The sequence below is a fragment of the Azospirillum sp. INR13 genome, assembly GCF_015390205.1.
Classification (GTDB): domain Bacteria; phylum Pseudomonadota; class Alphaproteobacteria; order Azospirillales; family Azospirillaceae; genus Azospirillum.
In genome coordinates, this window is record NZ_VUOI01000004.1 from 170,307 (window position 1) to 224,284 (window position 53,978).

A 53,978-nucleotide genomic window follows, 5' to 3' on the forward strand; every position below is an offset into this window, starting at 1 on the left:
ACCGTGGTAAGGGCGCGGGTGACGGCGGGGGTGATGATGGTCAGCATCGGGCGTCCCTCGATCAGGCCGGCGGGTTGGCGGTGGGCATGCTGTGGGGGTGCCCCAGCACGGCAACAGCGCCGATGTCCGCGGCGGCGGCGTTGCCGGCCGGGGTGACGGTCAGGCGGACATACCGCTTGAACCCGGCATAGCCCACCTTGCGCGTCTTGCCGTCATCGGCCGCGGTGAAGCCGGCCAGGGCCTCGGTGCCGAGAAGCTGGGTATCGGGCACCGCGGCGGCGTCGGACAGGTTGGCGGCGTCGCCGTCCTCCACCAGCACGGCGAAGGTCGCGTCGGCATCGGCCAGGGTGCCGGCCATGATGACGAAGGTCAGCGAGGCAAAGCCCAGCGTGTCGATGACGGAACCCACCAGCGGCGTGTTGTCGGCGACGCGGGTGCAGGGGATCGCCGGGAGCGGGTGGACGTGGTTGAACAGGTCGCGCATCGGTCGGGCCTCCTTACGAGTTCGCGGCGATCTTGAGCTTGCGGATCGCCTCCGCCTTGCCCACGCCGCCGGCAACGCGGCGCCGGCCGTGGAACCGGGTCATGCCCTTGGTGGCGAGGGTGAACGGGTCGCGCAGGATGGACAGGGGGATCCTGTCGAAGATGCGGTATCCGGCCTTGAAATCGCCGAAGGCGACGGGGAAGGCGCCGGCCGTGACGGCGGGCATGTCGGGCGCCTCCACCACTGGCCGCCCCAGGATCGTGGGCGGGGTGTCCGCCTTCAGCCCGTCCGACCACAGGTAGTTGCCCTGTCCGTCCTTCAGCTTCCGGACAGCCGCCGTGGTCGCGCTGTTCATCATCCAGACGGCGCCGGCCCGGTAGGGGGTGGGCAGGGCATAGAACAGGTCGATCAGCCCGTCGGCGGTGATCTGGGAAGCGTGGCCGCCATTGGTGAAGCCCACCCCGGTATCGTTCATGAAGCCCACCGGCTTCTTGACGCCGTTGCCCGCCACGAATGCGGCGCCTTCCTTCGCGCCGAACTCTTCGCCGAACTCGAAGGCGAGAAGCGCGCCGATGTCGAAGGCGGAGTCCTCCAACAGGCTGTTGGGCACGTCGACATAGGCGGTCAGCTCGGCCGCCGTGTATTCGGCCGCGCCGAAGGAAACGCTGGTCTCCTGCCGGTCCTCCGTGTCACCGGTCCAAGTGGCCGTCATGCCGCCCGTGCGGCGCGGCATGACGGCAGTGCCGGCACCCATCACCCCGACGTTGGCGACGGCACGCACCGGGGAGAACAGCACGACATTCCGCTGAAGCTCCGGGATGAACTCCGCGGGCGCCAGAACACCACCCTTGGTGTCGTCCGACGTTGCCAGAGACCGCACCTCGTCCGCAGTCAGGCCCTCCCGGCCGTTGCGGATGAAGGACAGGAAGGCGCGGGTTTCGGGCGCCGGCCCCTGCTGCTGACGCTGTTCCTGCTGCGAACCGGGACGGCGAAGCACGCGCTCCACCGCTTCCAGGCGCGTGCGCATCTCCGTCACGCTGGCCTCGGTGCCGTCGAGGCGCTGGGTCGCGGCGCCGGTGAACTCGTCCAGGGCGGCGCGGATGTCCGCGGGGTTGTCCTGTTGCTGCTGTTCTTCGCGAGTTTCCCAGGTGCGGGGCAGGGAGTGGAAACCGTCAAGCATGCTGTCCTCCGATGATGGCCGCAGCGCGGCGGATGTGGTTGACCAACTCGGCTGTGCCGGCGGTCGCGGAACGAACGTCCGTCACCCGCGCGCCCGGATTGGACGGCCGGCGGACGGGGGAAATCTCGATCAGGTCGGCTTGGCGGATGGCGACGGTCCCATCCGCAAGTGTGTCGGTCAGCCGGCGGCGGAACCCGACCGACAGCCCGCCCAACTCCCCCGCCTTCATCATCGCGTGAGCCTTGCGCCCGCTCGGGCCGGTCAGGTCCAGCCGGCCCCGGACGAACAGCCCGGACGGCGCCTCGCGGATCTCCAGCCACGCGCCGATGACGACGGAAGGGGAATGCTGCAACAGCATCATGGGCATGGTGCCGGCGGCCCGGTGCTCGGTCAGGGACGCGGCGAAGGCGCCCGGCATGAACACGGTGTTGTAGCTGTCCACCGTGCCATAGACGTTCGCGGCGCCGGTGAAGGTGCCGGCGTCTTCCGCCGCGAACCGGATCTCGATGTCATGGTGCAGGATCGTCATTGGGCGTTCCCCTTGCTGGCATCGGTCGCGGTCGGGGCGGGGGCGCTTCCTTCGGTCGGGGCGGGGGCGGTGTTGACCGGGCGCATGAAGGTTTCCCCGCCCTGGTAGCTGGGCAGGTTCTCTTTCGACCGCGCCTCGTTGGGGTTCAGCACGCCGCTGTTGATCGCCTTGCTGTACGCCTCGAACCGGGCGGCGATGTCAGCGCGGGCAAGATCGTCAATCAGGAACTCGAAGTAGTGGGTTTCCCGCTCCGCTTCGGTCAGCAGCGACAGGGCCAGGGCGTCGCACCAACTGCGCAGGATCGGCAGCAGACAGAACGTTAAGAACTGCTGCCCCATCGCTTCGGCGTTGCTGTGGGTCGCGCGCTCCAGCTCGTTCAGCATGTGGAGCGGGATGCGCCAGAAGCGGCTGATTTCCCCGATCTGGTGGCGCCGCATCTCCAGAGTCTGCGCGTCGGCGCTGGTGAGCTGCAGCGGCTCGAAGGTCATGCCTTCTTCCAGGATCATCGTCCGGCCGGTATTGGCGTTGCCGGTGTACCAGTTGGAGAAACCGGCCTTCAGCCGCCCAAGGACGGTATCGCTCAAGCTCTTGGGGTGCTTCAGGACCCCCGACGGCTTGGCACCCCGACCGAACAGGCCAGCGCAGTGGGTTTCCAGCGTCAGGGCAAGACCAATGGCCTCCCGCGCCAGATGGACCGGTGACTCGCCCTTGTAGACCGACAGCCCGACGCCGCGGACGTGGAAGATGTCGGCGCGGCCATAGTCGCGGGTTTGCCCGTCCTCCATCGCCACGGTGTAGATCGGTTCCAGGGTCAGCGGGTTCTGCTTCACTCCGACCTTGCGGCTATCGAGTTGGATCAGCTCCACCGGCCGCCCGGCCGCGTCCCGGTTGACGAAGGCATAGCCGTTGCCGGCGGCGGCAAGGTGGGTGGCGACGATCAGCCGGAACTCCCCGGCGGGCGTCCAAGGGTTGGCGGCCTTCGACACCAGCGCGTGGGCGGGGTGGTCGCTGGCGCGCTCCCTGCCATCGGTGCCGGTCTTGCGGTAGAGGTGGACCGGGAGCTGCGCCAGCGTCTCGGCGATGATCTTGATGCAGGCCAGCGCCGCAGAGCATTTCATCGCGGACTCAAGTCCGACATTCACCCCCGCGACGGTCGGGCCAGCGCCTCCCAGCACTTCCGCAACATAGGGGTTGTCGAGCGAGAAGGCTTCGCCGCGCGTCTCCGGTGCCGGGCCGGTATTCGCCGGGGCTTGGTCGGGGTTGCCGAAGATGGCGGTAATCAGCTTGCGCACGTTTCGCCCATTCGATTGGGGTAGGTTCTTCCCCAAGCTGAACGGCGGTTACTGAAATCAAAAGGGGGTATTCAATTTCAGTAAAGCGCGTCCCTGTCCGTCGTGTTCAGGATTTCGAAAATGCGGCGCCGGCTGGTGGGGAACCGGAGATCCGTCTTCAGGATTTCCCACAACAGGGCGGCGGTGGGATCGGCCGGCGGGGTGTCCTGGTCCCGGTGCTGGTGCCACGCCGCAGCGACGTAGCGCTGGTGAACCATCAGGATCCGTTCGGCGGCATCCCAGGCGGACAGCTCGGGCCAGCGCTCGCGCCACAGCCGAAGGATCAGGGCGTCCCGGTGCTGGCGCCGCTCCACCCGCCACCAGGGCGGTTCACCGGGGGAGCGGTCCAGGCGAAGCGCCCGCTCCATGCCCTGTTCCGGATCGGACAGGTAGGCTCCCAAGCGAGCGGACAGCCACGCCCGATCATCGGGGGTGTCCTTGCCGGCGGCAACGCGGCGGATGCGGTCAACGGCTTCCACGGTGGACCTATCGGGGCTGAGTGCCGGGCATGCGCTTGATGCGCTGGTCAGGATCGGGAAGGCCGATGGAGGCGCACAATTCCCGCACGCGCGCCTTTTCCGCTTCGGTCGCCGGGGGCACAGCGTCGTCTTGCCGCTGGCGGGCCAGCATGGCGCGGGCGCCGCTGTTGCCCTTGGCGATCACGTCCAGCCTGCTCCACTGCTCCCGTAGAACCGACCGCTCAGCATCCAGCGCCATGTCCAACTCGGGCCAATCCGGCCACCACAACGGCCGGTCTGGCGCCTTGGCCTTGAGGCGCTTCAAGACACGATCCAGCGCATACGGGTCGCAGATGATCGCCGCAGGGTACTCGGCCCGCAGGATGCCGGAAACGGCAGCCATTTGCTTCGTTTCCAACTGACGATCCTGTGCCCCGTCCTTCTTCACACCGGCGCAGCCAGCCCCCAAATGAGCGACGAACGATACGATTTCTTCTTGCGTTGCTGGCCGGGATCGCGCCTTCAGCGCCCCCAGCGCGTGCACGGCGTCCCGCTTCATCGCGTCTGTGATGACGGCCGGCGGCTTCCATGGAAGCGGGCGGTTCTCGGTGCCATGATCGGTGAAAACGACAGTCTCAGGTGTCTCCAATGCAGCCCGCAAGGTCGCGTTCAAGAACTCGCTGGAACATGCTTGCTGGGGCTTTCGTCCGTACGGATTGAACTCCACGACGTTGGTCATTCGGCTTCCCTTCAGGCATCGGGCGGTTACGGGTGGCGATGGCGTCGGCAATGGGCTTGTCGAAGAAAGCCAGCGTGGCCGGTGGGGCCTGGGATCGTTCGGCCATCCCCTGGCAGATGGCGGTGAACACCCCCTCGCACAGCTCGATGTCAGCGCCGTCTGCAAGCCAACGCTGGGCAAACACGGGGTCTTTGGTGTGCGGATGGGGGCGGCGGTGTTCTTCGCCGTAAGCCGCGGCTCGGGCGGCGTCGAAGGCACGGACAATTGCCTTCTCGGCGGACGTTGCTCCGACAACCCGGTTCGGTTTGGGCTGGGGGACTGGATCGGGATCGAAAGGCGGATCGGATGCCCGCTCGCGCCCATCAACACAACCCTTAACTTCTTTCCCTTGATTCCCTTCTTTATTCTTGGTCCTGAAGCGGTCCTCTTGCGGTCCTGAACTGGTCCCGTTTGTGGTCCAAGAGCGGTCCTCTTGCGGTCCTGCATCGCCATCAACACCCTGATATTCCTTGTAATTCAGGATGCGGACAATGGTCCCGGCGTTCTGCGGGCAGCGGTCCCGAAAAAGGGCGATGATACCGTCGTCAAGCATGCGTTGGATCAGGTTCCGCATGGTGTTGCGATGCAAGCCGAACTCCTCGGCCAAGCTGCGCTCAGCGATCAGCAATTCCCCGATCTCCAGGCGCACAGGCCCGTACTTCGTGGAGATGCGACCTTCCCGCCATTGGGCAGCGGCCAGCATCCACGAGAAGACGGCGGCTTCCTGCTTGCTGCGGAAAACCGGGTTGTCCCACAGCCGCCGATACTGCCGCGTGTAACCACCTTCGGGGTTCATGCCGTGCCGTCTCGATTTCATGTTGATGCATCCGCCACAAATGGCGGATGGTGCGACTGGCGATCAGGAAGACTGGTGGGCGTCTTCGCTGGTGGAGCGCATCGGCTGCCCCAGCCTCCCCAGAACCCAGGCGTCCAGCGCGTTCCGCTGGTAGAAGACGGCCCGGCCAAACTTCACGAACTCGGGGCCGCCACCGACAACGCGCAGCTTCTCCAGCGTCTTGGCGGCGGTGTTCACGCCGTGGACGGCGAAGATGTATTCCGACGCCTCGGGCGTCTTGAGGCGGGTCTTCCGCCGGAGCGCATCGCGCAGGTTGGCGAGGGGATCGGGGGCGGCCGGGGCGGCAAAAGGCAAGCCTCGGGCGTTTGCGGCCGGAGGGTATCCGGCCGCCCGTTCAGGGTGGTCATGTAAAGTGGTCTCCTAGTTGGGAGTGTTCTCTAGTCGGTGGGTTCCGACGGCTCATCAGCCACTAAGGCCGCACCATCGAAATCCAGACCATTCGGCCAAGCTCTCATAATCAGTCGCCGAACCATTCGGTCGATTTGGAGAATTGAGAAAGAGTCTGGCAGATCCGAAGGATCGAAGACGTTGCCTTCTCCTTCGTCCAGGATCGCTTCTGACAGGCTCCAGTTCTCTCCTATCCTTGCATAGATCAATACCTTGCTTGGGACGTGCTCTAAGTTCCCTATGGCGCCGGACAGTTTTCAGGCACTCTCCAGTGAAGAGGCGCTTTGCCCGCGGTACGATCTCATCAAGGGTGTCTGAGATAACGTTTGCGGGAAGTCCAGAGCGCGCACCGGCGTGCATTGCAGCGATTGCAACCAATCCGCTGAAATCGTACAGCCGCTTGCCGGATTTACCGGGGGCGTCGTTCATAGGCTGAACGTAGCCCCGGTTGACCCAGTTCTGTACATCCGACGGCTTTGCACCAGTCAGGGCAACTACCTCGGCCTGTGTCCAGTTTGCACGCATCCCAATATCACTCGATGTTGGCTGGTGCACTATCGGCTGATATTGGTGTTCGGTCAAGCGTTGAGAAAGCAGGTGGTGAAATTTGCAGAAGGCATGACTGGAACCTCTAAACGTTGTTATCCCTCAACGTCGTTAGGGGGTAACGACGTTGAGGGGGTGTTGTCCGGCACACGCGCCAGCGCGAAGGGTGTCCAGAGTGCGGATACCCATCCCCTCAGGATCGTGGGGCAGTTCCTCCATGAAGCCGTCCCAGGAACTCCGCCACCTGACGGACGGACTCGATGAAGCTGGGGCCGTCTCCGCCTTCAAAGCCCACGGGACCGGCTACGACACGCATCTTCACAATGGCGTCTGCCAGCGTCGACGGGGCGGTTTCATGGATCGCCTGTGCGATGTCGGCGATTTCCTCGGTGAAGGCGTCCGACTCCTTCACAGTGAGATAGTCGGTCGACGCCGTCAGGCCGGCGTTGATGCGTTCCTCTGCCTGAATGAAGGTCAGCCCCAGCGCGGGAATGACGGTCGACGGTGTCAGCGCCAGGGAGGCCGGCGTGTCGGTCGCGATGTTCAGCCGGCGGCGGACTTCGGCTTCAGCGGCGGTCTTGGCGGCCTCGAAGCTGTCCGCCGGTCCGCCGGCAACCCCGGTCATGAACTGCGGACCGGTGTGCAGCTCCCACGCGATGATGCGGGGATGTGGCCCGGCCGGCGGGATGTCGAAGGCGATCAGCTCGAAGGCGTCGACGATGGCGCGCTGGGCACTGGTGGCGCTCCACATCTCCGACAGCTTGCGCCAGACGATGGGCGAGGCGGGGGTGTTCGCGCCGGCTGGCGCGTTGCTGGGGATCGACATGGGGAATGCTCCGACGGGTTTTTGCCACGGTGGCAACAGTGGGGATCTGCAGCGACCGTTGGAGGGGTGGATTTTAACGAGCGGTGGACTGCCGACGATCAGGCAGAAGGGGTGGAAGAGTGGTCCGGCCGTTTGGTCGACTGTTCCCGGCCGCGCCGGGCGATGCGCTCCGCAGGGCTGTCGATGGCCTGGATCAGGCGCCAGAGCATGCCGGCGTGGGGATCGTTGGCGACGATGTCGCGGAAGTCCCTGTCCGGATCGTCGCCGAACACGAGCGTGCTCCAAGCGCAATCCGCGTCGATGTACTTGGTCAGCGCATAGCGGAGCTGGATCGCGGTCCCGTCCAGAGTCTTCGGGCTGAACGCCTCAATGCGCTCGCCGATGGCGTCCACCATCTCGCAGTACCGGCCGGACTCGCCATCGGGCGCGCACTGGTAGGCCGTGGCGGCGGCCTGGAAGGCATCCCAGGCGAACAGCAGCTCGATGTCAGGATGCGCGCCCGGCCGGACACCGCGCTTCGGCATGCCGTTCACACAGCCTGGAATGACACGGATGCCAGCGCCGTTGGTAGTCAGGTCGGAAGGCGTGTCGGTCAGCATCCGGCGGGCCTTCGACTCGGCGGCGGCCTTGCCGTCGTCGGTGCTGTCCAGCACTCCCTCCCCCAGGCGCTTGCCGTCCTTCGTGACGGTCCACAACACGATGCGGGGCCAGCCGCTACGGGATTGGGAGTCGTGAACCTCCAGGGCGTAGGGTCCGAGCTGTGCAGAGGAGATGGTCACGGACCCTTCGCCGGGGCTGGGAAGCTGGCGGGTGGCCCAGGCGATGGGCGTAGCTTGGGCGTTCGCGCCCTTGGGCGCGTTGGTGCCGGTCGTCATAGTAGGAGGCTCCTATCGGCAGCAGTGCGCTGCGGTGGCGCACTGGCGGGTGGATCAGGCGGCTACGGCGGTGGGGGAGGCGTCGGACAGATGGTCCATCTCTCCCCGGTCTTCTTCGGGTTCAAGGTCCGGGTCGCCGTCGCGGGCGTCCAGCTCGGCAAGCAGGGCGTCTATGGCGGCTTCGATCATGGGGCGGGGCCAGCGCGCCAGCAGGGCCGGCGGCGGGCAAAGCTTGGCGTGGCGAGAAATGCTCGCATGAGGTGCCTACCTGTTGTCTGAATGCTCAAAGCCGTCTACACTGATAACAAGTTAGGGATAGACGTTATCCCTGTCAACAAGGTTGTTAGCAATGATAACGCCCGCTCAGTGCCGGATGGCGCGTGCTGCCCTTCAGATCGGCGTTCGTGATCTAGCGGAGTCTTCCGGTGTGTCCGCCATGACAATCACCCGGTTTGAGACTGGCAAAACCAAAGGCTATGCCGAGACGTTGGAAAAGCTCCAGCGCGCACTAGAAGCGGCCGGCGTCGAGTTCATCCCAGAGAACGGGGGCGGGGCCGGGGTACGGTTAAGAAAGGAAGTATTGTGATTTCTAGACTCTGGAGAAGCCCTTTCTCTGTTCTTCCTAATTGGCGATGCCCAAGATGTGAAAGGGGGCATTTTCAGTTAGATGGAGAAGTTAAAGCCAGATACCCTCTTGGTTGGGAGGAGCATATTAGTATACACGAAGTTTCGGGATATTTTAGCGCTTCGATGATTTGCTCATACAAGTCGTGTGGACAGGATTTGTTGGTGCATGGTGAGTTCGATATGGATTTTGATGGTACTGTAAATGACTATGGGGATTACGAATTGGTTGAGATGCTTTATCCAAAATCTATAATTCCCGCAATACCAATTATTGATCTTCCAAACGAAATTCCAGTGAAAACTAAAAGGCAGTTTGAGCGCAGTTTTTCTTTATTCTGGATGGATCGGGCGGCGTGTGCATCAGTTTTAAGAACCGCTATAGAAAGCATAGCTGATGATTTGAGGATACCAAGGGAGTGGTCGAGAGGTCATTGGATGACTTTGTCGCATCGGATAGGAATTTTAAATCAAACTCACCCACCACTCGCCGATGCATTTCATGTAATTAAGGATTTAGGCAATCAAGGCGCCCACACAGACGAAGTAGATACAGAAAGATTGCTTAAAGCTTTTGAGTTAATGGAGATTGACTTGGATGAGATATACAGCAGCAAGAAAGCGGCACGAACTAGGTTAATTGAAGAACTAAGAAAAAAGTAATCGAAAAGTGCTGTTGGAGTGTTGATCCTGACCCTTACCATTGTGGAGGGTCAGGCGCCGAGAATGCTGATGTCAGTATTACCGACACCAGCTTGGAGATGATGGGACCCCTCCCACCGTGGGGAGGGTCATCAACGGTGGGGAGCAGCCAGCGCCCTGGTAGCATCCATATGGCGGATGCTATCCGTCAGCGTGAAGGGCCTAAACTCAGCTTAGCCCCTTTCAGCCCGCCACAGCCCACCGGCGCAGCGCCAATCAGGCCTTCCCCTTCTTCCTCGTAGCGATCGACACCACCTCGGCCCTGTTCGTCTCCCCCTCGGCCGCCGCGGCGCCGGCCTTCAGCGCGCCCATGATGCGCCCTTCGATCTTGTCGGACAGTTCGCGGATCGGATCGGCGTCCCGGTTCACATAGCGGCCGGTCATCGCCAGCGTCTTGTGCCCCAGCTTGTCGCGCACCAGGAAGGCGTTCGCGCCGGCTTGGCCGGCATAGGTCCCAACGGTGTGCCGAAGATCGTGCAGGCGCACGTCGTCCAGACCGGCTTTGCTGCGCACCACCTCCCAACCGTGGGAAATGGTGGTGTTCGGCAGAGGGTTGCGGGGGGATCGCGGCGCCGGCAACACCCACTCCGACTCGCGTGGCAGCTCGGACAGGAAGGCTTGCGCCAGCGCACCTATCGGATGGACACGCCCGCCAGCCTTGGCGTCGCGGATGAGGATCGCGCCGTCGACCACATCGACCCAGCGCAGCGCCAGCACCTCCCCGACGCGGCAGCCGGTCAGCAGCAACAGGCGAATGGCGGACAGGATGGTTTCATGCACCTCCATCGTCTCGCCAAGCTCGGCCAGCGCCTTGCCCAGACGCTCCACCTCGGGAACCGACAGGAACCGCTCCCGCTTGTTCTCCCGGTAGCGCTCGATCTTCTTGCAGGGGTTGGTCCCGTCCGGCCGGAGTCCCCACACCTCGGCCAAGCTGAACATCTTCGACAGGACGGCCAGCGTCTGGTTCGCCTGTCGGGGCGTGTCCCGCATGTCGTGGTGCAGCTTGGCGATGTCGGCGCGTGTCACCTTGTCGACCTGCAGCTTGCCCAGCGGCGGCTTGATTTCCTTCTCCACCAGCCGGCGGAACCCGGTCGCGGTGCTGGGCTTGTTCTTCACGTCGACGTGCTGTGTCAGATAGTCGTCCGCCAGATCGGCGACGGTGGCGCCACGCTTGGTCCGGGCCTTCTTCTCGGCCGCCGGATCAGTCCCCCTTTTTACCGATGCCAACAGCTTCTCTGCTTCGGTGCGGGCTTTGTCGGGCGTCCAGGGGGATCCGTGCCGACCGATGGTCACCTTCTGCTTCGGCGTGTCCCGGCCGCCCATGCGGTAGACCACCAGATAGGTCTTAGCGCCGGACGGCGTCACCTTCAGCACGAAGCCCTTCAGCGTCGTGTCGAAGATTATCAGGTCCTTGTCCCCGGCCTGGACTTGGTTCACCAGCGTTTTCGTGATCTTGGCTTCCATCCCCATCCCCCAGGACCCACATCCCAGGACCCACCCAGGACCCACGGTGTCGGAAAACCGATCATATGCCGGGAGGGGGTGGAGAAGAAGGGTAGGCTGTAAGCTGTTGGAATCACGTGGACATGAGGAATGGGGAAAATTCCGGAAGATTGGCGAAAGGTGCGGGGAGACAGACTTAAAATCCCTCACCCTTAGGTATGCGGGTTCGAGTCCCGCCGCCCGCACCAACTTCATTCCAGTAACGTCTTTACAGTCCGGCCTTCGTCCCTACCGACACTCACCGTTCCACGGAACCGCCGGCATTGACCCAGGCGGCAAAGCCGCCGCGCAGGCGGTTGATGGTGCCGGTGTGGCCGGCGGCCACCATGCGCTCGGCGGCGGGGCCGCAGCGCATGCCGCCCTGGCAATGGAAAACCAGATGCTTGGCCGGGTCGGTCGGTACCCGCGACGGGTCGAAAGAGGACAGCGGGTTCAGGATGGCGCCGGGAATATGGCCGGCGGCATGTTCATGGGCTTCGCGGACATCGACGATCACCGCTTGGCCGTTGGCCTGCCACTCGATGGCGGTCGCCGGGTCGATCTGGCGGATGGGACCGGCGCCGCTCCGGTCGGCCGATGGGGCGGCGGGGATCAGGCGGCGGAACAGCGTGCACAGGGACATGGTCGGTTTGCCTTGAGTAGGGGGGCGGGCCGGGCGGACGCCGGGAAAACCCTTGACCATAAAATTAGTAATTTCTAATTTAATGTCAATGAGTGCGTCCATCCTGATCCCGGGGCTGCGGCCCGCCGCCAAGCTGATGAAGGCGCTGTCCAACGAGGCGCGCCTGTTGATCCTGTGCGAACTGGGGCAGGGGGAGCGCAGCGTCGGCCAACTGGGCGAGATCGTCGGGCTCAGCCAGTCGGCCCTGTCGCAGCATCTGGCGCGCTTGCGCGCCGATGGGCTGGTCCGCACGCGGCGACGGTCGCAGACGATCTTCTACTCGATCGCCAGCCGGGAAGTGACGGCTGTCATAGAGGTGCTGGCCGACTTGTTCTGCAACCCGACAGATTCATCCGGCGAGCGTGCGCCGTCCTGCGGTGCCGCAGTGGGCGGTGCCGTGGCCGATGCCGTGACCGATTCGGTGTCGGATGAGGGGACGGCGGACTGCCGTTCGGGACCGGAAGGCCGGTCGGAATAAGGTGGTGCGGGCGGTCGGACTCGAACCGACACTCCTTGCGGAACCGGATTTTGAGTCCGGCGCGTCTACCAATTTCACCACGCCCGCAGCGACGCCTCTTCTAACGCAACAGTCCGGAAACGGAAAGTGCAAAAGAACGGTGTTTCGTCGCCAAGCTGATTCCCCCGCCGGCCGGCTTCGGGGACGTTGCCATGCCCGTGCTTATTCCCCGGCGGCGGTGCCGTCCCTGCCATGCCGTCGCAGGGGCGGTGCGCGCGTCGCGGACGGCTGGTCGAACGGTCGCGCACGCGCTACCTTGTCGGCCATGACGACCGAGCCCCTCATGTCCCGCATCTTCGACGATCCCCGCATTGCCGCGCTGCTGCTGGCGTTGGCCAGCGCCGGCGTGCTGCTGTCGGCCCTGTTCTTCCAGTTCGTGCTGGATTACCAACCCTGCGTCCTCTGCATCATGCAGCGCTGGCCCTATGTGGCGGTGATGGTGTTCGGGCTGGTGACCTGGCTGTTCCGCCGCTGGAAGGGGTTGGGCGACGCGCTGCTGGTGGCGAGCGGATTTGCCCTGCTGGCCGGCGCCGGCATCGCCGCCTATCATGTCGGGGTGGAGCAGCATTGGTGGGCCGGCACCTCGTCCTGCGGCGGCTCGGCTCCGGCGAATTCGCTGGAGGCGCTGCGGGCGCAGGTGATGGCGGCACCGGTCACCCGCTGTGACGAAGTGGCCTGGTCGCTGTTCGGCATTTCCATGGCGGGCTACAACGTGGCGATCTCTCTGGCGCTGGCGGCCTACGCCTTCGTCGCGGCGCGCGCCGCCTACATCCGCACCCCGGTGTCGAGGACTGCACTGTGAGCGAAACGACTTCTCCGACCGCCATCCCCCGCCATGGCGCGCTGCCCGGCGATCTGCCGCGGCGCGAGCGGCTGGCCCGCATCGTCCGCGTCGACCACGCCGGCGAGTATGGCGCCAAGCGCATCTATGAGGGCCAGATCGCCGTCATCGGCAAGGGCCGGCACGGCAAGACCCTGCGCCACATGGCGGAGCAGGAGTTGGTCCATCTGCAGTATTTCGAAAAGCAGCTGAACCGGCGCCGCGTGCGGCCGACCCTGTTGCAGCCGCTGTGGCATGTCACCGGCTTCCTGCTGGGCGCCGGCACCGCGATCCTCGGCGAACGCGCGGCGATGGCCTGCACCGTCGCCGTCGAAGAGGTGATCGAGGAGCATTACGAAGCGCAGTTGAAGCACCTCGGCCCGGACGAGCAGGAGCTTGCCGACAGCATCCGCAAGTTCCAGGCGGAGGAGGTCGAGCACCGCGACATCGGCATCGTCAACGAGGCGGAGCGCGCGGCCGGCTATCCGGTGCTGACTGCGGCGATCAAGGCCGGAACGCGTGCGGTGATCTGGGTGGCCGAGCGGGTCTGAGGTCAGGGCAATCGCAAATCAGAACGATGCTTCCTTGAAAGGACTTTCGTCATCCCCGCGAAGGCGGGGATCCAGAGTTCGCAGGGCGAATCTGGTGGAAAAGCCTGGATCCCCGCCTTCGCGGGGATGACGTGTTTCTTTGGAAAGAGCACGAGCTTCATATGCGATAGCCCTGTCCCAGTGGGGGAGGGCTTAAGGGGGCCGGTCGCCCCCCTTTCCCCCGTAAAGGACCTTACGCCCCTTCCGCCACCACGCGCCGGTAGGCCGGCAGGGTCAGGAACTCCGTGAAGTCCTCGCGCGCGACCAGATCGCGGAACAGGGCGGCGGCATCGGCGTAGCGGCCCTTGGCGTAGGCGTCGGCGCCGACACGGTCCTTCCAGGCGGACAGCTCCTCTGCGATCACGCGGTCGACGAGGTCGAGGGTGACGGGCTGTCCGGCGTCCAGCGCCGTGCCGGTGTGGACCCACTGCCAGACCTGGGTGCGGCTGATCTCCGCAGTGGCGGCGTCCTCCATCAGGTTGAACAGCGGCACGCAGCCCTGGCCGCGCAGCCATGCCTCGATATAGCCGATGCCGACCGCCACATTGTTGCGCAGGCCGGTCTCCGTCTTCGGCCCGGCGGGCACCTCCAGCAGGTCGGCGGCGGTGACGGTCACGTCGGCGCGCTTGCGGGCGATCTGGTTCGGGGTGGTCATGTAGGCGTCGAACACCTCGCGCGCCACCGGCACCAGACCGGGATGGGCGACCCAGGTGCCGTCATGGCCGTTGGACGCTTCACGCTCCTTGTCGGCGCGCACCCGGGAGAAGGCGACCTCGTTGGCCTGGAGGTCGTCCTTGACCGGGATGAAGGCGGCCATGCCGCCGATGGCCGGGGCGCCGCGGCGGTGGCAGGTCTTGATCGCCAGCTGGCTGTAGGCCGACAGGAAGGGGGTGGCCATCGTCACCTCGGCCCGGTCGGGCATGACGGCGGCGGGATCCTTCCGGAACTTCTTGATGAAGCTGAAGATATAGTCCCAGCGCCCGCAGTTCAGGCCGGCGGAATGCTCGCGCAGCTCATAGAGGATCTCGTCCATCTCGAAGGCGGCGAGGATGGTCTCGATCAGCACCGTCGCCTTGATCGAGCCGTGGGGCAGGTGCAGGTATTCCTCCGCCACCAGGAAGACCTCGCGCCACAGCCGCGCCTCGAAATGGCTTTCCAGCTTGGGCAGGTAGAAATAGGGGCCGCTGCCGCGGGCCAGAAGCTCCTTGGCGTTGTGGAAGACATGCAGGCCGAAGTCGAACAGCGCGCCCGACATCGGCTCGCCTTCCATCAGCACATGGCTCTCGTCCAGATGCCAGCCGCGCGGGCGAACCTTCAGAACGGCCGTCTGGTCGCTGAGACGGTATTTCTTCCCGCTGGCCGGGTCCTCGTGGGAAATGGTCCGGCGTACGGCGTCGCGGATGTTGATCTGCCCCTCGACCAGGTTGGTCCAGGTCGGGCAGGTGGCATCCTCGTAATCGGCCATGAAGACCTTGGCGCCGCTGTTCAGCGCGTTGATGACCATCTTGCGGTCGACCGGCCCGGTGATCTCCACCCGGCGGTCGAGCAGGTCGACGGGCAGCGGGCCGATGGTCCAGTCGGCTTCGCGGATGGCGCGCGTTTCCGGCAGGAAGTCGGGCTTGTGGCCCTTGTCGAGCAGCGCCTGGCGCTTGGTCCGCACATCCAGCAGCCGCAGCCGTTCCGGCCCGAAGCGACCCTCCAGCTCCGCCAGGAAGGCCATCGCCTCCGGCGTCAGGATCTCCTCGAAACCGGGCTTCATCGGACCGCGAATTTCAAGGCTGGGCATGCTGGTGGCCATCGTGCTGCTCCCCTTCCCGTATCGTGACGAACCGCTCTCTCGACGGTTGAGCGACCGGTATAGCACGGTACGGGCGCAACCTGGGGACGGCCTATGGTCGCAGAGGGGGTGGCGGGATCAGCCCGTGCTTCTTCAGCATGCCGCGAAGCTGGTGGTAGCCGAGCCCCAGCGCCTCGGCGGTCTGGCGCTGGTTGAAGCGGTTCTGCTCCAGGGCCTCGCGCAGCTTGGCGGCCTCGAAGGCGCGGACCTGATCGAGGATGCCGCCGTCGAAGGTCGGGATGGCGGGCGACGGCTTGTCCGTGACGGGCGCCGGAGGGTGCGTTGGATCGGGCCGGGCGGTCGGCGCCGCGAACGGGCGCCAGGGCGAATCGAAGGGGTCGAGGATGATGCGGTCCAGCGGTTCGTCGGTCTCGGCGGCGGCGACCGAGCGCTCCACCGCGTTGCGCAGCTCGCGGACATTGCCGGGCCAGTCATGGGCGCGCAGCCGGTCGAGCGCGGCGGCGGTGAAGCCGGAAAACAGCGGGCGCTGCAGCTCGCGCACCATGCCCAGAGCGAAATGCTCGGCCAGCGGCGGGATGTCCTCGGGCCGGGCGCGCAAGGGCGGCAGCGTCACCACGTCGAAGGCCAGCCGGTCCAGCAGGTCGGCGCGGAAGCGGCCGGCGGCGGCCAGCGCCGGCAGGTCGGCGTTGGTGGCCCCCACCACCCGCACGTCGACGGTGGCGGTCCGTCCGCCGACCCGCTCGATCTCGCCATACTCCACGGCGCGCAGCAGCTTCTCCTGAACGGCGGGGGAGGCAGTGGCGATCTCGTCCAGGAACAGGGTGCCGCCGTCGGCCTGCTCGATCCGGCCGATCTGCCGGCGGGTGGCGCCGGTGAAGGCGCCGGCCTCGTGGCCGAACAGCTCCGAATCGAGCAGGGATTCGGGCAGGGCGGCGCAATTCACCTTGACGAAGGGGCGGTCCCACCGCTGCGACAGGTAGTGCAGGCGGGCGGCGATCAGTTCCTTGCCGGTCCCGCGCTCCCCGATCACCAGCACCGGCCGCTCCAGCGGCGCCACCCGCGAGACATGGGACAGCGTCGCCAGGAAGGCCGGCGATTCGCCGAGCAGGGAGGGGGGAGCGGCTTGCATCGCGTTTTTCGTCAATCAGTCGCCGGATAGGCGATAGTATCGTTGAAGCCGCGATGCTGCAAGCCGGGCGACGTCATCCCCGTACAGGGATAAAAGCTTTTATTTCCAATGGCTTGGTAGGAGTTTGGCCGATTTGGCACGGCGGTTGCGATAGTGACGGCATGGCAAGGAGGTCAAGCATGAGCGACTTCAGCGATTTCCGCCGCCGCTATGGCGGTGACCGCTTCAACACCGCGCAGAGCCGCCCGACGATGCGGCGCGTGCGCAACTATCTCGCCACCCGGCCGGTCGAAAGCTGGGTGTTCTTCTTCGCCGGCATCGTCGCCGGCGCCATCCTCGGCTGATACACGTCAGATAAACGGGACACCTACCATGAGCATCTTTTCGCGCCTGACCGACATCGTGCAGTCGAACCTGAACTCCCTGCTCGACCGCGCCGAGGAGCCGGAGAAGCTGATCCGCCTGATCATCCAGGAAATGGAAGACACGCTGGTCGAGGTGCGCTCCTCCACCGTCAAGATCATCGCGGAGAAGAAGGAGATCGAACGCCGCGTCGCCGACCTCCACCGCGAGCGCGACGAGTGGGACCGCAAGGCCGAGGTGGCGCTGACCCGCGACCGCGAGGATCTGGCCAAGGGCGCCCTGATGGCCAAGTCGAAGGTCGCCGAGCAGGCCGACGCGCTGGCCGAACAGCTGGTGCAGGTCGAAGCCGCGCTGTCCAAGGCCAACGAGGACATCGGCCGCCTGCAGGCCAAGCTGACCGACGCCAAGACCCGCGAGAAGGCGCTGGTCGCCCGCACCCAGACGGCCAGCAACCGGGTCAAGGTCCGCACCGTCCTGCATGACGAGCGCATCAACGACGCCCTGTCGCGCTTCGAGCAGGTCGAGCGTAACCTGGACGAGATGGAAGGCCGGGTCGAGGCCTATGACGTCGGCCGCACCAAGAGCCTGACCGAAGAGATCGCGGAACTCGAAGCCTCCCACAAGGTCGAGGAGGATCTGGCCGCGCTGAAGGCCCGCATCGCGGCTCGCCGCAACGGCTGACCGCGATTTGGTGCCGGGGTGGGGCGGTGACGCCCCGCCCACTCCCCTCACGACAATAAGAAGGCCCGACGACCATGGGGTTCCTGGGTTTCGTCCTCGCGGTGCTGTTCATGGTGGTGGTGGCGCCGGTCTGGATCGTCTTCCACTACATCACCAAATGGCGGGCGCAGCGCGGACTCACCGCGCAGGACGAACGGCTGCTGGCCGAGTTGTGGGAGATCTCCAACCGGCTGGAGACCCGCGTCCATGCGCTGGAGCGCGTGCTGGATGCCGAGGCGCCGAACTGGCGCAACAAGGTGTGAGGGGGTGAGTGGGTGAGGTGTCGGCTGGCGATTGCCCCCTCCCTAACCCTCCCCCTCTTCGAGGGAGAGGGGACTGCCGCCGCTTCGGCAGCTACGGTCCGCCGCCAAGCATCCTACCCCCTCCACCGCGATCGGACCGGCCTTTGGCCGGCCGAGGGCGGGGGAGGGATGGGGAGGGGGCAACCGCCGCAGCACCTCCCGCCCAACCCGAAACTCTACGAAAGGAACGAGGCCGTCATGGACCGCAAGTCCTTCTACGACTCGCCGAATCCGCATCGGCTGTATCGCGATCCGCAGCGCGGGGTGCTGGGCGGGGTGTGCACGGGCGTCGCCGATTATTTCGGCGTGCAGCCGATGGTCGTCCGGCTGGCGATGCTGTTCGCCCTGTTCTTCTTCTCGGTGCCGCTGGTGATCGCCTATGTGATCGCGCTGATCGTGCTGCCGGTGCGCCCGGCGCAGCTGTATCGCGATGCCGAGGAGGAGGCGTTCTGGCGCACGGTGTCGACCAAGCCCGACCGGACGCTTGCCGGCCTGACCCAGCGCTTCCGCGACATGGAGAAGCGCATCGTCGGGATGGAGGCCTATGTCGCTTCCAAGGAGTTCGAACTGAACCGCGCGATCCGCGACCTGGATCGCTGATCCTTCCGGGCCATCGCAAGCCGGCCCGAAGCCGGCGCCTGACGGAGCATCGACATGAATCGCTTTTCCTTTTCGGTGCTCCTCGCGCTGGCCGTCGCAGCAGCGGTGGGGCAGGCGGGGCTTGCCCATGCCGAAGAACCGGCCATCGGCTTTCAAAGGCTGTCCCTGCCGGCGACGGACCGGCACCGGGCGCTGGAGGTCGCGCTCTGGTATCCGGCGGAGACTGTGGGGGAGACCACGCCGGTCGGCGACAATCCGGTATTCGTGGGCACGGCGGTCAGGGTCGGCGCGCCGCCGCAGCCGGGCCGGCATGGACTGGTGGTATTGTCGCACGGCTATGGCGGCAACTGGACCAACCAGCAATGGCTGGCTGCCGATCTGGTGGCGCAAGGCTATGTCGTCGCCGCGCCCAACCATCCCGGTTCGACCAGCCGGGACATGGCACCGCCGGGTGCCGTCATGCTGTGGAAGCGTCCCGGCGACATCAGCCGGGTCATCGACTGGCTGAACGGCGAGCCCCGCTGGTCGGGACTGCTCGTCGCTGGACAGGCCGCGGTGGTCGGGCATTCGCTCGGCGGATGGACCGCCGTTGCCCTGGCGGGCGGGCGTTTCGAACCATCGCGTCTCAAGGCCGCCTGCGATGCCCATCCGCTGATGGCGGCTTGCGGACGGGAGATCGGTGTATTGGGCGGCGATGGCCGGCCGTCGCAGGCTTGGGCAACCCTGCCTCCGGCCGCCCACACTTGGGGCGATGGGCGGATCAAGGCCGTCGTCACGCTCGATCTCGGCTTGTCGCAGGGTTTCGATCCGGAAAGCCTGTCCAGGAGCGAAGCCGCGTTCCTGGTCGTCGGGGCCGGCGCCGGCAATCCGAAAATGCCGGTCGAACTGGAATCACGCCATCTGGCCGGCGGTCTGCCGAGCGACCGGACGCGCTATGTCGAAATCGGCGATGCCGGTCATTTCAGTTTTCTGGGCGTCTGCAAGCCCGACGCCATCCCGCGGCTGGAGGCCGAGCGGCCGGGCGACGGTGTGATATGCCAGGATCGTGACGGCCGAAGCCGGGAGGCCATCCACCGTCAGGTGTCGGCCCTGGTCGTCGGCTTTCTCACGTCAACGATGCCGCCACGGTAGCCGGCGGCCGCTGCCCGGAAGAACACGAACTCGGTGCGCGGATCAGCGACGCTGACGGCGCCGGTCGCGGATGCGGATCGGAATCGGTTTGGGGGTGGGCATCGTGGCGATCAGACCGGCCAACGCCGCAGCCGTCGCCACCGCACCACCGAGCAGAACGAGATCCATCATAGGCCCTCCACCATCGAGATCCCCGCGTTCACCCACATGGTGAAGCAGATGGTTAGAACATGGTAGCGAAAAGAGAGGCTGACAACATCTCTCCCATCGGGGCAGCCCCCCACTAGACATCGCCATCGAACACCTGTCGGCCTGTCCGGGCCTTGATCCAAATCACGGGCTGGGCCGTTATTGGTCGAAGGAACAGGGTGCGGTCTTTTCCAAATGGGAAGAACCGGCGCCTTTGTCGAATCCCAGACCTGTGACGGAGCCCCGCCCCGATGTCCGACAGCAGCCTTCGCCAAGGCGCCCCCCGCAGGCGCAAATCCCTGATCCGCGGCGCCCTGATGCTGAACGGAGCGTCGATGGTGGTGACGGCGCTGCTGTTCATCCTGCTGCTGTCGCTGGTGGCGCCGCCGATGGGCGTCAACGCGCCGGGCGCGCGGATGGCGCTGTGGGCGCGGCTGGCGGTCTGGCCGGCGCTGGTGATGTTCGGCATGGTCGTCGGGGTGATGGCGATGCGCGGGCGCAGCCAGGCCTTCAATCCGGTCGAGGACCCCGAATCGCGCGGCCAGCGCGTCGCCCAGCGGGTGCTGGCCAACAGCGTGGAACAATCCGCCATCTTCCTGCCGGCGCTGGCCGCCCTGGTCGCCACCCTGCCGCAGCCCTCGCTGGCGGCGGCGGTCGTGGCGACCGGGCTGTTCGTGCTGGGGCGGCTGCTGTTCTGGGTGGGCTATCTGGTGCATCCCTTTGCGCGGGCGCCGGGCATGGCGATGACGCTGACCGTCAATCTGATCGTGCTGGGCTGGGCCGTTCTGCTGCAGCTGGGCGGGATGCAGCCGGGCGGTTGACAGCTTTTTCAGGCGGGGGCGCGCTGGCCGGGGCCGCCGTCTTCGCCAGATGCATCCAGCGGCGGTAGGCCTCCTCGCTCACCGGGTCGCGGTGCTTCAGCCCGATGCGGAGGATCTGCGGCAGGGCCAGCAGCACCTTCAGGTCGGTCATCCGCGGTCCATGGCGCAGGTTCTTCCAGCTGTTGCCGGCCCAGGCGCGCGCCAGCCGCCACGCAATCAGCGGGGAGGGGCAGCGCGCCACCTCGCGGATCAGGTCGTTGCGGTGGTTGTAGAAGCGCTCCATCCCCGGCTTGCGGCCCTTCTCGCTCTTGTCGTGGTAGACCATCACGTCCGGCAGGGCGACGACGCGATAACCGGCGCCGACCAGCCGCAGGCAGCGGTCCTTCTCCTCCCCCTGGCGATAGAGTTCCGGCATGTAGAGGCCGACCCGCTCGACAGCGCTGCGCCGCAGCAGATGGCCGCAGCCGACATACCAGGGCACATCGAAGGGAGCGGCACCCTTGGGGAAATAGACCAGCCCGTCGCGCGTCTCGATGTTGCAGGCGACGGCGGCGACCTCCGGGTTCTGTTCCAGATAGGCGACGCAACGGGCCAGCCCGTCGGGATCCTCGAACCAGCTGTCATCGTCGACCGACAGGATGCAGTCGCCGGTGGTGTTCACGAAGCCGAAGTTGCGGGCCAGGATCAGCCCGCCATTGTGCGGCTGGCGGACGTAACGGACGGTGGGAAACTCCGCCCGCATCATCGCGCCGGTGCCGTCGCTGGAGCCGTCGTCGATGACGATGATCTCCATCGGCGGGGTGGTCTGGGTCATCAGCCGGGTCAGCGCGATGCGCAGCTCCGGCCCGCGGTTGTAGGTGGCGATGACGGCGCTGACGGTCAGCGTCATGACGGCTCCCTTCCGGCAAGAGTATGGCGGCCGGCAAGATTGGGTGGCGCCACCACCGGACGCAGCGGATCGTCCTCCAGGATTCCCCAGGCCCGCAGCACGCGGGTCAGCGCGATCCACAGCAGGATCGGCAGCAGCGAGAAGAAACCGAACTTCACGATGGTGATGTTGCCGTCGCGGAACCATTGCAGGCACAGCGGCAGGAAGGCGCAGTAGAACAGCACGGCGTAGCGGTTGCGGAACCCGTCGGTCCAGAACCAGCGGTGCAGCCGCCCCAGGATCAGGCCGACAACCACCATGGTGACGACCATGCCGATCCAGCCGGCGCTCATCCAGCCGTCGCCCGGCAGTGAGGTGGTCAGGTTGTAGAAGACGCCGTAGTCGTTCAGGTCCACCCACTTCACCGGCGCGCCCACCGGCTTGCCCGGCCACAATATGCGGGGGATCGGTTCGGTGAACAGCTGCAGATACTGGGTGAACCAGGTGTAGGTGGCCGACTGTTTCGGCACCACCCACAGGATGTAGGCGAGGAAGTCGAAGTTGGCGAGATCCTGTCCGGCCAGCGCGTCGATCGCCCGGCCGCCGCCGCTGCCGCCGTTGAACCTCAGCAGGACCGAGGGCGGCGCGTCGCCGGCCAGCACGTCGCGGAAGGCGTCGCGGTTGTTGCCCAGCAGCGTGAACAGCCCCAGCACCGGAACCGCGGCCAGCGCATGCCACAGCCGGAACCATTTGGTGCGCGTGCGGTACAGCATCAGCAGCACCAGACCCAGGATGCCCATGATGATCGCCCAGCGGCCCCAGCCCAGATAGGCGCGGTAGGCGACGAAGGCGCCGAAGGGGAGGAAGGACAGCGGGTGGAACCGGCAGATCCAGATCAGCCCCAGCGTCAGCGGCAGGCCCATCGAATGGGCTTCGGCGATGTAGCCGGTGGTGTTGGTGTAGATCGGCTGGCCGGTCAGCGGATCGCGTTCCATCTGAACGTCGCCGGTGCCGTCGAAGCTGGCGCCGCCCTGGCGCTGGATCGCCGAATAGATGGCGAGCGGACCCAGCAGCGCCGCGGTGGTCAGGAAGGCCACCACGTCGACGCGGTCGAAGGTGAAGGACGGCGCCGGCTCCCCGTTCGGGGTCCAGTCGGGACGGACCATCCCGGCCCAGGTGCAGGCGGCGGCGAAGGCGACCAGCCCGACCGAGCTGACCACCAGCGTCATGACGAATTGCTGCTCGCTTGGCCAGAAGCCCATGAACAGCCAGACGTCGTTGAAATTCTGCGTGTGGACCAGGATCGGCCGCATGACGAAGACCAGGGCATGGAAGATCAGGTACAGCGTCAGCGGATGGAACATCGATGCGCTGCCGGTGCTGAGAAACACCGCGATCACCAGCACCAGCACCAGGACCTGCGCGATCAGCGCCATTTCGATCATCGGCAAACCGTCCCTGGTTGTGGGCTTCGCTTGTGGGCTCCGCCTGATCGGGACGCTCCGCGGGCAAGCGGGTACGACCGGCCGGTCAGGCTAGGATGAAAAGCCAGCCTATACGTCCCGTCCCGGCCGGGCAGGGGTGCAGAGGGCGTGGCCCCTTCGCACCCGCACACCCCCTTCGCGCTTTTGCCGGTCCGGCGGGCCTGGGTCAGTCTCCCCCTTCGGCGGAAGGTCCGTCGCAACGGAGGAGCTTTCTTCATGCCCCGTTCCCACCCCGAGTCCCGGAGCCGCGCAGCCCGCATCCTCGCGATATGCGCGCTTCTTCTGCCCGCCGCCGGATGGTCGATGGCGGCCGCGGCGGAGACGACGCTCTACGTGTCGCCCACTGGGAACGACCGCTGGTCGGGCCGCCTGTCCCAACCCTCGGCGGACGGGCGCGACGGTCCCTTCGCCACCCCGGCCCGCGCGCTGGCTGCCGCCAAGGGAGGCGGGCCGGCGACGGTGCGGCTGCATGGCGGCATCTACCGGCTGGCGGCGCCGCTGGTGGTGGACAACTCGCTGACGGGTCTGCGGCTGACGGCGGTGGAGGGCGAGCAGCCGGTTCTGTCGGGCGGCGAGGCGGTGGGCGGCGCGCAGATGGCGAACGGCCTGCTGTCGGCGCCGCTGGCGCGCGATCCGGGGCTGGACGTCTCCATCGGTGGCCCCGGCGACGGACAGCGGCTGGACGCCGCGCGCAGCGGCGACTTCGATCCCGGCGACCCGCGCAGCGGCTGGTTTCCGGGCAAGGCGGTGCAGTCCAATGCCAAGAGCAGCGGGTCCAAAAGTCAGGGGAGCAGGCGGCAGATGCAACTGCCTCCGGGCGTGCTGAAGGCCGGCTGGGCCGGGCCGGGGGTGCGGGCGCAGGCGCTGGACCGCGAACGGCTGTCCGACGATCTGCTGGGCGTGGCCTCCGCCGATCCGAACGGGCTGTTGAGCTTCGCCGCCGACGGGCAGTATCCGTACCGCGACGGCTCCACCGTGCGGCTGCTCGGCCACCCCGATTTCCTGACGCGGCCGGGCGAGTTCGCCTGGGACGCCAAAGCCAAGCGGTTGCTGGTGAAGCCGCCGACCGGTTTCGACAGCGGGCGGGCGGAGCTGGTGGTGGCGAGAACCGCCAATCTTCTCCGGCTCGACAACGTCCGCAACGTGACGGTGGAGGGGCTGACCTTCACCGACGTGCCGTGGGACGGCAGCGCCGTGCTGGCGAAGGGCGGCAGCGGCCTGCGCATCGCCGGCAACCGCTTCGCCCTGGTCGGCACCGCGGTCACGCTGGACGGCGCCACGCGCAGCGAGGTCTCGCGCAACCGGATGGAGCATCTCGGCCGCTCCGGCATCTATCTGGCGCCGGGAAGCAGCGACAACCGCATCCTCGCCAACCGCATCAGCGACGTGGGCGAGGTGCGCTTCTTCGGCGGCGGGGTGATCGCGGCGGGCATCCGCAACACGCTGATCGCCCACAACGACATCCGGCGGGCGGCACGCTACGGCATTTCGGTGAAGAACTGGAACCCGCAGACGGTGAACAGCGACAACGTCATCGAATTCAACCGCATCCGCGACACCGCGCGCCAGACCGCCGACGCCGGCGCCATCGAGATGCTGGGCCGCAGCGGCAACGACACCCGCAGCATCGTCCGCTTCAACGACATCCGCGACACCGGCGGGCTCGCCACCGACGCGCAGGGGCGCTGGCTGGTCCGCTACAAAGGGTTCGGCATCTATCTGGACGACATGACCAGCGGCGTGGCGGTGCAGGGCAACCTGCTGGAGAACACCGGAGCCGCGGCTGTCTTCCTGCATGGCGGCGACAACAACCGGGTGTCCGACAACATCTCCCTGATGACCGACCGCAAGGACCGCTTCCTGCGGCTGGAATGGGTGCCCAGCGCCGGCAGGAACGGCCTGATGCACGGCAACGTCGCCACCGGGAACGTCGTGGCCGCCCCGTCGCCGAAGGAGCAGGTCGTCGTCAGCCTGACCGGCGGCGAATACCGGGTCGAGAACACGCAATTGGAGGCGTCGGTGCCCGGCGCCGGCACGGCCGGTCTCGCCAGGGCCGCCGCGCCACCGGCCCCGAACTCCCCGACCGGGGGACGCCTGCTGGACCGGTTGCTCGCGATGAAGGAACTGCCGCTGGACCGCGTCGGGCCGGAGGGGATGCGGTGAAAGGGCTGGGACCGCGAAGATACCTTACTTGGCCGTCATCCCCGCGAAGGCGGGGATCCAGGCTTCCGGTTCAAGCACTTGCAATGGCTGGATTCCCGCCTTCGCGGGAATGACGGCCGAAAGAGGACGCCGCCACGTCTGCGAGGACCCCGAATAGAAGAAAGCGCCCTCCCCGGCAGGGAAGGGCGCTTTCTTTTTGAACTCCGGAGACTATCCCCTACACCGTCGCCGGACGGGCCAGCGCCGGGGGGATGTCGGTCGGTTCCATCACCGGGACCGAGACCGTCGGGGCCTTCCAGGTCAGGCTGTCGAAGGCGCCGCAATGGCCGCACAGCCCGCCCCAATTGTGGCTGACCGCCCCGCAGGAGTTGCAGGTCCACACCGGGTCTTCCGGCGCGTCGGCGGCCTTGGCCAGCCAGTCCTTCGCCGCATCCTCGTCATGGCGCTCGCTGCGGTCCAGCTCGGCCATCAGGCGATAGGCGCGGCGGGTCGGGCCGATCTCCATGGCGCGGTTCAGGTGCTGGCGCGCCTCGCCCCACAGCTGGGCCTCGATGGCGGCCTGGGCGACGGCGAGATGCGATTCGGCCGAATCCGGGGCCTGACGCACCAGCTTCTGGAACAGGCGGACGCGGGCCAGCGGGTCGTAGCTGGACACCAGGCTGCGGTAGATCTCCGCCAGTTCGGGATGCGGCGACTGGCGCCACGCCCGTTCCACCACCTTGGCGGCCGGTTTCGGACGGTCGGCGGCGATCTGCAGACGGGCGAGACGCACGGCGGCGGGGACGAAGCCCGGCATCATGTCGTGCGCCGCCTGGGCGTGCGACAGGGCGGAGTCGGCACGGCCGCGGCGCTCCGCCTCGAAGCTGCGCTCCAGCAGCAGGACGGCGCGGTGGCGGCGGCCCTCCTCGGTCGGGATGGCCCCGGCCTGGATCGCCTGCTGCAGCGTCCCTTCGGCGGCGGCCCAGTCACCGGCCTGCGCCTCCAGGTCATAGAGCGTGCCGAGCAGCCAGGGCGTGTTGGGCTGAAGCCCGCGCGCCTTGCGGGCGAGGTTCAGCGCCTCCACCCGGTCGCCCGACTTGATCGCCTGGGTCAGCAGCCCGCGCATGCCGAGGAAGGCCGTTTCCGGCCGCTCCAGCATCGCTTCGAAATACTGCTTGGCGGCGCGCTCGTCGCCCTGCAGCTGCGCGGCCTGGGCCGACAGCAGCATGGTCAGCGGCGGCTCGTTCAGCAGCCCGTCGGCCTTGCGCGCCATCTTGCGCGCGGTCGGCGCGTCGCCGGCGGCGATGGCGACCATGCCCTGGGTCAGGGCGCGGTAGCCGCGTTTCGCGGCGGCGGACACGGCTGTGGCGGCGGATGCGCTGCGGCGTGCGGATCAGGCCGCGGAGCAGGCGGTAGCCGAGCGCCGCGATGCCCAGCGCCGCCAGCGTGACCAGCAGGGCGACCCAGAAGGGCGCCTCGACGGCATAGCCCAGCCAATGGACGCTGACGGTGCCGGGACGGTCGGCGAGCCAGATCGCGGCGGCGATGACGACCGCGACCTTCAGAAGGAACCAGAGGGCGCGGATCATTGGGCCGTCCCCTTCCCGCCGGCGGCGGTGGTCATCAGGGCGATGGCGCGGTCGTTCAGCTGGCGGGCGGCCTGATCGGCGGCCAGACGCGCCTTGGCGTCGGTCAGCCACGGGCCGGCGGTCTGCGCGGCCGGACCCTGCAGGGTCGACAACTCCTCCACCGCCTTCGCCAGATTGCCCTCGTTCAGCGCGGCCTCGGCGCGGGCGACGACGGCGTCGCTGGTGGTGCCGACGACCCCGCCGCCTTCACGGCGGACGGTGACCAGGGTGGACAGCTTGCCCACCGCGGAGTCGATCCAGCTGTTGCCCTCGCCGCGGATGTCGGCGCGGACGATCTCGCCGGCCAGCGGCTCGAACCGGTCGGTCAGCTGGGCGCGGGTCGGGATGCCCTTGGCGGCATAGGGCGCCACGGCGTCGAGCGGCTGGGTCACGCCGGCATCGGCAATGTTGAGCGCGCGGACCGCCTGCAGATCCTGCTGGAACGGCTGGCCGCCGGACAGGGAAGAGCGCAGCTGGCCGGCGGCGAGCACCAGCGCCTGGGCGGCGGTGGCGGCGTCCTGGCGCTGCGTCACCGCCTGGTTGACGCTGGTGACCTGCTGCTTCAGCGAGTCGACCTCGCCGCGCAGTTCCTGCGCCGCCTGGGCGTTGCCGGCCGAAGCGGAGACCTTCTGCTCCAGCGAGGCGATCCGGTCGGCCAGCGCCTTCCGGGCGTCGGCGGCGCCGGTGTCGGGCTCGGGAGCCGGGCGCTTCTCCAGCGCGTCGATCCGCTCGTTCAGGGCCGCGAGGTTGGCGGCGGCGTCGCCGTTGCCACCATCGGCAGGGGCGGCGGCCGGGCGCTGCTCCAGTTTGCCGACGCGGTCGACGAGCTGCTGGATCTGGGCGCGGAGCGCCGGGTCGGCCGGGGCGGCGGCGGAAGGCTGGGTCGGGGCGGGAGCGGCCGGCGACGGCCAGCCGGGCAGGGCCGGACCCCACCAGGGCGCCGACAGGGCGGCGGCACCGACCAGCAGGGCGACCACGGACAGGGCGGTGGCGAAGCCGCTGCCGGAGCGCGGCTCGTCGATATAGGACGGCGTCGGGGCGATGGTCGGGCGGGCCGGCTCGGAATCGCTGCGGCTGTAGCCGGCGCTGCCGGACGGCGTCCAGCTGGAGGCCGTCGTCTTCGGCTCGTCGGCTGCGGTGTCCGGCTTGGCGGCGTCCGACTTGAACGGGTCGGCCTTTGCGTCTTCCGCCTTCTCCGTTTCGGATTTCGGCGTGTCGGACAGGCTGTCCGTGGCGCCGATCGGCGTGGCCGGCGGAATCAGGGCGTCGGAGGACTGCAATTCGCTCACCGGGCCGGCGGTCGTCCCAAGGCCGGACGCCGGGGCCGGCGTGTCGGCGCCGGGGATGGTGTCGGCGGGGGAGGCCGTCGGTACCGGCTCCACAATCGGATCCACCACCGGAACCGCGTCGGCGGGGGGGATGACGGCGGCCGCAGCCGCGTCGGTCGGCCGGTCTTCGCTGGGGGTGGCGGCGTCCAGGTCGGCGTCGTCCAGCTTGATGCGGTGCTTGGCGGCGGCGGTGCGCAGGTCGGCATGGCGGGCCAGCGGGATCGCGCCGCGCTTCTTCCAGCCCTGCACCGTCGTCACCGGGGTGTCCAGCTTGTGGGCCATGGGGCGGATGCCGCCGAAACGTTCGACGATGCGGTCGACCGCCGCATTGCCGGTGCTGGCGCCGTCGCCGTCACGGTCGGTGCCGGGGCGTTCGGAGCCTGGACGAGAGGTCATGGGCTGTACCTTCGGTTCGCTGTTGTTCGTCTTAACGTCACAGCCCCCTGACCGGTCCCCCTCGTCCCCCGTACGGCTGACGTATCCACCCGGAAGGATCCCGGGGTGTAAGCCGTACGGCCGGACCGCGCCGGAGTTACCCGGCGACCGGCAACAGATCGAGCAGGGCGTCCTGCTCCGGTCTGGCCGCCACCCGTACGTTTCGCCACGGCGTCACTCCCTCGTCGCCGTACGCACGGGCAGCCTCCGCGACCGCGGGGCTGAGGCAGAACGCATCGACCGTACGACAACAGTCGACCAGCCCCGCCTCGGCCAGCAGCCTAACAAAGGAAACCGCGGTACGGGGAGAGAAAAACAACACGCCGTCGAGTGCCGACGTACGCAAAAATGTCGCGGTATCGTCCGACAGGGTTAGCGCGGGTACGGCATCGTACATCACGCTGCGCCGCACCATGAAGCCGGAGCCTCCCAGCAACCCGGCAAGGTCGCCCGCCACCTTGCTCCCCGCCACATGCAGAAGCGTACCGGCGGACGGGTCGCGCAAGGACCGCACCCGGTCGGCCAGCGCGTACACGTCGCCCGACGCGCTGTCGACCTGCCCGAAGCCGGCCGCCCGCGCCGCCCGCGCCGTGGCGTCGCCGACGGCGTGCACCGGACGGTCGCGTCGGCTCGTACGTTTGGAGTAGGCGCGTACGCCGTTCGCGCTGGTGAACAGCAGGGCCTGTACGTCGGACAGGTCCGGTTCCGGACCGTCGAGCCAGACCATCGACAGCATGGGTTCGATCGCGGCGTCGAAGCCGAGCGCCTCCAGCCGGCGGACCAGCGGTTGGGCATCCTCCGCCGGACGCGTCACGAGAAGACGCGTACGGCGGGGCGGGGACGAGGGGTCGGGCTGTTTTCCCGTCATGCGGAAAACTCGGCCGGGGTGGGGATCAGTGCGGCGCGGGGGCGAAGAAATCGGGCGGCAGCTGCGCCCGGATCTCGGCTCCGGCGTCGGCACCCAGCGACTCGGCGTCGGCCGCCTTGCCGCGGCGCTCGGCCCGGAAGATGGTCCGACCGTCATGGGACAGCACCTTGGCGCGCAGATGCAGGTCGTCGCCGTCCAGCACCGCCAGCGCGGCGATCGGGGTGCGGCAGGAGCCGTCCAGCGCAGCCAGCAGCGCGCGTTCCGCCGTGACGCGGACCATGGTCTCCGCGCAGTTCAGCGGGGCCAGCAAGGCGCGGGTGGCGTCGTCGTCACTGCGGATTTCGATACCGATGGCGCCCTGGGCGACCGCGGGCAGCATCGTCTCGGGTTCCAGCACCGCGGTGATGCGGTCGGTCAGGCCGAGGCGGCGCAGGCCGGCCAGCGCCAGCAGGGTGGCGTCGACCTCGCCGGCGTCCAGCTTGGACAGGCGGGTCTGCACGTTGCCGCGCAGGGGGAAAATCTTCAGGTCGGGACGCAGTTCCAGCACCTGGGCCTGACGGCGCAGACCGGCGGTGCCGACCACCGATCCGGCAGGCAGGTCGGCCAGACCGCTGCCGGAGCGGGCGAAGAAGGCGTCGCGCGGATCCTCGCGCGGCAGCAGGGTGGCGATCTCCAGCCCGTCGGGAAGCTGGGTCGGCACGTCCTTCATCGAATGGACGGCGAGGTCGGCGCGGCCGTCGAACAGCGCCTCCTCCAGCTCCTTGGTGAACAGGCCTTTGCCGCCCGCTTCCGCCAGGGTGCGGTCGAGGATGCGGTCGCCGGTGGTCTTGAAGACGACGATCTCGATGGCGCCGGGGGCGGCCAGATGCGGATGGGCGGCGATCAGGCGGTCGCGGGTTTCATGGGCCTGCGCCAGCGCCAGCGGGCTGCCGCGCGTCCCGATACGGAGCGGGTGGGTCGTCATAGGGCGTGTTCTAGGGGATCCGCGCAGCTTTGCAAGGATTCGTCTGCCCCTCATACATAAGATTGAGGCTGATCAAATTTCACGCGCCCGCCTTCCCGCGCCCGCGTGCGCGCAACTCCATCCTGTACCCGGACCGCCAAGGCGGCTAGTTTGGCGCGATGATCGTTCTTGGAATCGAAACGAGCTGCGACGAGACGGCCGCCGCAATCGTCACCGACGCGCGCGAGATCCGCGCCGACGTCGTGCTGTCGCAACTGGACGACCACACGCCTTATGGCGGCGTCGTCCCGGAAATCGCCGCCCGCGCCCATCTGGAACATCTGGACGGGCTGATCCGCCGCGCGATGGCGGAGGCCGGAATCGGCTTCGGCGACCTGGATGCGGTGGCGGCCACCGGCGGGCCGGGGCTGATCGGCGGCGTCATCGTCGGCGTGATGACCGCCAAGGCCATCGCCGCGGCGCGCAACCTGCCCTTCGTCGCCGTCAACCATCTGGAAGGCCACGCGCTGACCGCGCGGCTGACCGACGACGTCGCCTTTCCCTACCTGCTGTTGCTGGTGTCCGGCGGCCATTGCCAGCTTCTGGCGGTGGAGGGGGTCGGGCGCTACCGCCGGCTCGGCACCACCATCGACGACGCGGTGGGCGAGGCCTTCGACAAGACCGCCAAGCTGCTGGGGCTGGGCTATCCCGGCGGGCCGCTGGTGGAGAAGGCGGCGGCGCGCGCAACCAACCCGGCGCGGTTCGAGCTGCCGAGGCCGATGCTGGGGCGTCCGGGCTGCAACTTTTCCTTCTCCGGGCTGAAGACCGCGGTGCGGCGGCATGTGGAGGAGTTGGGCAGTGTGCTGACGGACGCCGACCGCGACGACCTCGCCGCCGCCTTCCAGGCGACGGTGGCGGAGGTGCTGGCCGACCGCTGCGCCCGCGCCATCCGCCGCTTCAAGGAGGATCATCCGCAGGGCGGCGCCCTGGTGGTCGCCGGCGGTGTCGCCGCCAACAAGGCGATCCGCAGCCGGCTGGCGACCCTGGCGGAAAAGCAGCGCATGCCGTTCGTCGCCCCGCCGCTGCGCCTGTGCACCGACAACGCGGCGATGATCGCCTGGGCCGGGATCGAGCGTTTCCGCCTGGGCGAGAGCGACCCACTGAACTTCGCCCCCCGCCCGCGCTGGCCGCTGGACCCCACCGCGGCGCCGGTGATCGGGCGCGCGGGGGTTGGGGCGGGGGTGAAGGCGTGAAAATCTCCCTCTCCCGCCCCGGGAGAGGGAAGGGGCCCGCGAAGCGGGAAGGGTGAGGGGGAGCGCAAGGAGCCTTGCGGTTCGGGATCCTTGCTTTACCCCTCACCCTCCCCACCGCTTCGCGGCGGGTCCCCTCCCTCTCCCGGGACGGGAGAGGGCTTTGACCGGAATGGATACGTGGTGAGATGAAGACGATGCCCACCTCTCCCCTCAACCGCATCGGCGTCGTCGGCGGCGGCGCCTGGGGTACGGCGCTGGCCTTGGCGGCGCTGCGGGCCGGGCGGGAGACGCTGCTGTGGGCGCGCGAGCCGGCGGTGGTGGAGGCGATGAGCCTCCGCCGCGAGAACCGCGATTACCTGCCCGGCGTGCCGCTGCCCGACGCGTTGCGGGTCACCGGCGATCTGGCCGATCTCGGCGATTGCGACGCGGTGCTGCTGGTGTCGCCGGCCCAGCATGCGCGCAGCGTCACCGCACGGATGGCGCCGCTGCTGAAGCCGGGCGCGCCCGTCGTCGTCTGCGCCAAGGGGATCGAGCTGGACAGCCACGCGCTGATGAGCGAGGCGGTGGCGGCCTCCCTGCCGGGCGGCAATCCGGTGGCGATCCTGTCCGGCCCGACCTTCGCGGCGGAGGTGGCGCGCGGGCTGCCCACGGCGGTGACGCTGGCCTGCGCCGACGAGGCGCTGGGCACGGCGCTGGTCGCCGCGCTGGGCAGCCGCACCTTCCGGCCCTACCGCTCGGACGACGTCGTCGGCTCGCAGATCGGCGGGGCGGTGAAGAATGTGTTGGCCATCGCCTGCGGCGTGGTCGAGGGGCGGCGGCTGGGCGACAATGCCCGCGCCGCGCTGATCACCCGCGGGCTGGCCGAGATCACCCGGCTGGCGCTGGCGCTCGGCGGACGGGCGGAGACGCTGATGGGGCTGTCGGGGCTGGGCGACCTGACGCTGACCTGCTCCAGCCTGCAGTCGCGCAACATGTCTCTGGGGGCGGCGCTGGGCGAGGGCAAGGCGCTGGGCGAGATCCTGGCGGTGCGCCGGTCGGTGGCGGAGGGCGTCTATACCGCCGTCGCGGTGGTCGGGCTGGCGGCGAAGCTGGGCGTCGACATGCCGATCTGCGCCGCGGTCGACGCCATCCTGAACCGCGGCGCCGGGCTGGACGAGACCATCGACGGGCTGCTGTCGCGCCCCTTCCGCGGAGAGGGCGTTTAAGAGACGGCCTTCTCGGCCCAGCCGGCGGCGCGCACCGAGGGCGCGTGGGTGCGGCTGACCGGCACCTGCAGGCCGTTGGTCAGCCGCAGCGACAGCTTGCCGTCCGGCTTGCGCTCCACCGCCGTCACCGCCGAGGCGGCGACCCAATAGGAGCGATGGACCTGCCGGCCGTCGATGCCCGCCAGTTCCGCCACAGCGTCGCGCATCCGCATCAGGATCAGGTCGCTGCCCAGCGCGGTGTGGACGCGGACGTAATGGTCCTCCATCTCCAGCGCCAGCAGGTCGCGGCCCAGCCTGGACGGGATGCGGTCGAGGAACGGGGCGAAGCGGGGTGCTGCCGGGTCGCCGGTGACGGGGGACTCGGGCGGGGCGGGCGGCCGGTGGCCGACGATGCCGTGCTCCCGCAACTCCAGCCACACCGGCAGGGCCGACACCAGGGTGGTGACGACCAGCACATAGCCGAACAGCTCGGCCAGACCGGCGGGGGTGAGGAAATCCTGGCCGCGCAGCCGGTTTTCCAGCAGGGCGACCACCAGGGTCTGCAGGACGCCGACGGTCAGGAAGGCCGCGGCCAGCATCAGCGGCCATGTGCGCTCCAGATTCGGCAGGACCCGGCGGGCGACCAGCACCACCAGTTCGAACATCGACCAGCCGGTGGTGATCAGCCCGCCCCAATAGGCGAGCCGCGGGAAAAACCCCATCTCGCGAAATGTGCCGAACGGTCCCAGCAGAGCCAATGCTAGGATGGAGCCCGCCAGCAGCGGCAGGTGCCGGCGCAATATGCGGCGCCCATAAGGGACGGGCGGGGTGGAGGCGACGCCGTCCGGCATGGCCGCGTCACGCATCGCACGGTGCCCGGCCGGCCGGGAACCGCCAGGAAGGATTGGGGAATGAAGGCACGCCGTTGGTTCGCGCGTTGGTTTGCAAGCCGTCGATTCGCAAGGATGATCGCCCCGGTGACGCTGCTGGTGGTGGCCGCCGCAGGAACGGCCGCCGCCGGGGAGCTTCGCGCAACCGTCCGCAACGTCAAGCCCAATCAGGGCAAGGTGATGATCGCGCTGTTCGACAGTGCCGAGGCGCAGGCGGCGAAGGCGCCGCGCGCCGGCTATTTCGCCGCGGCGGTGGGGACGGATCTGGTCGCGGTCTTCCCCGACCTGCCGGCCGGGCGCTATGGGCTGATCGCCTTCCAGGACCTGGACAACAACGGGGAACTCGCCACCGGCCTGTTCGGCATCCCCGCCGAACCGCACGGCTTCAGCCGCTCCGCCCGCGGCAGCTTCGGCCCGCCTGGATTCGACGATTATGCGGTCCCGGTCGGCGCGTCGGGCGTGGCGACGACGGAGATCAGGCTGGTGGAGTAGGGCGCCTCACCCCCGCGGACAGCCCTCCTCGCGCCAGAGGGCGAGATAGTCCTCCAGGCCGCGGCCGGGAATTTCGTCGAATCGGCGCTCCAGCGCCATCAGGGTCTCCATGCGGTCGATGCGGAAGCTGCGGAACTCCTCCCGCAGCTCGCACCAGGCGCCCAGCGTCCAGACGCGGCCCCAGAAGAACAGGCCCAGCGGCTGGACCGCGCGGGCGGAATGGGTGCCGTCCTCGCGCCGGTAGTCGAACAGCACGACGCGCCTGGCGTTGATGGCGCAGCGCAGCACGTCCATCCGCTCGCGCAAGGGGGCGGGGAAGGAGAAGTCGGGAACGAAGACGCGGCTGTCGGCCAGTTCGCGCCGCCGCGCCTCCGGCACCACCGCCTCCACCTTGTCCAGCGCGCGGGCGGCGGCATCGGCCAAGCCGCCGCCGACCCAGGCGCGGGCGAGGCGGGCGCCGACCACCAGCGCCTCCACCTCCTCCCGGGTGAACATCAGCGGCGGCAGGTCGTAGCCGTCGCGCAGCAGATAGCCGACGCCGGCCTCGCCCTCCACCGGCACGCCGGAGGAGGCGAGGTCGCGCATGTCGCGGTAGACGGTGCGCTCCGACACCTCCAGGCAGCGCGCCAGTTCGGCAGCCGTCACCAGCCGCCCCTTGCGGAGATGCTGGACGATCTGGAACAGGCGGTCGGCGCGGCGCATGAAGGCGGCTCGGGTCGGCAGGGTCAGTGCATCGGGATCAGTGCATCGAATAGAGGCCGACGCGGTTGCCCTCGCTGTCGATGAACTGGGCGAAATAGCCGATCTCCGGGGTGATCAGCGTCTTCGGCACGACGATGGTGGCGCCGGCCTGCTCGGCACGGGCCAGCGGGGCGGACAGGTCGTCGCCGCCGTTCAGGTAGACGGTGGTGCCGTCGGCGCTGGGCTTGCACGCCTCGTGCTCGATCAGGCAGCCCTTCACGGCTTCGCCGTCGGCCGGGAAGACGGCCATCTTCATGCCGCTGGGGCAGGGCTCCTGGACCATCTTGGTGGCGAAGACGGCCTCGTAGAAGCGCACGGCACGGGCGAGGTCGGCGGCGGGGATTTCGAACCAGGTGGCGACATGCGGGTTGTTCATGGAACGGGCTCCTGACAAGTGGGGAAGGGATGTTCGTGGTTCGTGCCGGCACGCCCCCTTGATAGCACACCCCCTCCTGACAGCGTGATGTCAGGAGCAATCGGCGGCCTGAATTAAAATGGCCGGTCCCTTCAATGAAAATTGCGGCCCTTGGAGAAAGAGCCGGCGGCGGCCCGGTCTTCGCCGGTCAGTTCGGACAGCCGGTGGGTCAGGTCGAGCAGCGATTCCACGCGCAGATGCACGACGCCCTCGTGGTTCTGCACCCGGCCGGTGGCGGCCATCAGCCTCGCGGTCATGATCGGGCGGCGGAAGGTCTCGAAGGCGTCGGGCATGACGACGAGGTTGGCGATCCCGGTCTCGTCCTCCAGCGTGATGAAGACGACGCCCTCGGCGCTGCCCGGCCGCTGGCGGACCAGCACCAGCCCGGCGGTGGTCAGGCGCCGCCCGTCGCGCGTCTGCGCCAGCCGCTCCGCCGGGGTGATGCCGGGCAGGCCGTCGCGCAGCAGGGCCAGCGGGTGGGCCTTCAGCGACAGCGACAGGCTGGTGTAGTCCATCACCACATGCTCCCCCAGCGCCATGGCGGGCAGGGTGGCTTCGGGCTCTTCGGCCATCGGATTGTATGGGGGGCCGTCGAGTCGCGCGAACAGCGGCAGCGGCCGGTCGCCCAGCGCCCGCACCGCCCACAGCGCCGCCCGCCGGTCGAGCCCGACCGAGCGGAAGGCGTCGGCCTTCGCGAGCTTTTCCAATGCTGCGACCGGCAGGCGGGCGCGCTGCCACAAATCGTAGGGGTCGCGGTAGCCGCCGGCGCGGGAAAGGACGAGGGCGTCGGCGTGCTCGGGGCTGAAGCCCTTGATGAGGCGGAGGCCGAGGCGGAGGTGGAGGCGCTTCTCCCTCTTCCCCCCGGGGAGAGGGTCGGGGTGAGGGGGATGCACCGCGGGAATCTCTTCGGCTCCGCCGAGCCCCCTCATCCTAACCTTCTCCCCGCTTTCGGCGGACCTATGGTCCGCCTGTCGCGTCAGCGCAAACTTCGTTTGCGCGTGAGCGGGGGGGAGAAGGGACTGGTGCTGGGGTTCGATGGTGCAATCCCATCCCGACAGGTTCACATCCGGCGGCAGCACCTCCACGCCATGCTCCCGCGCGTCGCGGACGATCTGGGCGGGGGCGTAAAACCCCATCGGCTGGCTGTTCAGCAGTGCGGCGGCGAAGATGGCTGGGTGGTGGCGCTTGATCCAGGCGGAGACATAGACCAGCCGCGCGAAGCTGGCGGCATGGCTTTCCGGGAAGCCGTATTCGCCGAAGCCCTCGATCTGCTGGAAACAGCGTTCGGCGAAGGCGGGGTCGCAGCCATTGGCAATCATGCCGGCGATGAACTTGTCGTGGAACAGGCGCACCTGGCCCGTCCGGCGGAAGGCGGCCATGGCGCGGCGCAGCTGGTCGGCCTCCTCGGCGGTGAAGCCGGCGCCGACCATCGCGACCTTCATAGCCTGCTCCTGGAACAGCGGCACGCCCAGCGTCTTGTAGAGGACCGGCTTCAGCGCCGGCATCGGGTAGGTGATGTCCTCCGCCCCGCTGCGGCGCCGCAGATAGGGATGAACCATGCCGCCCTGGATCGGACCGGGGCGGACGATGGCGACCTCGATCACCAGATCGTAGAAGGTCTGCGGCTTCAGCCGGGGCAGCATGCTCATCTGCGCGCGGCTTTCGACCTGGAAGACGCCCAGGCTGTCGGCGCGGCAGAGCATTTCGTAGACCGCCGGGTCCTCCTTGGGCAGGCTGTCGAGCGTCCGGCGTTGCCCGTGCACCTGTTCGATCAGGTCGAAGGCGCGACGGATGCAGGTCAGCATGCCCAACGCCAGAACGTCGACCTTCAGGATGCCGAGCGCGTCGATGTCGTCCTTGTCCCATTCGATGGTGGTCCGGTCTTCCATCGCCGCGTTGGCGACCGGGCAGAGGTCGGACAGCGGGCCGCGGGTGATGACGAAGCCGCCGACATGCTGCGACAGGTGGCGGGGAAAGCCGATCAGTTCGTTGGCCAGTTCCAGCGTCCGCTGCAGGCGCGGGTCGTCAGGGGCGAGGCCGAGCGAGCGGGCGCGCTCCCCGTCCACGCCCTGGCTGCTCCAGCCCCAGATCGTTCCGGTCAGCCGCGCCACCAGATCGGCCGACAGCCCCATCGCCTTGCCGACCTCGCGCAACGCGCTGCGGGCGCGGTATCGGATGACGGTGGCGGTCAGGCCGGCGCGGGCGCGGCCGTATTTCCTGTAGATGTACTGGATCACCTCCTCGCGCCGTTCATGCTCGAAATCGACGTCGATGTCCGGCGGCTCGCCGCGGGCGGCGGAGATGAAGCGCTCGAACAGCAGATCGATTTCGGTCGGATCGACCGAGGTGATGCCCAGGCAATAGCAGACGACGGAATTGGCGGCGCTGCCGCGCCCCTGGCAGAGGATGCCCTGTTCCCTGGCGAAGCGGACGATGTCGTGGACGGTCAGGAAATAGGGGGCGTAGCCCTGGCCGGCGATCAGGGCCAGTTCGCGCTCCACGGTCTGCCGGACCGGATCGGGGATGCCGCCGGGATACTTCCCGGCCGCACCCTTCCAGGTCAGGATTTCCAGCGTGTCCTGCGGATCGCGCCCCTCCGCCACCTCGTCGGGGTACTCGTAGCGCAGCTCGTCCAGCGAGAAGCGGCAGGCCTCGGCGATCTCCAGGCTGCGGGCGACGGCGTCGGGGTGGTCGCGGAACAGGCGCACCATCTCGACGGCCGGCTTCAGGTGGCGCTCGGCATTGGCGGACAGCCGCCATCCGGCCTCGTCGATGGTGGTGTGGTGGCGGATGCAGGTCATCACGTCGGCCAGCGCCCGCCGCCCGGCGCCGTGATAGAGCACGTCGTTGGTGGCGACCAGCGGCACCCCCTCCGCCTCCGCCAGCCCGGCCAGCCAGCGCAGCCGCCGGCCGTCGTCGCCCTGGTAGCGGTGGCTCGCCGCCAGATAGAGCTGCCCGCGCGCCAGCCCACCGCGCCAGGCGCGCAGCTCGCGCAGGAACGACTCGTCGCGCCGGTCGGGCGACAGCAGCAGGAACAGCATGCCTTCGGCATGGGCCAGCACGTCGGCGCGGGCGATGAAGCACTCCCCCTTCGGCGCCCGCATCTTGCCCAGCGTCAGCAGCCGCGACAGCCGGGCATAGGCGGCGCGGTCGGTCGGGTAGGCCAGCAGGCTGTCGGCGTCGGTCAGGTCCAGCCGGCAGCCGATCAGCGCCCGGATGCCGGCCTTCTTCGCCGCCGCATGCATCTGCACCACGCCGGCCAGCGAATTGCGGTCCGTCACCCCCACCGCCGCCAGCCCCAGCGCCGCAGCGGTCAGCGCCAGCTCGTCAGGGTGCGACGCCCCCTCCAGGAAGCTGAAGCTGGTGGCGACCTGCAGTTCGGCGTAACGGATCATGGCAAGGCTCCCCGGCGCTGGCGGATGGGTGCGCGCGGGGATGATAGTCCGGAAATGGGATTGGTGTCATTATTGTGGCGGGGCGTGTCGGCTTCGATTGCCCCCACCCTGACCCTCCCCCGCTGGGCGGGGGAGGGGATTAAGTGCTTGTTCGATAGAGCGGCGGCAGTCCCCCCTGCCCAGCTCTCGCACAAAGCAGGGCTTTGTGCTGACGCGGCAGGCGGACCGCAGGTCCGCTGAGAGCGGGGGAGGTTAGGTGGGGGTTATCGAAGCCACACCCTACCCCAGATAGGACTCCACACCCATGACCGTGAAGCCCTTGTTCTCGGGGAAGCGGGCGTTGACCTTCTCGCGGGCCTTCTTCTCGTCCAGTGCCCAGACCAGGAAGCGGCGGCCGCGCTTCCAGCTGTCCAGCGCGGTGGGGGTGAGGTTGGCGTTGACGCGGGCGCCGTATTCGATGTTGACCACCCGCAGAAGCCAGCCCTGGTCCTTCTGGGTGCGGCGGTCGTCCAGCACATAGATGCGGCGGTCGGCGGCACCGACGGCCTTCAGGCGCTGTTCCAGATCCTCGCAGCCCAGCTCGGCCATCGCCTTGCGGCGGCGGGCGTCGCGCAGGTCGCGGGCCTGCTGCAGCGTGACGCGGGCGACCTTCTTGATCCGCTCCACCTGCGCCTGCTTGCGCGAGACGGCGTTGGCGATCCGCTCCTCCGAGGTCTTCAGCCGGCGCATGGCCAGCAGAAGCGACACGGACAGGGAGGCGAGGCCGACCAGACCGGCGAAGATGTAGGGCATGCTGTCCATGGCGCGTCCTTATCTCAACCGGATCTCAACCGGCCTTGGCGACGGGAGCGTCGGCGGACAGGAACTCCTGCATCCGCGTCACCGCATAACCGAAGGCCGGGGGGTAGCGCCGCTCGATCTCCGTCCGCGCCTCCGCCATCGACCGCGCCCACACCTCGATCATCTGCGGCTGGGCCCAAGTGGGGTCGACCAGCGCATGCTGGCTCTGCTGGGCGGCGCCGGTGCCGACATATTTGTTCACGACCATCGCGACGTAGCATGGGCTGCCCTGGACCTCCTCGCCGATCAGGCGGACCAGCCGTTCCCCGGACTGCCGCGAGTCCTCGATCTGGCGTTCCATCACCTTGCGGCGGCGCAGAACGTCCTCCACCGTGCCGTCCAGCTCCTTCAGCTCGCGGATGCGGTCGGCACGGCGGGCTTCGAACTTCGTTTCCATCTTGGCGCGGCGGGCGATGACGTCGCGCACCCCCTCCGACCCGTGGCGCCGCTCGATGGCGCGCTCACCGAGCACGATGACGAGCTTGCCGATGCCGAACCCCAGGCCCGCCAGCCCGAAGGCGGAGATGAGCGCGTTGCCGTAGTCCTGCCACATGTGCGAATCCCCGATCGGGAGCACCATCCGGATGGATGCCTCCAACGATAGGAGTAACCCCTGGCTTCCCGCCGTTCAATCGCCGCGCTGTAACGATATTTCACATGAAACACCCCACCGCCGGGATCTCAGCGCCTAACCGGGCGCCCGTTCCACCCGGTTGCGGCCGGCCTGCTTGGCGGCGCGGAGCGCCCGCTCGGCGCGGTGCAGGGTCTGTTCGACGCCGGGCTCGCCGGGCAGCCAGTGGGCGATCCCGATGCTGGCGGTGACGGCGACAGCGACGGTGGCGGCACGGTCTTCCACGATGATCGGGCTGCCGGCCAGGGCGGCGCGCACCCGTTCCGCCACCACGGCGGCACCGGCGGAGTCGGTCTCCGGCAGCAGCACGACGAATTCCTCCCCGCCGGAACGGGCGACATGGTCGGAGATGCGCAACGCCGCCCGCATCCGCTTCACCACCACGCGCAGCACCGCGTCGCCGGCGGCGTCGCCATGGGCGTCGTTGACCGCCTTGAACCCGTCGAGGTCGAGCAGGAAGACCGTCAGCGGCCGGCCATAGCGCCGCGCCCGCGCCAGTTCCGCCGCCGCCAGTTCCAGGAAGCGGCGGCGGTTCCACACGCCGGTCAGCGGATCCAGCACGGCCAGCCGGTTCAGGCGGACGGTCGCCTCCTCCAGCGCGCGGGTGCGCTCGGCAAGCTGCCCCTCCAGCGCCTCGAGTGCGGCATAGGCGCGCAACGCCGTCACCACGCTGGTGAACAGCCGGCGGGCGGTCAGCTCCGTCTTCGCGGTGTAGCCGTCGATCTCGTAGGCGAGGACGAGGTCCTCCTCCGCGACCTGCGCCGGCTGGCCGGTGCGCAGGACGATGCGGACGGCCCGGTTGCCCAAATCCTCCCGGATGGTGCGGACCAGCCGCAGGCCGGCATCCTCCGTCTCCATCACCACGTCGAGCAGGATGACCGCGATGCCGGGCGTGTCGCGCAGGATGCGCTCCGCCTCCGCGGCGCTGGTGCAGTCCAGCAGGCGGACGGGCCGGCCGCGGAAGCGCAGGCGGGCCAGCGCCAGCCGGGTGACGGCATGCACCTCCGGCTCGTCATCGGCGACCAGCACCAGCCAGGGCGGGGAATGACGGTCCGGGATGTCGGAGTCGGATCGGTCCGGGAGCGGTGCTGCGGGGGACTCGTCCGAGGCGAACAGGAAATCGTTGGACATGGCTGCCGGCTCGGAGCTCCGCGCGGTACACGTATGAATGGAAGCACGTTGACGCGGTGGATGCAACGGTGCCGAGTGCCGCGCTCCGTCGCATGGGAACGGACCACCGAAAGGGTGTAATCGGCGGGGGATCGGACCGCCCGGCGGCGCGTTTCGCCATTCGGTGCTTGCGCGGCCACCGCGAGCCACCTTAGGCATGGCTGTGCGTATGCCAATGATCGGTCCGGACGATGTGCAGGGCAGGCCGGCGGCGGTCCTCTACGGACGCAGTGAAACGGGACAGGAGCGGACCGGGTTATGGAAGCAGGCATGGATGGGCGGGAGCATGCGGCGAAGCTGCGCGCGCTCGCGCTGGGGGCGCTGGGTGTCGTCTATGGCGACATCGGCACCAGCCCGCTCTACACGCTGCGCGAATGCCTGACCGAGGGCGGCGGCTTTCCGCTGGTGCCGGAAGTCATCCTGGGCGTGCTGTCGCTGATCTTCTGGGCGTTGATCATCACGGTGACGGTGAAGTACGTCGTCTTCGTCATGCGCGCCGACAACCAGGGCGAAGGCGGCATCCTGGCGCTGACCGCGCTGGCGCTGCGCGGCATGCGGCCGGGGCACCGGCGCACCGGCGTCGTCATGGCCATCGGCGTGATGGGCGCCTCGCTGTTCTACGGCGACAGCCTGATCACCCCCGCCATCTCGGTTCTGAGCGCGGTGGAGGGGCTGCATGTCGTGGCCCCCGCCCTGGACGACTACGTCATCCCCATCACGCTGACCATCCTGATCGGGCTGTTCGTGCTGCAGCGCTTCGGGACGGAGAAGGTCGGCCGGCTGTTCGGGCCGGTGATGCTGGTCTGGTTCATCACGCTGGGCGTGCTGGGGCTGTGGCAGATCGTGCGCTATCCCGGCGTGCTGGCCGCGGTCTGGCCCGGCCATGCCGTGGAGATGCTGTTCAACCACGGCTGGCACGGCTTCCTGCTGCTGGGAGCCGTGGTTCTGGCGGTGACGGGGGCGGAAGCGCTCTATGCCGACATGGGCCATTTCGGCCGCAAGCCGATCCGCGGCGCCTGGTACACCATCGTGCTGCCGTCGCTTCTGCTGTGCTATTTCGGCCAGGGCGCCCTGCTGCTGCATGAACCGGATGCGATCGAGAACCCCTTCTTCCATCTGGCGCCGGACTGGGCGCAGGTGCCGCTTCTGCTGCTGGCGACCGCGGCGACCATCATCGCCGGGCAGGCGGTGATCTCCGGCGCCTATTCGGTGACGCTGCAGGCGATGCACCTGCGCTATCTGCCGCGGATGGAGGTGATGCACACCTCGGAGCATGAGAAGGGCCAGATCTACATGCCGCAGCTGAACTGGCTGCTGCTGGCCGGCGTTCTCATGCTGGTGCTGACCTTCCAGACCTCCAGCAACCTCGCCGCCGCCTACGGCATCGCGGTGACGGGCACGATGGTGGCGACCACGCTGCTGGCCTACAAGGTCGCGCGCTCGCTCGGCCGCTGGAAGCTGTGGCAGGCGGTGCTGGCGCTGGCGGTGTTCCTGACCGTCGACATGGCGCTGTTCCTGGCCAACCTCGTCAAGGTGGAGGAGGGCGGCTGGTTCCCGCTGGTGGTCGGTGCGGCAGTCTTCCTGCTGATGGCGACATGGCGCCGCGGGCGCGAGGTGGTGCGCAAGCGGCTGGCCGAGGATGCGCTGCCCTTCGACCTGCTGGTGGAGCGGCTGAAGGGCGGGTCGGTGCAGCGGGTTCCGGGCACCGCGGTGTTCCTGACCGGCAACCCGCGCGGCCTGCCGCCGGGGCTGCTGCACAGCCTGAAGCATTACAAGGTGCTGCACCAGCGGGTCGTGCTGCTGACCGTCGACATCGAGGACGTGCCCCATGTGCCGGACGAGCGGCGCTTCGAGTTGAAGGCGCTGTCCGCCGGCTTCTTCCGCCTGATCGTCCATTTCGGCTTCAAGGACGAGCCGGACATCCCACAGGCGCTGGAGACGAAGCGGATTCCAGGATTGCCGTTCGAGCCGATGGAGACCACCTATTTCGTCAGCCGCGAGACGCTGATCCGCAGCCACGGCAAGCTCGGCCTGCCGCGCTGGCAGGAACCGCTGTTCATCTTCCTGTCGAAACTGTCGACCAGCGCGTCGGAATATTTCTGCATCCCGCCCAACCGTGTGGTCGAGCTGGGAATGCAGCTGGAGATTTAGGGCGGATTCGGCCGGGCCAACTCCCGGCGAAGCGATCAGCGCCGGGAAATCACCGCCGGGAAATCACCGCCGCACCATCGGCGCCAGATCCTTGCGGATGCCGGCGTCGAGACGGGCGTTCAGGTCGTCCATCATCCGGCGGGTGATCTCCAGGAAGGTCGCCTCGCGGTCGGCCAGCGAGATGTTTTCCGCCACGGTGGTGGAATGGGTGACGCTGGAGCGGGTCACGCCGCGGAAGCCGCCATTGCCGGTGTCCGGCACCTCGCCGGTGATCTCCACCTCGATCCGGCCGTCATAGCGCTGGGCCTGATCGTTGGTGAAATAGCCGGTGAGGCCCTTCTTGGTGGGCAGCGCCACCTCGACGATGCTGGCGTCGCGGATGGTGACGCGCACGCGCCCCGTGCCGCCGGCCGCCTGCAGCCGCTCCGCCGCCCAGCGCCGCACCGCTTCGGCCGGCGGCACCGCGGAGCGTCCCTCCACATGCTTGGCCCCCATCGGGCGGTAGGCGTCGACCACGTCGATGGTGCCGGCATTCAGCACGATCGGCCCGAAATTGGAGAAATCGACCGGGCGCGGCGCCGGCCGCGGCGGCGTGCTCTGGCAGGCGGCAAGCAGGAGGGTGGTCGTTCCGGCGGCAAGGACAAGGCGGCGCGACAGCATGGGGGCTCCGGGTGAGGGAGAAGTTGGACAAGGGGGCGGCACTATAGCCGGCAAGGCGGGCCGGTGCATCACGCCCATTCCGGTGAACGCCTTCCGGACTTCTTCAGCCGTCCGGGAGGTCGCCGAGCACGACCGGCAGGTCGCGGGCACCGTGAAGGATGCGGACGATCAACGGCGGCCGGCGCTCGGCATTGTAGACGACGATATAGGGAAAGCCGGTCAGGCTGACGAAGCGGTAGGGCGGGGCGGCCAAGTCCGGGCGCTGCGTTCCGACCAGGGTATGGGTGCCGATTCGCTGTGCCGTCCGGGCGAGGGTATCGCGCAAGGCGCGGGCGGCGCCGGGATTGTCCTGGGCGATCCAGCGGATTGCCGTCAGCAGGTCACGGCGCGCAGCCGGCGACAGCAGTGCTGTGGTCATCGGCCGCGGGAGCCGCTGTGGGATGCGGCGCTGGCTTCGATGATCGCATCGGCTTCGGCCAGGACATCGTCGATGGCCACGCTGCCGTCACGGTCGGCTTCGGCCTCGGCCTGGAGCAGCATGGCGTTGAAGGTCTGCCGCCGCTCCTCGGCCTCCTGCAGCAGACGCAGGCCGGAGCGCACCACTTCGCTCACATTGTTGTAGCGCCCGCCTTCGACGCAGTCGCGGGCGAACCGCTCCAACTCCGGGGTGAGATGCACGTTGGTCGCCATCGCCGCCGTCCCCATCAAGATCATATGTCAAGCTTTGACATAGAGTATGGGTGAGGCCGGCGGGGAGCGCAAGCGGACGGCCGGCGCCTTCCGGCACCGGCCGCCAACACACTGCTTACGCGCCATACACGCGGTCGAGATCTGCGTCGGTGAAGTGGTAGTCGGTCGAGCAGAACTGGCAGGTCACCTCGACCCGGCCATCGTCGATCTTCAGCTCCTGCACCTCTTCGCGGGGCAGGCTGCGCAGCATGTTCTCCACCCGCTCGCGCGAGCAGCGGCAGCCGAAGCGCAGCGCATGGCCTTCATAGACCCGCACGCCGTCTTCGTGGAACAGGCGGTAGAGCAGGTCGGGGGCGGCGATCTCGGTCGACAGCAGCTCGTCGCCGGTGACGCTGGCCATCAGCACCATGGCGCGGCGCCAGTCGTCTTCCTTATCCGAGGCGACCAGCCCCTGCTCCTGCGGCAGGCGCTGGATCATGATGCCGCCGGTGCGCCACTGGCCGGGCGTGCCGTCCGGCTTCACCTCGCGGTCGACCGAAACGGTCAGGCCGGTGTCGATCTGCTCGGACTGGCGGAAGTAATGCTGGACGCAGTCGGTCAGCGTCTTGCCGTACAGCTCGACGATGCCCTGGTAGCGGTCGGTGTCCTGACCCTGGTCCACCGTGAAGGCGATGTAGCCCTTGCCGAGCAGCGCCGCGGCCGGGGCGATCTCGACGTCCCGCTCGGCCTTGGCCAGCGCTTCCGGATCGAACTGGGCATAGGCGCGCACGTCGCCGACCGAGGTGACGTCGGCCACCATCAGGCGGATCGGACCGTCGCCCTTGGTCTGCAGGGTGAAGATGCCCTCGTACTTCAGCATGCTGGCGAGCAGCACGGCCAACGTCGCCGTCTCCGCCAGAAAGCGGGCGACGGTGGGCGGATAGTCGTGGCGAGTCAGGATCTCGTCGATCGCCGGCCCCAGCTTGATGGTGCGGCCGCGCAGGCGCGACGCCTCGATCTGGAACGGCAGGACGAAATCATCGGTGAGCGGGCGGACGGACGGATCGTCCATAGGGCGGATTCCTTAAGACAGAGACCGGCGATATAGGCGTAGGGCCGAAGATCGGGGCGGGGAGGGGCCGAATCAAGGCCGGCAGGGCACCCATGCATGGGGTGGCCTGTGGGCGTGGGGAGGTCTGGCCCCCACCTAACCTCCCCCGCTCTCAGCGGACCTACGGTCCGCCTGCCGCGTCAGCACAAAGCATGGCTTTGTGCGAGAGCCGGGCGGGGGAGGGACTGCCGCTGTGCGCCGACAAAGGCCGAATCCCCTCCCCCGCCCAGCGGGGGAGGGTTAGGGTGGGGGCAGAACGCTCCCTCAGTCCAGCACGCCCATGCACCAGCCGAGGATGGCCTTCTGGGCGTGCAGGCGGTTTTCCGCCTCGTCCCAGACCACCGAATGGCGGCCGTCGATCACGCCATCGGTCACTTCCTCGTTCCGGTGGGCCGGCAGGCAGTGCATGAACAGCGCGTCCGGATGAGCGTGGGCCATCAGCGCCTCGTTCACCTGATAGGGGGCGAGGATCGCCGCGCGCTCGTCCACGTCGGTGTTGTGCATGGAGGCCCAGGCGTCGGTGATGACGCATTCGGCCCCGCGCACCGCCTCTTCCGGCGATTCGGTGACGACCAGACGGCCGGTGCCCTCGCGCTCCGCCCAGGCCAGCAGCTCCGGCGACGGGCCGTAGACGGTGGGGCAGGCCAGACGCATCTCGAAGCCGAAGCGCACGGCGGCATGGGCCCAGCTGACCGCGACGTTGTTGCAGTCGCCGATCCAGGCGACGGTCCGGCCGTTGATCGGACCGCGATGCTCCTCGAAGGTCATCAGGTCGGCCATGATCTGGCAGGGGTGGGTCTGGTCGGTCAGGCCGTTGATGATCGGAATGCTGGCATGGGCGGCCAGTTCATGCACCCGTTCCTCGCCGGTGGTGCGGACCATCACCGCGTCGACGAAGCGCGACAGCACGCGGGCGGTGTCGCCGATGGTCTCGCCGCGGCCCAGCTGCATGTCATCGGGCTTCAGCACCACGACGTTGCCGCCGAACTGCTGCATGCCGACCTCGAACGACACGCGGGTGCGGGTCGAGGGCTTCTCGAAGATCAGGGCCAGCGAGCGGCCGGCCAGCAGGGTGGAATGGGCCAGCCGGTCCTTCTTCAGGTCGGCCTTGATGCGGACGGCATGGTCGAGCAGGCGGCGCAGGGTGGCGCCGTCCATCCGGTCGATGTCGAGGAAGTGCCGAACGCCGTTGTTGGCGCTGTTGTTGTCGCCGCTCATCCCACGCACTCCTGCGCCGTCCGGTCGAGAATTCCGACGGCTTCATTCACTTCGGCTTCGCCGATGTTCAGGGGCGGCAGCAGCCGCACCACATTGTCGCCGGCCGGGACCGACAGCAGGCCGTTGGCGCGCAGCTTCGCCACCACATCGCCCACCGGCTGGCCAAGCTTCAGGCCCAGCATCAGGCCCTGGCCGCGCAGTTCCAGGAACATCGCCGGATGCTTGGCGATCAGCTCCTCCAGGCGGCCGCGCAGATAGGCCGAGGTCTTCCGGACGTCGTCCAGGAAGCCCGGCGCCAGCATGACGTCCAGCACGGCGTTGCCGACGGCGGTCGCCAGTGGGTTGCCGCCATAGGTGGAGCCGTGGGTGCCGGCGGTCATGCCCGACGCCGCACGCTCCGTCGCCAGGCAGGCGCCGAGCGGGAAACCGCCGCCGATGCCCTTGGCGACGCACATGACGTCCGGCGTGATGCCGGCCCATTCATGGGCGAACAGCTTGCCGGTGCGGCCCATGCCGCACTGGATCTCGTCCAGGAACAGCAGCAGGCCATGCTCGTCGCACAGAGCGCGCAGGCCGCGCAGGAACTCCACCGAACCGGCGCGGATGCCGCCTTCGCCCTGGATCGGCTCGACGCAGATGCCGCCGGTCTGGGGCGTGATGGCGGCGCGCACGGCGTCGAGGTCGCCGAACGGCACCTGGTCGAAGCCGTCCAGCAGCGGGTCGAAGCCATGCACCAGCTTCTCCTGCTTGGCGGCCGAGATGGCGGCCAGCGTGCGGCCGTGGAAAGCCTGCTCGAAGGTGATGATGCGGTTCTTCTGCGGGTTGCCGGAGTCATAGTGGTACTTGCGGACGGCCTTGGCGCCGCATTCCCACGCTTCCGCGCCGGAATTCGTGAAGAACACGGTGTCGGCGAAGGTGACCTCGGTCAGGCGCTTGCCAAGGCTCTCCTGCCCGGCGACCCGGAACAGGTTGGAGGTGTGCCACAGCTTGTTCGCCTGCTCGGTCAGCTTTTCCACCAGATAGGGATGCGCGTGACCCAGGGCGTTCACCGCGACGCCGGCGGCGAAGTCGAGGAATCGTCGCCCGTCGGTCGCGTAGAGATACGGACCTTGACCACGCTCGAACACGATGTCGGCGCGGGCGTATGTGGGCATAACGACGGGGATCACGGCTTTGGTCTCCCAAAAAGGAAAATCCGGCGGCCATGGCTGGCCGCCGGGAACGGCAAATATCCGAAGATCGATCGGTTCTGTCAACGGATAGGGCGGAAAAGACGCAGGACTTTCCGGTGTTTCACGCCTTCAGCTTGTAACCCGTCTTGAACATGCGCCAGGCCAGCCACCACAGCCCGGCATTCACCCCCAGCATCACGATCACGCCCAGCCAGCGCGACCCGTCCGACGTGCCGATGAAGCCATAGCGGAAGCCGTCGATCATGTAGAAGAACGGGTCGAAATGGGCGATCCACCAGAAGACCGGCGGCAGGGTGTCGACCGAATAGAAGGTGCCGGACAGGAAGGACAGCGGCGTCACCACGAAGTTGGTCACCGCCGCGATGTTGTCGAACTTCTCCGACCAGACGCCGCCGACCAGACCCAGCAGCGACAGCAGCATCGACGCCATCACCGCATGGAACAGCACGAAGCCCGGATGCGGCATCTGCATCGGGATCACCGCCCAGATGGCGAGGCCCGTCACCAGACCGACCACGATGCCGCGGGTGACGCCGCCCAGCACGAAGCCGCTGACCAGCTCCATCGGCGACAGCGGCGGCATCAGGATGTCGACGATATTGCCCTGGACCTTGGCGATCACGATGGAGGAGGAGGTGTTGGCGAAGGCGTTCTGCACCATCGCCATCATGATCAGGCCGGGCGCCAGGAATTGCAGGAAGGGCGTCTCTCCGACCATCCGCACGGCGGAACCGAGCGACAGGGCGAACACCGCGTAATAGAGCAGGGTCGTCACCACCGGCGCCCAGACGGTCTGCTGGTGCACCTTGACGAAGCGCCGTACCTCGCGTGCGTAGAGCGTCCACAGGCCGATCCAGTTGACGGAACCGACATTGCGCGGCATGGGAGGAAGGGGAAGGGTCATCGCGTCACGATCTGCCTTTTGGGTAGCGGCGCCGGCAAGGCCACGGACTGCCGAGAAAGCCCCGGACTGTACGTGCGGCCCACCCATCCGGCAACCGCCGCCGCCGAAGGGACTGCCATGAACACCGACGACAAGCGCCCGTCTTCGCCGGCCCGCAAGCCGCCCAAGCGCGTCACGCCGCAATATCTGGAGAACGCGGCGCTGCATTACCTGGAACGCTTCGCCAGCTCGACGGCCAACCTGCGCCGGGTGCTGATGCGCAAGGTCGACCTGTCGGCCAAGGCCCACGGCACCGACCGCGAGGAGGGCGCGCGCTGGGTCGACGAGTTGCTCGCCCGCTATGTCCGCAGCGGCCTGCTGAACGACGAGACCTATGCCCGCATGCGAACGGAGAGCCTGCACCGCCGCGGTGCCTCCACCCGGCTGATTGCCCAGAAGCTGGCCGGCAAGGGCATCGGCCGCGACGAGGCCGACAAGGCGCTGGACAGCCTGCGCGAGGATGTCGGGCCGGATTTGGATTTGACCGCGGCGCTGGCGTTGGCGAAGCGGCGGCGGCTGGGTCCCTACCGGCGGCCGGAGCAGCGCGAAGCGCACCGCGAGAAGGACATGGCGGCGCTGGGACGGGCGGGGTTCGGGTATGAGATCGCCCGGCGGGTGGTGGATGCGGAGGATCCGGAGGAGCTGTCGGGGGAGTGAGTTCTCGCCCGGTGCCCCCACCCTAACCCTCCCCCGCTGGGCGGGGGAGGGGACCAGTGCTTGATCGGAAAAGCGGCGGCAGTCCCTCCCCCGCCCAGCGGGGGAGGCTAGGTGGGGGCCAACTCGGCAGATCGCAACACCCCCCAAAAACGACGAAACGCGCGGCACCCTTTCGGATGTCGCGCGCCGCTCTCTTACCGGGAGTCGGAATCGTCCTGTACGCGTCCTAAATCTCGCTAGCGGAGCGGCAAGCGCCCCGCCTCAGCACACCAAACGCGCCCCAGAAGCCGGGAAGCGATCAGGCCGCGGCCTGCTGCTTCTCCTGGGCCTTGGAAATCCGGCGCTTGATGCGACGGGCATCCAGGCTCAGCACGGCGTCCTTCGCATCGAGCAGGAAGGCGTCGAGGCCGCCCTTGTGCTCGATCGAGCGGATCGCGTTCACCGAGAGGCGCAGACGCACCAGCTGCCCCAGGCTGTCGCTGAGCAGCGACGTTTCCTGGAGGTTCGGCTGGAAGCGGCGGCGATTCTTGTTGTTGGCGTGGCTGACGTTGTTGCCAAACTGCGTGCCCTTGCCGGTCACGGAGCACCGACGTGCCATCGGACTGATCCTTTACTTTAGCAAATGAAACCCGGTAACGGACGGCCTGCCGCCCGAAGGAGGCCGCTATATAGTCGAACAAAAGTGCCGTCGTCAAGCCGGGATCCGCGACGAACCCATCAAAACCTGAGTCGTCGCGGGAGTGTGGAGAGTCGAAGCGTGGCGGCCTCTTCGATCTGGCGAAGAGACGCGCCGCGTCCGGTCTTTCTCTAAATGCCTTGTCCTGACGGGTGTCAGTTCACGGCGGTGGAGGTCTTCGACGCCGGCTTGGCGGCGCGGCGCGGCGCCGGCTTGGCCGCGGCCTTCTCGGCCTTCACAGCCTCGACCAGCGTCTCGACGGAAACCTCGACCGGCTTGGCGGCGGTGGCGGCGACCGGAGCGGTCTCTGCGGCCTTCACCGGGGCGGGCTCCGGAGCAGCTTCCGGGGCCTCGACGACCGGGGCCGGAACGGGGGCCTCGATCTTGGCTTCGACCTTAGGGGCTTCGACCTTGGGGGCTTCGACCTTCGGCATCTCGACCACCGGGGCGGTGACCGTCACCGGGGCCGGCGTCGGAGCCTCGACCTCCGGGGCCGGAGCGGCAACCGGGGCCGCATCGACGGCCGGCGTCGGCAGGGTGGTGATCTCGGCGGCAATCTTGGTGGAGACGTCCAGGAAACCCTGCACGCTCTCGGTCACACGGGCCTGGGTGGTGGACAGCCAATCGCGCTGCAGCGCGGCCAGATCGGCCGGGGTGCGGGCCTTGCCCAGCCCGGCGGCCAGACGGCTGGCGTCGTTGACCGATGCGGTCACGCCGTCGAACCAGCGGCGGTAGCCGTCCTGGACCAGGGTGGCGACGCGCGCGGATTTGGCGGCAGTAGTCTGGGCGTTGGTCTTGAACAGGGTCAGGACGGCGGCGGGGGTCGGCTGAGCGGTCATGGCGTTGTCTCCCGTAGAAAAGGCACATTGGCGGAAACGGAAAGGCCGCTCCGGCGTAACCCCAGGAGACCGCGGGCACCCCGGCCCAAGCGACATGACGAATCGACAAGGTCGAATCGGCGCATGTCGCCCCTTTCCCGCCCGATGCAGAATAGCCCTACGGGTGGTGCGGCGCAACGAATTTGTTGCGGTGCAACATAAGCTGAACGGGTTATGCGCCGCCCGTCTGGTCGAGGAAACGCCCCAGGAGAGTGTGGGCCGCCGCCGCCGGGATGGTCGTGCCGGCGGTCACCTCCGCCTCGAGTCGCGCCAGATCGGCCCGCACGGCGGGGTGGGAGCGGAAGCGGTCGATCAGCGTCTCGCGGATCTCGCTCCACAGCCAGGCACGTGCCTGTTCGGCCCGGCGGGTGGCGCGGGCGCCGTTGGCTTCGGTCAGGGCCTTGTGCTCGCCGATGGTGTCCCACACGGTGTCGATTCCCACCTTCTTCACGGCGGAGCAGCTGAGCACCGGCACCCGCCAGTCGCCATGGCGCAGCAGGGCCAGCGCGTGGCGATAGTCGGCCACCGTGTGGCGGGCAGTGGCGGCGAGGTCGCCGTCGGCCTTGTTGACGACGACGAGGTCGGCCAGTTCGACGATGCCCTTCTTGATGCCCTGCAGCTCGTCGCCGCCGGCCGGCAGCAGCAGCAGCATGAACAGGTCCACCATGTCGGCGACCGCGGTCTCCGACTGGCCGACGCCGACCGTCTCCACCACGATCACGTCGAAGCCGGCGGCCTCGCAGATCAGCATCGCCTCGCGCGTGCGGCGCGCCACCCCGCCCAGCGTCGCACCCGCCGGGGAAGGGCGGATGAAGGCGTCGGCTTCGCGCGACAGGTCGACCATGCGGGTCTTGTCGCCCAGGATCGAGCCGCCGGTGCGCTGCGACGACGGATCGACTGCCAGCACCGCGACCTTGTGCCCCAACCCGATGACATGCAGCCCGAACGCCTCGATGAAGGTCGATTTGCCAACCCCCGGCACGCCAGAGATTCCGAGTCGCACCGAGTTGCCGGTGTAAGACAGCAGCGCCGCCAGCAGCGCGTCGGCGGTGGCGCGATGGTCGGCGCGCGTCGATTCGATCAGCGTGATCGCGCGGGCCAGCGCCCGCCGGTCGCCCGACCGGACGGCTTCGGCGAGGCGGGCGGCGTCTTGCGGGGCGGTGTCGGTCATGGCGGCGGCGTCGGTCAGTGCGAGGGGAGGGCTACCCTACCCGCGGAGAGGTCGCGGATAAAGCCCATGCCTCGTGTCCTGACGCCTCACGCCGACCACTCAGGTCCGCACCGCCGGCGACTCCACCGCCTCCAGGTTCAGCGCGGCGGCGAGCAGGGCGCGGGTGTAGTCCTCGCGCGGCTCCTCGAAGATGCGCTGGGTCGGCCCCTGTTCGACCACCTTGCCGTCCTTCATCACCATGACGTGGCTGGACAGCGCCCGCACCACCCGCAGATCGTGGCTGATGAACAGGTAGGCGAGGTTGTGGCGGGCCTGGATGTCGCGCAGCAGATCGACGATCTGCGCCTGCACCGACATGTCCAGCGCCGAGGTCGGCTCGTCCAGCACGACGAATTTCGGCTTCAGCACCAGGGCGCGGGCGATGGCGATGCGCTGGCGCTGGCCGCCGGAGAACTCGTGCGGGTAGCGGTTGCGGGCTTCCGGCGGCAGCCCGACCTCCTCCAGGGCGCGGGCAACCATCGCCTCGCGTTCGCTGCGATCGCCGATGCCGTGGATGCCCAGCCCCTCGCCGATGATCTGGCCGACCGACAGGCGGGGCGACAGGCTGCCATAGGGGTCCTGGAAAACGATCTGCATCTCGCGACGCAAGCCCCGCAGGCGCTTCGGCTGCCAGCCCTGGATGTCGGTGCCGTCGAAGCGGATGGCGCCCTGGCTGGCGTGCAGGCGGAGCAGAGCCAAGCCCAGCGTGGTCTTGCCCGATCCCGATTCGCCGACGACGCCGACGGTGTGGCCGCGGCGGACCGCCACGTCGACGCCGTCCACCGCCTTCACATGGCCGACGGTACGGCGCAGCAGCCCCTTCTTGATCGGGAAATGCACCTTCAGCTTGTCGGCGGCCATCACCTCCGCCGCATCCTCCGGCGGCGACAGCGGGTTGCCGCGCGGTTCGGCCGACAGCAGCTTCTGGGTGTAGGGATGGCGCGGGCGGATGAACAGGTCGTCGACCTTGGCCTGCTCGACGATCTCGCCCTGGTTCATCACGCAGACGCGGTCCGCCATCTTGCGCACCACACCCAGGTCGTGGGTGATCAGCAGCAGCGCCATGCCGAAGCGGCTCTGCAGATCCTTCAGCAGCGCCAGGATCTGCGCCTGGATGGTGACGTCGAGCGCCGTCGTGGGCTCGTCGGCGATCAGCAGGTCGGGTTCGTTGGCGAGCGCCATGGC

58 protein-coding genes, 1 tRNA gene and 1 pseudogene (2 of these 60 cut by a window edge) are annotated in these 53,978 nt (G+C 68.2%); 17 read left to right on the forward strand and 43 right to left on the reverse strand.

All coding sequences use genetic code 11. From position 1 onward, the window contains the following. The 12 genes from F1643_RS05325 to F1643_RS22345 all read right to left on the reverse strand — a co-directional run. A protein-coding gene (locus tag F1643_RS05325; RefSeq protein ID WP_194911530.1) for a hypothetical protein crosses the window boundary here: on the reverse strand, positions 1-47 show its 5' end (the start). Its footprint begins 577 nt before the window's first position; the window shows 47 of its 624 coding nt (coding positions 1-47); the start codon lies at positions 45-47; the stop codon falls past the left edge of the window. Between the two features lie 14 nt (positions 48-61). Continuing rightward, positions 62-484 carry a hypothetical protein gene (locus tag F1643_RS05330; protein WP_194911531.1) on the reverse strand — a complete coding sequence of 141 codons (423 nt, stop codon included), beginning with the start codon at positions 482-484 and terminating at the stop codon, positions 62-64. Positions 485-497: 13 nt separating this feature from the next. After that, the gene (locus F1643_RS05335; protein ID WP_194911533.1) at positions 498-1,664 is read right to left on the reverse strand and encodes a phage major capsid protein; all 1,167 of its coding nucleotides are present in this window, start codon (positions 1,662-1,664) and stop codon (positions 498-500) included. Further along, the gene (locus F1643_RS05340) at positions 1,657-2,193 is read right to left on the reverse strand and encodes an HK97 family phage prohead protease (RefSeq protein WP_194911535.1); all 537 of its coding nucleotides are present in this window, start codon (positions 2,191-2,193) and stop codon (positions 1,657-1,659) included. Before F1643_RS05340 ends, F1643_RS05335 begins: the two co-directional genes overlap by 8 nt. Then, positions 2,190-3,485 (reverse strand): phage portal protein, encoded by a 1,296-nt coding sequence (locus F1643_RS05345; protein WP_194911537.1) that lies wholly within the window; start codon positions 3,483-3,485, stop codon positions 2,190-2,192. The genes F1643_RS05340 and F1643_RS05345 overlap by 4 nt, the downstream gene beginning before the upstream one ends. Before the next feature lie 77 nt (positions 3,486-3,562). Beyond that, complete coding sequence (locus F1643_RS05350) at positions 3,563-4,003, reverse strand: hypothetical protein (protein ID WP_194911539.1); 441 nt, start codon at positions 4,001-4,003, stop codon at positions 3,563-3,565. A 7-nt stretch (positions 4,004-4,010) separates the two neighbouring features. Then, the gene (locus tag F1643_RS05355) at positions 4,011-4,655 is read right to left on the reverse strand and encodes a hypothetical protein (protein ID WP_255542433.1); all 645 of its coding nucleotides are present in this window, start codon (positions 4,653-4,655) and stop codon (positions 4,011-4,013) included. After that, a complete protein-coding gene (locus F1643_RS05360; RefSeq protein ID WP_194911540.1) occupies positions 4,618-5,556 on the reverse strand; it encodes a hypothetical protein in 939 nt (312 codons plus the stop codon). Before F1643_RS05360 ends, F1643_RS05355 begins: the two co-directional genes overlap by 38 nt. A 63-nt stretch (positions 5,557-5,619) precedes the next feature. Then, the gene (locus F1643_RS24480; RefSeq protein WP_206692349.1) at positions 5,620-5,910 is read right to left on the reverse strand and encodes a DNA-binding protein; all 291 of its coding nucleotides are present in this window, start codon (positions 5,908-5,910) and stop codon (positions 5,620-5,622) included. 832 nt (positions 5,911-6,742) lie between these two features. Further along, a complete protein-coding gene (locus tag F1643_RS05370) occupies positions 6,743-7,375 on the reverse strand; it encodes a hypothetical protein (RefSeq protein WP_194911542.1) in 633 nt (210 codons plus the stop codon). A gap of 98 nt (positions 7,376-7,473) precedes the next feature. Beyond that, positions 7,474-8,250 carry a hypothetical protein gene (locus tag F1643_RS05375; RefSeq protein ID WP_194911544.1) on the reverse strand — a complete coding sequence of 259 codons (777 nt, stop codon included), beginning with the start codon at positions 8,248-8,250 and terminating at the stop codon, positions 7,474-7,476. Positions 8,251-8,304: 54 nt separating this feature from the next. Then, a complete protein-coding gene (locus tag F1643_RS22345) occupies positions 8,305-8,439 on the reverse strand; it encodes a hypothetical protein (RefSeq protein WP_255542434.1) in 135 nt (44 codons plus the stop codon). A gap of 184 nt (positions 8,440-8,623) precedes the next feature. Here F1643_RS22345 and F1643_RS22350 point away from each other — a divergent pair, with 184 nt between their 5' ends. Beyond that, the gene (locus F1643_RS22350) at positions 8,624-8,836 is read left to right on the forward strand and encodes a transcriptional regulator (RefSeq protein ID WP_044551900.1); all 213 of its coding nucleotides are present in this window, start codon (positions 8,624-8,626) and stop codon (positions 8,834-8,836) included. A gap of 203 nt (positions 8,837-9,039) precedes the next feature. Further along, positions 9,040-9,537, forward strand: a complete 498-nt coding sequence (locus F1643_RS24485; protein WP_162488250.1) for a DUF4145 domain-containing protein — start codon at positions 9,040-9,042, stop codon at positions 9,535-9,537. Positions 9,538-9,792: 255 nt separating this feature from the next. Here the strand turns inward: F1643_RS24485 and F1643_RS05390 are convergent, their stop codons facing one another. Both F1643_RS05390 and F1643_RS05395 read right to left on the reverse strand, forming a co-directional pair. Then, complete coding sequence (locus F1643_RS05390; protein ID WP_194911546.1) at positions 9,793-11,040, reverse strand: site-specific integrase; 1,248 nt, start codon at positions 11,038-11,040, stop codon at positions 9,793-9,795. 277 nt (positions 11,041-11,317) lie between these two features. Further along, positions 11,318-11,701, reverse strand: coding sequence for a rhodanese-like domain-containing protein (locus tag F1643_RS05395; protein WP_194911548.1), 384 nt, complete (start codon positions 11,699-11,701; stop codon positions 11,318-11,320). Between the two features lie 88 nt (positions 11,702-11,789). On the opposite strand from F1643_RS05395, the gene F1643_RS05400 reads away from it, so the two are divergent. After that, the gene (locus tag F1643_RS05400) at positions 11,790-12,218 is read left to right on the forward strand and encodes a metalloregulator ArsR/SmtB family transcription factor (RefSeq protein WP_194911549.1); all 429 of its coding nucleotides are present in this window, start codon (positions 11,790-11,792) and stop codon (positions 12,216-12,218) included. A 2-nt stretch (positions 12,219-12,220) separates the two neighbouring features. On the opposite strand, the gene F1643_RS05405 is transcribed toward F1643_RS05400, so the two are convergent. Beyond that, positions 12,221-12,305 (reverse strand) — tRNA-Leu (locus F1643_RS05405). A 235-nt stretch (positions 12,306-12,540) separates the two neighbouring features. Between F1643_RS05405 and F1643_RS05410 the strand changes: the two genes are divergently transcribed. Both F1643_RS05410 and F1643_RS05415 read left to right on the forward strand, forming a co-directional pair. Next, positions 12,541-13,059 carry a disulfide bond formation protein B gene (locus F1643_RS05410; RefSeq protein ID WP_149227984.1) on the forward strand — a complete coding sequence of 173 codons (519 nt, stop codon included), beginning with the start codon at positions 12,541-12,543 and terminating at the stop codon, positions 13,057-13,059. Then, a complete protein-coding gene (locus tag F1643_RS05415; RefSeq protein ID WP_149227981.1) occupies positions 13,056-13,628 on the forward strand; it encodes a demethoxyubiquinone hydroxylase family protein in 573 nt (190 codons plus the stop codon). Before F1643_RS05410 ends, F1643_RS05415 begins: the two co-directional genes overlap by 4 nt. Before the next feature lie 232 nt (positions 13,629-13,860). Here F1643_RS05415 and aceB read toward each other — a convergent pair whose 3' ends face one another. Both aceB and pspF read right to left on the reverse strand, forming a co-directional pair. Beyond that, complete coding sequence (gene aceB, locus F1643_RS05420) at positions 13,861-15,465, reverse strand: malate synthase A (protein WP_194911551.1); 1,605 nt, start codon at positions 15,463-15,465, stop codon at positions 13,861-13,863. Between the two features lie 91 nt (positions 15,466-15,556). After that, on the reverse strand, positions 15,557-16,594 hold the full coding sequence (pspF, locus tag F1643_RS05425; protein ID WP_194911553.1) for a phage shock protein operon transcriptional activator: 1,038 nt from the start codon (positions 16,592-16,594) through the stop codon (positions 15,557-15,559). Between the two features lie 179 nt (positions 16,595-16,773). Here pspF and F1643_RS05430 point away from each other — a divergent pair, with 179 nt between their 5' ends. The 5 genes from F1643_RS05430 (at position 16,774) to F1643_RS05450 (ending at position 19,710) form a co-directional block, all read left to right on the forward strand. Next, positions 16,774-16,938, forward strand: coding sequence for a hypothetical protein (locus tag F1643_RS05430; RefSeq protein ID WP_194911555.1), 165 nt, complete (start codon positions 16,774-16,776; stop codon positions 16,936-16,938). Between the two features lie 28 nt (positions 16,939-16,966). Beyond that, on the forward strand, positions 16,967-17,638 hold the full coding sequence (gene pspA, locus F1643_RS05435) for a phage shock protein PspA (protein WP_014246713.1): 672 nt from the start codon (positions 16,967-16,969) through the stop codon (positions 17,636-17,638). A 74-nt stretch (positions 17,639-17,712) separates the two neighbouring features. Then, complete coding sequence (gene pspB / locus F1643_RS05440) at positions 17,713-17,940, forward strand: envelope stress response membrane protein PspB (protein WP_014246714.1); 228 nt, start codon at positions 17,713-17,715, stop codon at positions 17,938-17,940. A 237-nt stretch (positions 17,941-18,177) separates the two neighbouring features. Continuing rightward, positions 18,178-18,579 (forward strand): envelope stress response membrane protein PspC, encoded by a 402-nt coding sequence (gene pspC, locus F1643_RS05445; protein ID WP_014246715.1) that lies wholly within the window; start codon positions 18,178-18,180, stop codon positions 18,577-18,579. A gap of 54 nt (positions 18,580-18,633) precedes the next feature. Beyond that, a complete protein-coding gene (locus F1643_RS05450; protein ID WP_194911557.1) occupies positions 18,634-19,710 on the forward strand; it encodes an alpha/beta fold hydrolase in 1,077 nt (358 codons plus the stop codon). A gap of 42 nt (positions 19,711-19,752) precedes the next feature. Here the strand turns inward: F1643_RS05450 and F1643_RS22360 are convergent, their stop codons facing one another. After that, a complete protein-coding gene (locus F1643_RS22360; protein WP_014246717.1) occupies positions 19,753-19,881 on the reverse strand; it encodes a hypothetical protein in 129 nt (42 codons plus the stop codon). A gap of 269 nt (positions 19,882-20,150) precedes the next feature. Between F1643_RS22360 and F1643_RS05455 the strand changes: the two genes are divergently transcribed. Then, positions 20,151-20,720: an MAPEG family protein gene (locus F1643_RS05455; RefSeq protein WP_194911558.1), complete on the forward strand. Its 570-nt coding sequence runs from the start codon at positions 20,151-20,153 to the stop codon at positions 20,718-20,720. Here F1643_RS05455 and F1643_RS05460 read toward each other — a convergent pair. Together F1643_RS05460 and F1643_RS05465 are read right to left on the reverse strand one after the other, a co-directional pair. Next, positions 20,656-21,609, reverse strand: coding sequence for a glycosyltransferase family 2 protein (locus F1643_RS05460; RefSeq protein WP_194911562.1), 954 nt, complete (start codon positions 21,607-21,609; stop codon positions 20,656-20,658). The two genes, F1643_RS05455 and F1643_RS05460, sit on opposite strands and share 65 nt — an antisense overlap. Then, entirely contained in the window at positions 21,606-23,033 is a 1,428-nt protein-coding gene (locus F1643_RS05465) for a hypothetical protein (RefSeq protein ID WP_194911564.1), read from the reverse strand. The genes F1643_RS05460 and F1643_RS05465 overlap by 4 nt, the downstream gene beginning before the upstream one ends. 255 nt (positions 23,034-23,288) lie before the next feature. On the opposite strand from F1643_RS05465, the gene F1643_RS05470 reads away from it, so the two are divergent. Then, positions 23,289-25,235: a right-handed parallel beta-helix repeat-containing protein gene (locus tag F1643_RS05470; RefSeq protein WP_194911566.1), complete on the forward strand. Its 1,947-nt coding sequence runs from the start codon at positions 23,289-23,291 to the stop codon at positions 25,233-25,235. A 217-nt stretch (positions 25,236-25,452) separates the two neighbouring features. On the opposite strand, the gene F1643_RS05475 is transcribed toward F1643_RS05470, so the two are convergent. The 5 genes and pseudogenes from F1643_RS05475 to hemC all read right to left on the reverse strand — a co-directional run bounded on the left by F1643_RS05475 (position 25,453) and on the right by hemC (position 30,437). Continuing rightward, positions 25,453-26,574, reverse strand: coding sequence for a heme biosynthesis protein HemY (locus tag F1643_RS05475; protein ID WP_370540478.1), 1,122 nt, complete (start codon positions 26,572-26,574; stop codon positions 25,453-25,455). Between the two features lie 43 nt (positions 26,575-26,617). Further along, a pseudogene (locus F1643_RS22365) lies at positions 26,618-26,803 on the reverse strand (heme biosynthesis protein HemY); the annotation flags it as partial. Further along, entirely contained in the window at positions 26,800-28,566 is a 1,767-nt protein-coding gene (locus tag F1643_RS05480; RefSeq protein WP_194911568.1) for a mitofilin family membrane protein, read from the reverse strand. The pseudogene F1643_RS22365 and the gene F1643_RS05480, both read right to left, overlap by 4 nt. A gap of 136 nt (positions 28,567-28,702) precedes the next feature. Next, positions 28,703-29,473, reverse strand: coding sequence for a uroporphyrinogen-III synthase (locus F1643_RS05485; protein ID WP_194911570.1), 771 nt, complete (start codon positions 29,471-29,473; stop codon positions 28,703-28,705). A 25-nt stretch (positions 29,474-29,498) separates the two neighbouring features. Beyond that, entirely contained in the window at positions 29,499-30,437 is a 939-nt protein-coding gene (gene hemC / locus F1643_RS05490; protein ID WP_149227960.1) for a hydroxymethylbilane synthase, read from the reverse strand. Between the two features lie 158 nt (positions 30,438-30,595). On the opposite strand from hemC, the gene tsaD reads away from it, so the two are divergent. Both tsaD and F1643_RS05500 read left to right on the forward strand, forming a co-directional pair. Continuing rightward, positions 30,596-31,669 carry a tRNA (adenosine(37)-N6)-threonylcarbamoyltransferase complex transferase subunit TsaD gene (gene tsaD, locus F1643_RS05495; protein WP_194911577.1) on the forward strand — a complete coding sequence of 358 codons (1,074 nt, stop codon included), beginning with the start codon at positions 30,596-30,598 and terminating at the stop codon, positions 31,667-31,669. Positions 31,670-31,854: 185 nt separating this feature from the next. Further along, positions 31,855-32,874 (forward strand): NAD(P)H-dependent glycerol-3-phosphate dehydrogenase, encoded by a 1,020-nt coding sequence (locus tag F1643_RS05500; protein ID WP_194911579.1) that lies wholly within the window; start codon positions 31,855-31,857, stop codon positions 32,872-32,874. Here F1643_RS05500 and F1643_RS05505 read toward each other — a convergent pair. Further along, complete coding sequence (locus tag F1643_RS05505; protein WP_255542436.1) at positions 32,871-33,719, reverse strand: LytTR family DNA-binding domain-containing protein; 849 nt, start codon at positions 33,717-33,719, stop codon at positions 32,871-32,873. The two genes, F1643_RS05500 and F1643_RS05505, sit on opposite strands and share 4 nt — an antisense overlap. Before the next feature lie 99 nt (positions 33,720-33,818). Between F1643_RS05505 and F1643_RS05510 the strand changes: the two genes are divergently transcribed. Beyond that, positions 33,819-34,235, forward strand: a complete 417-nt coding sequence (locus tag F1643_RS05510) for a DUF2141 domain-containing protein (protein ID WP_194911581.1) — start codon at positions 33,819-33,821, stop codon at positions 34,233-34,235. A gap of 6 nt (positions 34,236-34,241) precedes the next feature. On the opposite strand, the gene F1643_RS05515 is transcribed toward F1643_RS05510, so the two are convergent. From F1643_RS05515 to F1643_RS05540, 6 genes are all read right to left on the reverse strand, one after another. Then, on the reverse strand, positions 34,242-34,937 hold the full coding sequence (locus F1643_RS05515) for a YafY family protein (RefSeq protein WP_149227949.1): 696 nt from the start codon (positions 34,935-34,937) through the stop codon (positions 34,242-34,244). Positions 34,938-34,974: 37 nt separating this feature from the next. Then, complete coding sequence (locus F1643_RS05520) at positions 34,975-35,352, reverse strand: VOC family protein (protein WP_194911584.1); 378 nt, start codon at positions 35,350-35,352, stop codon at positions 34,975-34,977. A gap of 131 nt (positions 35,353-35,483) precedes the next feature. Further along, complete coding sequence (locus F1643_RS05525; RefSeq protein WP_194911585.1) at positions 35,484-38,786, reverse strand: error-prone DNA polymerase; 3,303 nt, start codon at positions 38,784-38,786, stop codon at positions 35,484-35,486. 279 nt (positions 38,787-39,065) lie between these two features. Continuing rightward, complete coding sequence (locus F1643_RS05530; protein WP_149227943.1) at positions 39,066-39,587, reverse strand: hypothetical protein; 522 nt, start codon at positions 39,585-39,587, stop codon at positions 39,066-39,068. Positions 39,588-39,612: 25 nt separating this feature from the next. Continuing rightward, a complete protein-coding gene (locus tag F1643_RS05535; RefSeq protein WP_194911587.1) occupies positions 39,613-40,179 on the reverse strand; it encodes a hypothetical protein in 567 nt (188 codons plus the stop codon). A 135-nt stretch (positions 40,180-40,314) separates the two neighbouring features. Next, a complete protein-coding gene (locus F1643_RS05540; RefSeq protein WP_194911596.1) occupies positions 40,315-41,388 on the reverse strand; it encodes a diguanylate cyclase in 1,074 nt (357 codons plus the stop codon). A gap of 309 nt (positions 41,389-41,697) precedes the next feature. Between F1643_RS05540 and F1643_RS05545 the strand changes: the two genes are divergently transcribed. Continuing rightward, positions 41,698-43,578, forward strand: coding sequence for a potassium transporter Kup (locus tag F1643_RS05545; protein ID WP_255542437.1), 1,881 nt, complete (start codon positions 41,698-41,700; stop codon positions 43,576-43,578). A gap of 63 nt (positions 43,579-43,641) precedes the next feature. Here F1643_RS05545 and F1643_RS05550 read toward each other — a convergent pair whose 3' ends face one another. The 7 genes from F1643_RS05550 to F1643_RS05580 form a co-directional block, all read right to left on the reverse strand. Further along, positions 43,642-44,238, reverse strand: coding sequence for a hypothetical protein (locus F1643_RS05550; protein WP_194911600.1), 597 nt, complete (start codon positions 44,236-44,238; stop codon positions 43,642-43,644). 103 nt (positions 44,239-44,341) lie between these two features. Further along, positions 44,342-44,656 carry a type II toxin-antitoxin system RelE/ParE family toxin gene (locus F1643_RS05555; RefSeq protein WP_149227933.1) on the reverse strand — a complete coding sequence of 105 codons (315 nt, stop codon included), beginning with the start codon at positions 44,654-44,656 and terminating at the stop codon, positions 44,342-44,344. Then, positions 44,653-44,928, reverse strand: coding sequence for a type II toxin-antitoxin system ParD family antitoxin (locus tag F1643_RS05560; RefSeq protein ID WP_194911602.1), 276 nt, complete (start codon positions 44,926-44,928; stop codon positions 44,653-44,655). Before F1643_RS05560 ends, F1643_RS05555 begins: the two co-directional genes overlap by 4 nt. Before the next feature lie 115 nt (positions 44,929-45,043). Further along, a complete protein-coding gene (locus tag F1643_RS05565) occupies positions 45,044-45,979 on the reverse strand; it encodes an Hsp33 family molecular chaperone (RefSeq protein ID WP_194911604.1) in 936 nt (311 codons plus the stop codon). A 303-nt stretch (positions 45,980-46,282) separates the two neighbouring features. After that, the gene (gene argF / locus F1643_RS05570) at positions 46,283-47,236 is read right to left on the reverse strand and encodes an ornithine carbamoyltransferase (RefSeq protein ID WP_194911605.1); all 954 of its coding nucleotides are present in this window, start codon (positions 47,234-47,236) and stop codon (positions 46,283-46,285) included. Beyond that, a complete protein-coding gene (locus tag F1643_RS05575; protein ID WP_194911673.1) occupies positions 47,233-48,390 on the reverse strand; it encodes an aspartate aminotransferase family protein in 1,158 nt (385 codons plus the stop codon). The genes argF and F1643_RS05575 overlap by 4 nt, the downstream gene beginning before the upstream one ends. A gap of 139 nt (positions 48,391-48,529) precedes the next feature. Further along, positions 48,530-49,333 (reverse strand): ABC transporter permease, encoded by an 804-nt coding sequence (locus F1643_RS05580; protein WP_194911607.1) that lies wholly within the window; start codon positions 49,331-49,333, stop codon positions 48,530-48,532. Between the two features lie 117 nt (positions 49,334-49,450). Between F1643_RS05580 and F1643_RS05585 the strand changes: the two genes are divergently transcribed. Next, entirely contained in the window at positions 49,451-50,029 is a 579-nt protein-coding gene (locus tag F1643_RS05585) for a regulatory protein RecX (protein ID WP_194911609.1), read from the forward strand. 298 nt (positions 50,030-50,327) lie between these two features. Here the strand turns inward: F1643_RS05585 and rpmB are convergent, their stop codons facing one another. From rpmB to F1643_RS05605, 4 genes are all read right to left on the reverse strand, one after another. After that, a complete protein-coding gene (gene rpmB / locus F1643_RS05590; RefSeq protein WP_012973047.1) occupies positions 50,328-50,627 on the reverse strand; it encodes a 50S ribosomal protein L28 in 300 nt (99 codons plus the stop codon). Positions 50,628-50,860: 233 nt separating this feature from the next. Further along, positions 50,861-51,544 (reverse strand): phasin family protein, encoded by a 684-nt coding sequence (locus tag F1643_RS05595; protein ID WP_194911610.1) that lies wholly within the window; start codon positions 51,542-51,544, stop codon positions 50,861-50,863. 211 nt (positions 51,545-51,755) lie between these two features. Then, entirely contained in the window at positions 51,756-52,754 is a 999-nt protein-coding gene (meaB, locus tag F1643_RS05600) for a methylmalonyl Co-A mutase-associated GTPase MeaB (protein ID WP_194911612.1), read from the reverse strand. Positions 52,755-52,853: 99 nt separating this feature from the next. Next, positions 52,854-53,978, reverse strand: partial view of an ABC transporter ATP-binding protein gene (locus tag F1643_RS05605; RefSeq protein WP_194911614.1) — the 3' portion only. The gene runs 516 nt beyond the window's last position; the window shows 1,125 of its 1,641 coding nt (coding positions 517-1,641); its start codon lies off the right edge, out of view; the stop codon is at positions 52,854-52,856.

What these genes read in the sequence shown, in the direction of transcription:
- F1643_RS05330 (WP_194911531.1), bottom strand. Translation starts at nt 484, where the DNA reads ATGCGCGACCTGTTCAACCACGTCCACCCGCTCCCGGCGATCCCCTGC.
- F1643_RS05335 (WP_194911533.1), bottom strand. Translation starts at nt 1,664, where the DNA reads ATGCTTGACGGTTTCCACTCCCTGCCCCGCACCTGGGAAACTCGCGAA.
- F1643_RS05340 (WP_194911535.1), bottom strand. Translation starts at nt 2,193, where the DNA reads ATGACGATCCTGCACCATGACATCGAGATCCGGTTCGCGGCGGAAGAC.
- F1643_RS05360 (WP_194911540.1), bottom strand. Translation starts at nt 5,556, where the DNA reads ATGAACCCCGAAGGTGGTTACACGCGGCAGTATCGGCGGCTGTGGGAC.
- F1643_RS05370 (WP_194911542.1), bottom strand. Translation starts at nt 7,375, where the DNA reads ATGTCGATCCCCAGCAACGCGCCAGCCGGCGCGAACACCCCCGCCTCG.
- F1643_RS05375 (WP_194911544.1), bottom strand. Translation starts at nt 8,250, where the DNA reads ATGACGACCGGCACCAACGCGCCCAAGGGCGCGAACGCCCAAGCTACG.
- F1643_RS22345 (WP_255542434.1), bottom strand. Translation starts at nt 8,439, where the DNA reads ATGATCGAAGCCGCCATAGACGCCCTGCTTGCCGAGCTGGACGCCCGC.
- F1643_RS22350 (WP_044551900.1), top strand. Translation starts at nt 8,624, where the DNA reads ATGGCGCGTGCTGCCCTTCAGATCGGCGTTCGTGATCTAGCGGAGTCT.
- F1643_RS05390 (WP_194911546.1), bottom strand. Translation starts at nt 11,040, where the DNA reads ATGGAAGCCAAGATCACGAAAACGCTGGTGAACCAAGTCCAGGCCGGG.
- F1643_RS05395 (WP_194911548.1), bottom strand. Translation starts at nt 11,701, where the DNA reads ATGTCCCTGTGCACGCTGTTCCGCCGCCTGATCCCCGCCGCCCCATCG.
- F1643_RS05400 (WP_194911549.1), top strand. Translation starts at nt 11,790, where the DNA reads ATGAGTGCGTCCATCCTGATCCCGGGGCTGCGGCCCGCCGCCAAGCTG.
- F1643_RS05410 (WP_149227984.1), top strand. Translation starts at nt 12,541, where the DNA reads ATGTCCCGCATCTTCGACGATCCCCGCATTGCCGCGCTGCTGCTGGCG.
- aceB (WP_194911551.1), bottom strand. Translation starts at nt 15,465, where the DNA reads ATGGCCACCAGCATGCCCAGCCTTGAAATTCGCGGTCCGATGAAGCCC.
- pspF (WP_194911553.1), bottom strand. Translation starts at nt 16,594, where the DNA reads ATGCAAGCCGCTCCCCCCTCCCTGCTCGGCGAATCGCCGGCCTTCCTG.
- F1643_RS05430 (WP_194911555.1), top strand. Translation starts at nt 16,774, where the DNA reads ATGAGCGACTTCAGCGATTTCCGCCGCCGCTATGGCGGTGACCGCTTC.
- pspA (WP_014246713.1), top strand. Translation starts at nt 16,967, where the DNA reads ATGAGCATCTTTTCGCGCCTGACCGACATCGTGCAGTCGAACCTGAAC.
- pspB (WP_014246714.1), top strand. Translation starts at nt 17,713, where the DNA reads ATGGGGTTCCTGGGTTTCGTCCTCGCGGTGCTGTTCATGGTGGTGGTG.
- pspC (WP_014246715.1), top strand. Translation starts at nt 18,178, where the DNA reads ATGGACCGCAAGTCCTTCTACGACTCGCCGAATCCGCATCGGCTGTAT.
- F1643_RS05450 (WP_194911557.1), top strand. Translation starts at nt 18,634, where the DNA reads ATGAATCGCTTTTCCTTTTCGGTGCTCCTCGCGCTGGCCGTCGCAGCA.
- F1643_RS22360 (WP_014246717.1), bottom strand. Translation starts at nt 19,881, where the DNA reads ATGATGGATCTCGTTCTGCTCGGTGGTGCGGTGGCGACGGCTGCGGCG.
- F1643_RS05455 (WP_194911558.1), top strand. Translation starts at nt 20,151, where the DNA reads ATGTCCGACAGCAGCCTTCGCCAAGGCGCCCCCCGCAGGCGCAAATCC.
- F1643_RS05460 (WP_194911562.1), bottom strand. Translation starts at nt 21,609, where the DNA reads ATGACGCTGACCGTCAGCGCCGTCATCGCCACCTACAACCGCGGGCCG.
- F1643_RS05465 (WP_194911564.1), bottom strand. Translation starts at nt 23,033, where the DNA reads ATGATCGAAATGGCGCTGATCGCGCAGGTCCTGGTGCTGGTGCTGGTG.
- F1643_RS05470 (WP_194911566.1), top strand. Translation starts at nt 23,289, where the DNA reads ATGCCCCGTTCCCACCCCGAGTCCCGGAGCCGCGCAGCCCGCATCCTC.
- F1643_RS05480 (WP_194911568.1), bottom strand. Translation starts at nt 28,566, where the DNA reads ATGACCTCTCGTCCAGGCTCCGAACGCCCCGGCACCGACCGTGACGGC.
- F1643_RS05485 (WP_194911570.1), bottom strand. Translation starts at nt 29,473, where the DNA reads ATGACGGGAAAACAGCCCGACCCCTCGTCCCCGCCCCGCCGTACGCGT.
- hemC (WP_149227960.1), bottom strand. Translation starts at nt 30,437, where the DNA reads ATGACGACCCACCCGCTCCGTATCGGGACGCGCGGCAGCCCGCTGGCG.
- tsaD (WP_194911577.1), top strand. Translation starts at nt 30,596, where the DNA reads ATGATCGTTCTTGGAATCGAAACGAGCTGCGACGAGACGGCCGCCGCA.
- F1643_RS05500 (WP_194911579.1), top strand. Translation starts at nt 31,855, where the DNA reads ATGAAGACGATGCCCACCTCTCCCCTCAACCGCATCGGCGTCGTCGGC.
- F1643_RS05505 (WP_255542436.1), bottom strand. Translation starts at nt 33,719, where the DNA reads ATGCGTGACGCGGCCATGCCGGACGGCGTCGCCTCCACCCCGCCCGTC.
- F1643_RS05510 (WP_194911581.1), top strand. Translation starts at nt 33,819, where the DNA reads ATGATCGCCCCGGTGACGCTGCTGGTGGTGGCCGCCGCAGGAACGGCC.
- F1643_RS05515 (WP_149227949.1), bottom strand. Translation starts at nt 34,937, where the DNA reads ATGCGCCGCGCCGACCGCCTGTTCCAGATCGTCCAGCATCTCCGCAAG.
- F1643_RS05520 (WP_194911584.1), bottom strand. Translation starts at nt 35,352, where the DNA reads ATGAACAACCCGCATGTCGCCACCTGGTTCGAAATCCCCGCCGCCGAC.
- F1643_RS05525 (WP_194911585.1), bottom strand. Translation starts at nt 38,786, where the DNA reads ATGATCCGTTACGCCGAACTGCAGGTCGCCACCAGCTTCAGCTTCCTG.
- F1643_RS05530 (WP_149227943.1), bottom strand. Translation starts at nt 39,587, where the DNA reads ATGGACAGCATGCCCTACATCTTCGCCGGTCTGGTCGGCCTCGCCTCC.
- F1643_RS05535 (WP_194911587.1), bottom strand. Translation starts at nt 40,179, where the DNA reads ATGTGGCAGGACTACGGCAACGCGCTCATCTCCGCCTTCGGGCTGGCG.
- F1643_RS05540 (WP_194911596.1), bottom strand. Translation starts at nt 41,388, where the DNA reads ATGTCCAACGATTTCCTGTTCGCCTCGGACGAGTCCCCCGCAGCACCG.
- F1643_RS05545 (WP_255542437.1), top strand. Translation starts at nt 41,698, where the DNA reads ATGGATGGGCGGGAGCATGCGGCGAAGCTGCGCGCGCTCGCGCTGGGG.
- F1643_RS05550 (WP_194911600.1), bottom strand. Translation starts at nt 44,238, where the DNA reads ATGCTGTCGCGCCGCCTTGTCCTTGCCGCCGGAACGACCACCCTCCTG.
- F1643_RS05555 (WP_149227933.1), bottom strand. Translation starts at nt 44,656, where the DNA reads ATGACCACAGCACTGCTGTCGCCGGCTGCGCGCCGTGACCTGCTGACG.
- F1643_RS05560 (WP_194911602.1), bottom strand. Translation starts at nt 44,928, where the DNA reads ATGGCGACCAACGTGCATCTCACCCCGGAGTTGGAGCGGTTCGCCCGC.
- F1643_RS05565 (WP_194911604.1), bottom strand. Translation starts at nt 45,979, where the DNA reads ATGGACGATCCGTCCGTCCGCCCGCTCACCGATGATTTCGTCCTGCCG.
- argF (WP_194911605.1), bottom strand. Translation starts at nt 47,236, where the DNA reads ATGAGCGGCGACAACAACAGCGCCAACAACGGCGTTCGGCACTTCCTC.
- F1643_RS05575 (WP_194911673.1), bottom strand. Translation starts at nt 48,390, where the DNA reads ATGCCCACATACGCCCGCGCCGACATCGTGTTCGAGCGTGGTCAAGGT.
- F1643_RS05580 (WP_194911607.1), bottom strand. Translation starts at nt 49,333, where the DNA reads ATGACCCTTCCCCTTCCTCCCATGCCGCGCAATGTCGGTTCCGTCAAC.
- F1643_RS05585 (WP_194911609.1), top strand. Translation starts at nt 49,451, where the DNA reads ATGAACACCGACGACAAGCGCCCGTCTTCGCCGGCCCGCAAGCCGCCC.
- rpmB (WP_012973047.1), bottom strand. Translation starts at nt 50,627, where the DNA reads ATGGCACGTCGGTGCTCCGTGACCGGCAAGGGCACGCAGTTTGGCAAC.
- F1643_RS05595 (WP_194911610.1), bottom strand. Translation starts at nt 51,544, where the DNA reads ATGACCGCTCAGCCGACCCCCGCCGCCGTCCTGACCCTGTTCAAGACC.
- meaB (WP_194911612.1), bottom strand. Translation starts at nt 52,754, where the DNA reads ATGACCGACACCGCCCCGCAAGACGCCGCCCGCCTCGCCGAAGCCGTC.